This is a genomic window from Crenobacter cavernae, from assembly GCF_003355495.1.
GTDB lineage: Bacteria > Pseudomonadota > Gammaproteobacteria > Burkholderiales > Chromobacteriaceae > Crenobacter > Crenobacter cavernae.
In genome coordinates, this window is sequence record NZ_CP031337.1 from 960,088 (window position 1) to 1,015,237 (window position 55,150).

Below are 55,150 nucleotides of genomic sequence, written 5' to 3' on the forward strand. Positions count from 1 at the left end.
TTTGTCGTCGCACCGCCGGCAAAGTTCCCCCGCACTGCGCCCCAGAGCACGGCGGCCGATACCTATATAAATGAGGACCGGCACACTGCGACGCCCGTAAAAAAAGCTCGGCCAACCTCAAAGGTTGGCCGAGCTTTTATGACAAAACCGGGTCAGTCGGACGACGCATCCTCGCCGCCGGCGACATCGATCGCGTCGTCACCCGGCTCTTCGTCGAGCAGGTCGTCGATGTGGGCGGTATACGGCGCGAGCCAGTCGACCACCACCGATTCCACCGTCTCCATCCCCTGCTTTTTCAGGCTGGAGAACAGCTGCACCGACACGCCGGGATATTCGCCCAGCTCCTGTCTCACCGCGGAAAGCACCTTCGCCTGCTCCTGGCGCGACAGCTTGTCGGCCTTGGACAGGAGGATGTGCACCGGCTTGCCGCTGTCGCGGAAGAAGTCGAGCATGCGGCGGTCGAGCTCTTTCAGCGGGTGGCGCACGTCCATGATCATCAACAGGCCAATCAGGCTCTGGCGCGTCTGCAGGTAGCGGCCCAAGAGTTGCACCCAGTGCGTGCGCACCGCCTCGGGCACTTCGGCGTAGCCGTAGCCGGGCAGGTCGACCAGGTAGCACTCTTCGGTCTTGTCGAGCGTGAAGAAGTTGATGTGCTGCGTGCGGCCCGGCGTCTTGGAGACATAGGCGAGCCGGACATGGTTGGCCAGCGTATTGATCGCGCTGGACTTGCCGGCGTTGGAGCGGCCGACGAAGGCGATCTCGGCGCGCGTGGGCGGCAGGTCCTTCAGGTGGTTGACGGTAGTGAAAAACCTGGCATTCTGGAAAATCGACATAAGTAGTAAGCAGAGAAACGATTGGTATAGAATAGCAGGTTTGAAATTGCCACCTATACAGATAGTTACGCATTCTCTCAAGGAGCGACCATGAAAGGTAAGATGCTGTTGGCGATCGCGGCTGCGGCCCTCGCCGGGAGCGCGCTCGCGGCGGCCCCGGTGTACAAGGGGGACCCGGCCAAAGGCAAGCTGATCGTCGATCAGGTATGCGCCGCCTGTCACGGTGCGGACGGCAACAGCGCGGCGTCGGCCAACCCGACGCTCGCCGGCCAGCACCAGAAATACCTGTACGAACAGCTCAAGGCGTTCAAGGCCGGGACCCGCAAGAACCCGATCATGATGGGCATGGCCTCGCCGCTGTCCGACGACGACATGTGGAACGTCTCCGCCTACTTCAGCCAGCAGAAGGTCAAGCCGCGCGAAGCCGCCGACAAGACGCAGATGCCGCTGGGCAAGAAGCTCTACACCGGCGGCAACTTCAGCACGCGCGTGCCCGCCTGTATGGCCTGCCACGGCCCGGCCGGCGCCGGCATGCCGGACCAGTTCCCGCGCCTCGGTGCGCAGCATGCGGCGTATATCGTCAAGCAGCTGAACGACTTCAAGGCCGGCACCGACCGCCAGAACCAGACCATGGCCGATATCGCCTCGCGCATGAGCGACGCGGAAATGAAGGCGGTGGCCGAGTACGTCTCCGGCCTGCGCTGATCGCTGCGTCGCAACTTTCCGGCGTAGCCGGGTTCAAAGGGGAAGCCTCGAATCGGGCTTCCCTTTTTCGCGTTTAATAATATGACCGTTCGCCAGAAAACCTTCCGCAACGCCCTCTACGAACTGCTGAGCTCGATGCGCTTCGCCATCGGGCTGTTGACCATCCTCGCCATCGCCTCGGTGGTCGGCACGGTGCTCAAGCAGAACGAGCCCTACCCCAACTACGCGTTCGAATTCGGCCCGTTCTGGTTCCGCGCGTTCGAGGCGCTGGGCCTGTACGACGTCTACCATTCGGGCTGGTTTCTGACCATCCTCGCCTTCCTCGTGATCTCGACCACGCTGTGCATCGTGCGCAACGGGCCGGGCTTCATCAAGGAGATGAAGAGCTACCGCGAGAAGGCGAGCGACAACTCGCTCGCGGCGATGAATCACAGCGTCGAGATCGCCGGCTCGGCCAACCCTGAAAAGCTGGCCGCCTACCTGACGCAGCGCGGCTTCCGTCTCAGGACGCGCGAGCGCGCAGACGGCAGCCTCTTGATTGCCGGCAAGAAGGGCGTCGCCAACCGGTTCGGCTACTTCTTCGCGCACATTGCGATGGTGGTGATCTGCATCGGCGGCCTGATCGACGGCAACCTGCCGCTGAAGATCGGCGAGATGATAGGCCGCATCGTGCCCGAGACGCAGGACATGCCACAGTCGCAGGTGCCCGAACAGAGCCGCCTGTCGGCCGGCAACCTGTCGTACCGCGGCAACGTCACCGTCGCCGAGAACAAGAGCGCCGACGTGATCTTCCTGAACGCAGGCCGTGGTTACCTGGTGCAGGAACTGCCGTTCATCGTCACGCTGAAGAAGTTCTACGTCGACTACTACAGCAACGGCATGCCCAAGCTGTTCGCCAGCGACCTCGTGATTACCGACAAGAAGACCGGCAAGGAAACGGCCGCCACGATCAAGGTCAACCATCCGCTCGAGATCGACGGCGTCGCGATCTACCAGGCGAGCTTCGGCGACGGCGGTTCGCCGTTGACGTTCAAGGCGTGGAACCTCGGCCAGGCTTCGCAGCCGCCTTCTACGGTGAAGGGCGTGTCGCTCGCCGGCCAACCGTTCGAGGCGAACGGGCAGCGCTACACGCTCGAGCTCGGCGAATTCCGCCTGTTCAACATCGAGGACACGCGCACCAGCAATGCCGAGGCCGGGCCGAAGACGCTGGAGTCGCGCATGAAGGACGCGCGCGAGGTGAAGAAGGACGTCAAGTTCATGAAGAACCTCGGCCCGAGCGTCACCTTCAAGCTGCGCGATTCGCAGGGCCAGGCGCGCGAGTTCATGCACTACATGAGCCCGATCGAGCAGGATGGCGCGCGCTACCTGATCGCCGGCGTGCGCGGCCAGGTGTCCGAACCGTTCCAGTACCTGCGCCTGCCGGTCGACGACCAAGACCAGCTCGACGGCTTCATGCGCCTTAACGCGGCGCTGAAGAACCCGGCGCTGTACGACGAGATCGCGCGGCGCACCGCCCAGAAGGCGCAGCAGGGCCGCGCGATCAGCCCTCAGATGCAGGGGCAGTTCGAAAGCAGCGTGAAGTGGATCCTGAGCCGCTTCGGCGACGGCGGCTTCAAGGGCCTCGAATCCTTCCTCGATGAAAAGGTGCCGGCCGACAAGCGCCAGGCGGTCGCGCAGACTTACGTGAAGATCCTGCAAGGCGCGGTGATCGATGTGATGGACGTCGCCCAGCAAAAGGCCGGCCTGCCGCCGTGGCCGAAGGACGCGGCGCACTACCGCATGCTGCTCGACGGCCTGGTCGCGGCGAGCGCCTTGAACGACTACAAGGCGCCGGCCTTCCTGCAGCTGACCGACTTCACCCAGGTGCAGGCGTCCGGCCTGCAGCTGACGCGATCGCCGGGCAAGAACCTGGTCTATCTGGGTTCGCTGATGCTCGTGATCGGCATCTTCCTGATGTTCTACATCCGCGAAGTGAGGATCTGGCTGAGGCTAGGCGATGGGAAAGTGCGTGTCGCGATGGCGTCGAACCGGCATAATCGTGAACTGGATCAAGAGTTTGCGCGTCACCGCGACGCGCTAGAGCAAGAAATGAGAGATCAATGATGGAATTGGCGCGCGACTACAGCGAACCTAACCCGCTGAAAAAACTGGCGCTCGGCGACTGGCTGTACGCGCTGGTGGTGTTGGCGGCGGCCGGCACCACGTTCGGGCTTTACGGCGGCGCGATGGACTACTACGAACACGCGATCCTCGCCGGCGCGACCGTCGGCCTGACCGGGCTCGGCTGGTTCTGGAAGGCGTTCCGCTGGTATCTACCGCTGTGCGGCGCGGTCGCGCTGGCCGGCATCGGCCTCTACGACCACGACCTCGCGCGCGCACAGGTGTCGTTCGGGCTGAAATACGCGCTGTCGAGCCAGTCGGCGATCATGTGGATGTGCACGCTGTTCTTCCTGGCGACCGGCGTGTACTGGGCGGGCCTCTTGAAGCGCTCGGACACGCTGACGCGCATCGCGTCCGGCCTGACCTGGGCGGCGGCGGTGATGGGGCTGGCAGGCATGTTCGTGCGCTGGTATGAGAGCTATCTGATCGCCCCCGACGTCGGCCACATCCCGGTGTCCAACCTCTACGAAGTGTTCGTGCTGTTCTGCCTGATCACCGCGCTGATGTACCTCTACTACGAGGCCAAGTTCGCCGCGCGCCAGATGGGCGCCTTCGTGCTCTTGGTGATCTCGGCCGCGGTCGGCTTCATCCTGTGGTACACCTTCGACCGTCAGGCGCACGAGATCCAGCCCTTGATCCCGGCGCTGCAGTCGTGGTGGATGAAGATCCACGTGCCGGCCAACTTCGTCGGCTACGGCGCATTCGCGATCGCGGCGATGCTCGGCCTCGCCGAGCTCGTCGCGCTCAGGGGCTGGCTCGCGGGCAAGCTGCCGGCGCCCGAGGTGCTCGACGAGGTGATGTACAAGGCGATCGCCGTCGGCTTCCTGTTCTTCACCATCGCGACCATCCTCGGCGCGATGTGGGCGGCCGACGCCTGGGGCGGCTACTGGAGCTGGGACCCGAAGGAAACCTGGGCGCTGATCGTCTGGCTGAACTACGCCGCCTGGCTGCACATCCGCCTGGTGAAGGGCTGGCGCGGCGCGCCGCTCGCGTGGTGGGCGCTGATCGGCATCTTCGTCACCAGCTTCGCCTTCCTCGGCGTCAACATGTTCCTGTCGGGCCTGCACTCGTACGGCAGCCTGTAAGCCGCGCAGCGCAAGAACACAAAAGGTTGGCCGAGCTCGGCCAACCTTTTTTTTATGCACCTTGCCTGCAACCGGCATAGCCTATTGTCATCATGCCTTGGTATCTTTATATCCTCGAATGCGCCGGCGGCCGGCTGTACACCGGCATCAGCACCGACGTCGCGCGCCGCTACGCCGAGCACGCGACGGGCAAGGGCGCACGCTTCACCCGCGCCCACCCGCCCGAGAGACTACTGCTGACGGTCGAGTTCGCCAGCCGCTCGGACGCGCTGAAGGCCGAGTGGGCGGTCAAACAGATGCGCAGCGACGCCAAGCGCGCGTGGTGTGCGCGCCACGCCGATACGCTCAGCCAACCCTTGCCTGCGGAGTCGCCATGACGACGCTCTCGCCCGCCCTCCCCGTTCTGCGCGGGTTCGACGCGAGGCCGAGGATGCTGATCTACCCGTTCGGCAAGCGGCTATGCTTAAACCAGCCCCCTGTAGAAGTGCGCCCGACGGCGTGCGGCGACGCGTGCTCCGGTTGCGCCTTTTTCCACCCCTAGCACGGACAGCCTGCCCTTATGGAACACCTGAATACCCTCGGCCAACCCGTGGGCGAGCCGATGCCCGACTGGACCCCTCCTCCGCCGCCGTCGCGCAGCGCGCTCGCCGGCCGGCACGTGCGGCTCGAACCGATCGAGATCGCGCGCCACGCCGAAAGCCTGTTCGCCGCCAACACGCTCTGCCGCGACAACGCGATGTGGACCTATATGCCGTACGGCCCGTTCGCACACTACGCCGACTACCGCGACTGGCTGACCGCCTACGTCGGCAACGACGACCCGCTGTTCTTCGCCATCGTCGACGCGAAAAGCCACGAGGCGCTCGGCCTCGCCGCCTACCTGCGCGTCGACCCGGAAGCCGGCTCGATCGAGGTCGGCCACCTCGCGTTCTCGCCGCGGCTGCAAAAGAGCACCCCCGCGACCGAAGCGGTCTACCTGCTGCTCAAGGAAGCGTTCGAACTCGGCTACCGCCGCGTCGAATGGACGTGCAACGCGCTGAACGCGCCGTCGCGCCACGCCGCCGAGCGCCTCGGCTTCACCTTCGAGGGCGTGTTCCGCCAGCACCGCGTCGACAAGGGCCGCAACCGCGACACCGCGTGGTATTCGGCGCTCGACGGCGAATGGCCGGCGCTACGCCACGCGTACGAGGCGTGGCTGGACTCGGCCAACTTCGACGACGAGGGGCAGCAGCGCCAGTCGCTAGCGTCGATGATCGCCGCGTCGCGCGGCTGACACGAGCCGACTCGCGAGGGTCGGCTTTATCGTATTTGGCGACGGTTCGCCGGCCCGCTTCTGCATCGGCGCACCGTCTTCGAGGCCGTGATCCGTTGCGAGCGGGCACGGTGGAACGGCGGCTGGCGAGCTACCCGTGCACCGGCTGGCCGGTCGGCGTCGATCGGATCCGGGCGGAGAAGAACAAGCCGTGCCGAGCCGAAAGATGGCTGAAGGAACGCTTCCAGAAGAAAAAGGGGTGCAAGGTCGACAAGGACGGGCAGACGACGACGCGGTAGAGAAGAATGAAAAAGCTCGGCCAACGTCGGCCGAGCCTTTGCTGCCCGAGGGATACACGTTGGCCGAGCCCCTGTATTGGAGTTCGGTCAAGCTTCGCTTGCCGGCAATTCGGCGCAATGCGCTACGCTCATTCGCCCTAAGGAGCTGACCACGGAACAGCCCTACGGCCCTTGCCGACGCCTTGTCCGTCGTCGAGCGAGATTCGGGCCTGCCCCGCCCCGCCCCGCAGGCCATTGCGGTGGTCAACTTTACGCAGTCAGGCCGGCGATCTCGACGCATCAAAAAGGGAGCGGCCCCGACGGGGCCGTTCCCAGAGCCAAGGGAGAATTAGTTTCCTTGGTGCCCCTCCTTAAGCAGAGATTCGAGGCGCATGACCTCGTCGCCGACCATCATGAGCTTCTGGCCGTCCTTGGTTTCCATCACCTCGCCCGGTTTCATGCGGAATGCGCGACCGAGTTTATTTTCCATGGACATCTTGCCGTCCTTGAAGACGTAAAGCGTTGCACCATCTTTCAGCTCGATTATTTGCTGCGCCGCAGCGCGGGCGGCATCGTGGGCAAATGCGGGAGCGGCAACGGCACCCAGCGCAGCGATCATCAACAGTTTTTTCAGCATTTTCTCTCTCCTCGAATAAATCGGACCCGCGTTAATCGTCCCAACGCAATCCAATATAGCCCCTCACGGCAGGTCGCTCCGGCGGCGCCCAAGGCCGGCCGGGCCCTGTTGCGGGCGAGGATAAAGACGGCTCATGCGGGCACACAGATGCCACGGCGAGGGGAGAGCCACCAGCAAACAGGGCGCGATAAGCGCGGCGCCCTACACCATACGTCCCAAAAAAGGTTGACCGAGCCCCGGTGCATTGTGGGGCTCGGCCAACCTTTTCGTTTCAACCGCCGAAACTCAGCGCGCCAGCACGTCCGCCATCGCCGACGCGACGTACTCGACGTTGCGGGTGTTCAGGCCCGCGACGCACATGCGGCCCGAGCGTACCAAGTAGATCGCATACTCTTCGCGCAGCGCGTCGACCTGCTGAGGCGTCAGACCCGTATAGCTGAACATGCCGCGCTGGGTCAGGAAGTAGGAGAAATCCTTGCCCGGCACCTTGGCGCTCAATACGTCGTAGAGCTTCCGGCGCATTGCCTTGATGCGCTCGCGCATGGCCTTCACCTCGCCTTCCCACTCTTCGCGCAAGGCCGGATCGAGCATCACGCTCGCGGCGACCTGGCCGCCGAAGGTCGGCGGGCTCGAGTAGATGCGGCGCACGGTGAACTTGAGTTGGCCGAGCACGCGTTCGGCCTCTTCCTTGTCCGCGCACACCACCGACAGCCCGCCGCAGCGCTCGCCGTAGTACGACAGGTTCTTAGAGAACGAATTGCTGACGAAGAAGGTGACGCCGGCGTCGGTCATCGCGCGGATCGCGTGCGCGTCTTCCTCGATGCCGTCGCCGAAGCCCTGGTAGGCGATGTCCATGTAGGGGATCAGCTTGCGCGCTTTGACCACTGGGATGATCTCGGCCCACTGCGCCGGGGTCAGATCGACGCCGGTCGGGTTGTGGCAGCAGGGGTGCAAGAGCACGATGCTCTGCTCGGGCAAGGTTTTCAGCGCGGCGAGCATGTCGGCGAAGCGCACGCCGCCGGTGGCCGCATCGTAGTACGGGTAGTCGTGGACGGCGAAGCCGGCGCCCTCGAACATCGCGCGGTGGTTGTCCCAGGTCGGATCGCTGACCCAGACTTCGCTCGCCGGGAAGTAGCGCTTCAGGAAATCGGCGCCGACCTTCAGCGCGCCGGAGCCGCCGATGGTCTGGATGGTCGCGATGCGGCCGGAGGTTACCGCCTCGTGCGCGGCACCAAACACCAGCGCCTGCACCGCCTGACGGTAGTTGGCTGCGCCTTCCATCGGCAGGTAGGAGCGCGGCGCGGCGAGCTGGGCGCGCGCGGCTTCGGCCTTCTGCACCGAGCCGAGCAAGGGGATGCGGCCTTCCTCGTCGTAGTAGAGGCCGATGCCGAGGTTGACCTTGTTCGGGTTCGCGTCCTTCAGATAGGTGTCGACGAGGGAAAGAATCGGGTCGCCGGCGTAGGCGTCAACGTGCTGGAAAACCATGATGGGGGCCGTTCGGGTAGTGGATCGGGAGACCCCCTTATGTTGACACGGCAGGCGCCCCGAACGGAACCGCCGCGCGCTGGTCGCCGCTGCTGGTGCGTGCCACACTAGCCGCATTGCAACCTTGCCCCTACCCCTGTCATGGCCCTGAAATTCCAGATCGTCCCGGTCACCCCGTTCCAACAGAACTGTTCGATCTTGTGGTGCGACGCCACGCGCCGCGCGGCGGTGGTCGACGCCGGCGGCGACATCGCGCGCATCGAGACGGTCGTCGAGCAGCTCGGCGTCAGCGTCGAGAAGCTCTTGCTGACCCACGGCCACATCGACCACGCCGGCGCCGCCGCCGCGCTCGCCGCCAAGCTCGGCGTGAAGATAGAAGGCCCGCAGAAGGCCGAGACCTTCTGGCTCGACCAGTTGCCGCAACAGGGCAGCATGTTCGGCTTTCCTGCAAGCGCGCCGCTGACGCCCGACCGCTGGCTCGAAGAAGGCGACACCGTCAGCGTCGGCGACGAGACGCTGGCCGTCATCCACTGCCCGGGCCACACACCAGGCCACGTCGTGTTCTACAGCGAGAGCGCCGGCCTGCTCGTCGCCGGCGACGTGCTGTTTGCCGGCTCGATCGGCCGCACCGACTTCCCGATGGGCAACCACGACGACCTGATAGCCGCGATCCGCGGCAAGCTGTTCAAGCTGCCCGACGCCACCGTCGTCATCCCCGGCCACGGCCCGAACACCACCATCGGCGTCGAGCGCGCGAGCAATCCCTTCGTCGCCGACGCGCGTTATCGTTAACTAGGCTTTCCCTCGCCGCGCCTTCCGGTTACCTTTCTCGAAAGCAAAAACGAGAGAAGAGACGGTATGTGGCGCAGCGTAGCGGTCCTGTGTGCAAGCGTATTCCTGGCGGCGTGGTCGATGACGGCCAGCGCCGCGCCTCCCTTGCGCATCACCTGCTTCGACGTCGGCCCTCTCGATGCGGCCGCGCAGCCCCGATTGCGCGCCGCCTACGCGAAGATCGGCCGGTCGGTCGAGTTCGTCGTGATGCCCGGCGCGCGCGCGCTGCAGGCTACCGTCAACGGCGCTGCGGACGGCGAACTGCTGCGCGTCGCCGGGCTGGAAAACATCCACCCCGAGCTGCGCCGGGTGCCGGTGCCGCTGATCGAATCGCGCACGACCGCCTACGCCCGGCGCGGCGAAGCGCCCGACCTGTCATCCGGCTGGGCGGCGCTGCGCCGCTACCGTTTCGCGTATACGCACGGCACGCGCATCGTCGAAGAACACGCAGGCGACCTGCCCGGCGGCTTTGCAGTAGAGAGCGTCCGCCAGGCCTTCAGCATGCTGATGGCGCGCCGCGTCGACCTCGTCATCGCCGAACGCGGCAACGCAAAGATGCACCTGCGCCGGATGCGGCTGGATGCCGACGTTAAAGCGGTCCGGCCTGCGCTGCAGGTCACGCCGCTCTACCATTACCTCAACCGCCGCCACGCCGACCTCGCGCTCGGACTGGCCGAGGCGCTGCGCCATCCCTGAACCCGCCATGACCCTGCCCAACGACTTCACCGCCCGCCTCGCCGCCCAGCTCGCCGCCGTGCCAGAAGGCCGCGTCGTCAGCTACGGCCAGCTGTCCGAACTCGCCGGCCGCCCGCGCCACGCCCGCCACGTCGGCCAGTGGCTCAAGCACCTGCCCGAGGCCAGCGGCCTGCCGTGGCAGCGCGTCGTCGCCAGCGACGGAACGATTCCCGAACGCGGCGAAGGCCGCGCCGACTGGCAACGGATGCTGCTGGAAGAGGAAGGCGTGCCGTTCAAGCGCGACGGGCGGGTGGACATGACGCTGGCTCGGTGGATACCGGAGGGATGACCGCCCGAGATGCAACAGATCGGCTGCCCGGTGCCCGAATAAGGCATTCTCTCGCCATGACAAAGGCCCGCGAATTGCGGGCCTTTGTCATGGCGATACGGCGGGCCGATCCCGATAACGGTCAGCGGCGGATGCGCTGCGTCAGCCCTTTCAGGAAGTAGCGCAGCAATTGGTCGCCGCAGTTGCGGTAATTCGCATGCCCGGGCTTGCGGAACAGCGCGCTCAGTTCCGGCTTGGACACCTTGAAGCCGGTCGACTCCAGAATCGCCAGGATATCGTCCTCTTTCAGCTCGAAAGCCACGCGCAGCTTTTTAAGGATCGTATTGTTGGAAACGGACAATTCCACCGGCTGGGCGGGCCGGCTTTCATCCTTGCCGCGCCGGTAAACGATCAGCCCGTCCAGGAAATGCGCCATGAACCCATCCGGGCAATTCAGATAGCCTTCTTCTTCGTCTTTTTTCAGAAAAGCGATGACATCCGGTTTCTGCACCTCGCCGCCAGACAGTTTGACCATATCGACAATTTTGGCTTCGTTGAGGTCCAGCATATAGCGTACGCTGCGCAACACATCGTTATTGATCACTTTTTACTCCGGATTCATTCAATCGCCGCCGAGCGGCTAGCCAAACAGCATACTTCCCCGCTACTTGAGAGCGGTGCACGGCGTATTGTAGCGTTCAAGCCGGCAGACTGGCTCGAACGACGCTTGGCCAGTGACCGATCCCGGACGACAACGCGGCGCCAACGCAGTCACCCTGCCTGGAGAGGCCGCCGTGCCGCGGCGGTTAGCGATCCCGCGAGCAGAATGCATCGCTCGGAGCGTGCGGCCGGGGGCGCAGAAAATAGGTGCGCGGCGCGGCGGGAGAATCCCGCCATGCTGGCCGAGGCTCGGCGGCTTTTCTATAGGGCGAGAGTCAGGACGATGACATCGCAAGCTGCCGACTGCCGGCCCGTTTTTTTTTTCCGCCTTCGCCCGTAAGAAGCCCCACGGCCGCTCGACTAAACGGTACAAGCAAAACGAATCGGCTTCATTGAACCAGGGGGATGAACGACCCGACGTCCCGATGTGGGCAGACAGGATGTCCGGCATGGCTTGCCGGACTAAATGGCTCATCCGACGTCGAATCTTGCCTCAACCGGAGATGAATCATGAAATCGAACGTCCTGATTGCAACAGGCCTGGCTCTTTTGAGTTCCATGAGCTTTGCGGACGGCGGCGACAATGCGCGTGCCACGCGGGAGCGCCACAGCGCCACCCACATGAGCAGTCAAATGTCCTCGACGCCGACGATGCAGGAAAAGGCATTGACCGATGAACAGCGCGCGGCTCTCGACGCCTACGCCGGCAAGGCGATCCAGGCCTATCCTGAAGACTATCGGGGAAATTAGTCCAGGCATGGAATCGGGGCGCCAGTCGGCGCCCCTTTTCACGTCGGCAGCACGGCATTCCTATTCCGCGACGACGTCAACACCCTGGGCTCCGGGTAAGGCGGCCTGGCTTTTCTGGCCAATTTCACATTGTTCATCCTTTGCCCGAACAGATTTTTGATGTCGGTTCGGCCAGCGGGCAGGGGGCTGCCGCGCATGATCTGGCTTGTTGCTTTTGGCCAAAAGGTTGGCCGACCCTGCCGAATGCTGGGCTCGGCCAACCTTAATCATCCGGTGCAATGCGGCTGCGCCTTATTGCACCCTACTGTCCGGCAAGCATTAGACGGTGAATCTTCCACTGTGCTCATGCATGCCTATCACTCTTTCGTCGCCGTGACGATGTGGGCAAGGATACGGAACTTTACCTTACCGTCGGCGGAGATGAACGGCTCGAGCACGCGCTCCGCTTCGGCGATGAGCGCCCCAAGCTGGCCCTCGTCCAGGACAATCTGCGCGAGAGGAAACCAGCCCTTCACGTCGGCCAGGACCATAGCACTGATACTCGGGAAGCGGGCCGTCCCCTCGTGGGTCGCGACCACGGCCGAGGCGATGCCGGCGTCGGCGAAGAGCGTCGACAGCTCCGCCGTATCGCCGAGCGCGAAGGGGAAGCGAAGGGCGTTGGCCGCCGGCTCGCCGACCAGGCGCCCGAGGAGGGAGGCCATGGTCGCGTAAGCCGGTATGTTGTCGAGCGAGTCGAACACCGCCACCGCCAGACGCCCGCCGGGGACCAGGACGCGAACCATCTCTCGCAAGGCGGCTCGCCTATCCGTGAAAAACATGAGTCCGAACTGGCTGACGACGGCGTCGAAAGACCCGTCTTCAAACGGAAGGGACTCCGCCGCGCCTTGCCGCCATTCGATCTCGGGTGCAATCCGCGCGGCCTCGGAGAGCATGCCCGGATTGATATCCAGGCCGATCACGGACCCACCCGGACTCACGCGCATCGCCGCGAGCCTTGCCAGCACGCCGGTGCCACAGGCCACGTCCAGCACCCGGTCACCGGGACCGATCCGTGCCGCATCCGCGACCCGTTTCGCCCATTCCTGAAACAGCGCCGGAACCAGTCGTTCTTCGTACGCGGCCGCGATCTCTGCCAGTTCTTGGAGGCTCAACTCGCTCATCGCACTCTCCTCGTCGCCGCTCATGATTCGTTCACCGGCGCGCGAGCGGCGCGTGCAACCGATGGTTAGGGACGGCTAGGAGCCACTCAGATCGGGCCCCCAACCAGGGCGAGGTCCCAGAGCACCAGCCCGGCCCCGGCGAACCGGCCCTGCCCGACATAAAGACGTAAATAAGAGCTCGGGGCCCGATGGCTGCGCTGGCCCCATAAACATAGTCAACAAATGTCGCTATCTATCCACTGTCGAGAGCCTCGGCCAACCTTATGAACAACAAAAAAGGCCACCGCATCCGCGATGGCCTTGTCGACGCCAGACAACACAAATCCTATGCGCCGGAACCGCCCTCGCGCCCGCCATTCACCCTCTGGTAGAGCCCAATCAGCCGCGCGGTCGAGCTGTCGTGCTCGGCCGCCTCGCGCGTGCCGGACAGCTCGCCGTGGATGGTCTTCGCCAGCTGCTTGCCCAGCTCCACCCCCCACTGGTCGAACGAGTTGATGTGCCACACCACGCCCTGCACGAAGATCTTGTGCTCGTACAGCGCGATCAGCGCACCGAGGTTCCTCGGGTCGAGCCGCGTCATCAGCAGCGTGTTGGTCGGCCGGTTGCCGCCGAACACCTTGTGCGGCACCAGCGCCTCGAGCGCGTCGCCTTCCAGGCCCTGCGCCGCCAGTTCGGCGCGCACCTCGTCGGCGGTCTTGCCGCGCATGAACGCCTCGGCCTGCGCGAACACGTTGGCGAGCAGGATCTCGTGGTGGCCGGGCAGGCTCGAGGTGTTCTCCAGCGACGCGATCAGGTCGATCGGCGTGGTGTGCGTGCCCTGGTGCAAGAGCTGGAAGAACGCGTGCTGGCCGTTGATGCCGGTCTCGCCCCAGATGATCGGCGCGGTCTCGAAGTCGACCGGCTGGCCGTCGAGCATGGTCTGCTTGCCGTTCGACTCCATGTCCAGCTGCTGGATGAAGGCCGGCAGCCGGTGCAGGTACTGGTCGTACGGCGCGATCACGTGCGAGCCGCCGCCGTAGAAGTTGATGTACCAGATGCCGACCAAGGCGAGCATCACCGGCATGTTCTCGGCCAGCGGCGCGCTCTTGAAGTGGCTGTCCATGCCGTGCGCGCCGTCCAACAGTTCGAGGAAGTTCTCCTCGCCCAGGTACAGCATGATCGGCAGGCCGATCGCCGACCACAGGCTGTAGCGGCCGCCGACCCAGTCCCAGAACTCGAACATGTTCGCCGGGTCGATGCCGAACTCGGCGACCGCCTGCTTGTTGGTCGACACCGCGACGAAGTGCTTGGCGACCGCCGCCTCGTCGCGCGCGTATTTGAGGAACCAGTCGCGCGCGGTGTGCGCGTTGGTCAGCGTCTCGTGCGTGGTGAAGGTCTTCGACTCGATGACGAACAGCGTCGTCTCCGGGTGCACGCGGCGCAGCGTCTCCTTCAGCTGCGCGCCGTCGACGTTGGACACGAAGTGCATGTTCAGCCGCGGGTGGCCATACGGCCGCAGCGCCTGGCACACCATCAGCGGGCCGAGGTCGGAGCCGCCGATGCCGATGCTGACGATGTCGGTGATCGGCTGGCGCGTGTAGCCGAGCCACTCGCCGACGCGCACCGCGTGCGCGAAGCGGCCCATCCGTTCCAGCACCGCGTTGACCTTGGGCATCACATCGATGCCGTCGACCAGGATCGGCGTGTTGGCGCGGTTCCTGAGCGCGACGTGCAGCACCGCGCGCTGCTCGGTGCGGTTGATCTTCTCGCCGGCGAACATCGCGTCGATCTTGGCCGGCAGGCCGACCTCGTCGGCGAGCTGTAATAAGAGAGTCAGCGTCTGGTCGCTGAGGCGGTTCTTCGAATAGTCGAGCGTCAGGCCCTCGACCTCGAGCCAGTAGCGCTCGGCGCGGCCCGGGTCGGCGGCGAACAGCTCGCGCAGGTGCCAGTCGCGCGCGCGCGCGAAGTGGTTCCACAGGGAACGCCAGGCGGGCAGGGTGGTGAGCGCGCTCATGATTCGTTCTTTCTTTCGCGCAAGCGCCGTCCCGACAGGTTGCGCTTGGATTTTTCCAACAGGTCGATCACGCCGGGGCCGCGCCGCAGCGCGACGCCGACGGCGAGGATGTCGATCAGCACCAGGTGCATCAGCCTCGACAGCATCGGGCTCACGCTGTCGGCGTCTTCGGGCACGTCGATGGTCAGCGCGACGTCGGCGAGCTCGGCCAACGGCGAGTCGCGCCGCGTCAGCGCGATCACGCCGGCGCCGCTGTCGCGCGCGACGTGCACCGCGTCGAGGATCTCGAGCGAGCGGCCCGAGTTGGAGATCGCGACCAGCACGTCGTCGGGTGTCAAGACGCTGGCTGCCATGGTCTGGATATGCGGGTCGGCGTAGGCGACGGTCGCCATGCCGAAGCGGAAGAACTTGTGCTGCGCGTCGGCGGCGATGATGCCCGAGTTGCCCATGCCGTAGAACTCGATGCGGCGGGCCTCGGCCAACCTCTTGACCGCGTCTTCGAGCGCGGGCGGGTCGATCTGGCTGCGGCAGTGCATCAGCGCCGACAGCGTGTTGTCGAACACCTTGGCGGCGATGTCGGCCGGCGCGTCGTCGGCGCTCACCGCCGCGTGCACGTAGGGCACGCCGCTGGCGCGGCTCTTGACCAGCTTCAACTTGAAATCCGACAGGCCGGTCGCGCCGAGGCTGCGGCAGAAGCGAATCACCGTCGGCTGGCTGACCCCGGCGAGCCGCGCGATCTCGGCGACCGGCGCCGACTGCACGCTCTCGGGGCGCGCGATGACCAGCTCGGCGACGCGCGCCTCGGCGGCGGAAAGGCTGGGCAGGCGCGCGGCGATCTGTTCGAGCAGGCTGGCGCCGACCGGGGTGTCGGGCCGGGTCATGGCGCCCAGTAGACCTCGAGCGGCGCCTTCGCCTGCTGCACGAAGTAGCTGATCGGCCAGCGGCCGGTCAGCGCCCAGCCCGACGCCTGCACGATCTTCGCCTTCGCGCGGCCCTGGATCGCCAGGTACAGCTTCTCGGCGGTCAACAGGCGCGCGAGCGTCAGCGTGATGCGCTGGTGCGGCGCGTTCGGCGGGGTGACGATGATCGCCGCGTGCGGGTTGTTCTCAGCCAGGCCCTCGTCGGTTTCCGGCGCGTCGGGGAACAGCGAACCGGCGTGGCCATCTTCGCCCATGCCGAACACGACGAGGTCGATCTCGGGCAGCTCGGCGTCGAGCCTGGCGATGTCGGCCTTGGGGTTGGAGGGCTCGGTCACCAGCGGCCAGAAGGTCGCGGCGGCGGCCTTATTCTGCAGCAGGTGGCGGCGCACGAGGCCGGCGTTGCTGTCCTCGTGGCCCTCGTCGACGAGGCGGTCGTCGACCAGCGTGACGGTGACGCGCGACCAGTCTAGCGTCTCGCAAGACAGCGCCTCGAAGAAGGCGACCGGCGAGCGGCCGCCCGGCATCGCGACGGTGACGCGCTCTTGCGTCTCGAGACGCTTGGCCAGTTCGGCGGCGACGGCGCGGGCCAAGGCTTGAGCGGCGTCGTCGGTGGTGTGGAAGGTGTGCCAGTACATTGTTATCTCTCCGTGGCTCGGGCCGCGCGAGGCGCTGCCCGTTTGTGCTTGTCGGCGGGTTTTTCCCGCGTCCGATTTTTATGTTCAGCGCCCGGCGCATTCCTCGTGCCAGGCGTGGCGGTTTTCGTAGAGCAGGCGGCTCGCGGCGGCCGGGCCCCAGCTGCCGGCCGGGTAGGGCGCGGGCGGGGCCGGATCGGCGTCCCACGCCTCAAGGATCGGTTCGACCCAGCGCCACGCCTCGACGCCCTCGTCGCGCCGCATGAACAGCGCGAGGTTGCCGCGGATCGCGTCGAGCAGCAGCCGCTCGTACGCGTCGGCGCGGCGCGCGGCGAAGCGCTTGGTGAAGTCGAGTTCGAGCGCCGCCGACTGCAGCTCCATGCTGTCGCCCGGCGCCTTGGCGAGCACATGGAGCCGGATGTTCTCCTCGGGCTGCAGGTGGATCACCAGCCGGTTGGCGGCGATGCCGCCCGGCGCGGTCGGCAACAGCGCGTGCGGCACGTCGCGAAAGTGGATCACGATCTCGGCGACGCGCTCGGCCAACCTCTTGCCGGTCCTCAGGTAGAACGGCACGTCGGCCCAGCGCCAGTTGTCGATCTCGGCCTTCAGCGCGACGTAGGTCTCGGTGCGGCTGTCGTCGGCGACATGCGCCTCTTCGCGGTAGGCCGGCACCGGCGCGCCGTGCACGCTGCCCGCGGCGTACTGGCCGCGCACCGTCTTGGTTTCGACGTCGCGCGCGCGAAAGCGCCTAAGAGACGTCACCACCTTCAGCTTCTCGTCGCGGATCGCGTCGGCGCCCATGCTCGCCGGCGGCTCCATCGCGACGATGCAGAGCAATTGCAGCAGGTGGTTCTGCACCATGTCGCGCAAGGCGCCGGTCTGCTCGTAGAAGTCGCCGCGCCCCTCGACGCCGAGGTCCTCGGCGATGGTGATCTCGACGTGTTCTACCCACTCGCGCCGCCACAGCGGCTCGAACAGCACATTGCCGAAGCGGATCGCCATCAGGTTCTGCACCGATTCCTTGCCGAGGTAATGGTCGATCCGGTAGACCTGCTCCTCGCGAAAGTGCGCGAGCACCGCGTCGTTGATCGCGTTGGCCGAGGCCAGGTCGTGGCCGAGCGGCTTTTCGAGCACCACGCGCGCGTTCTCGTGGTTGAGGCCGACGGCGGCGAGGCTCTCGCAGATAGTCGCGAACAGCTCGGGCGAGGTCGCGAGGTAAGCCACCAGCACGCGCTTTTCGAGCGCCGGCAGCTTCGCGGCGAGCGCGACGAAGTCTTCGGGCCGGCGCGCGTCGAGCGGTAGGTAGTCGACGCGTGCGAGGAAGGCGTTCCACGACGCGTCGTCGACGGGGGTGCCGATCAGCGGCCGCGCGTGCTCGGAGAGCCAGGCGCGGTAGCCGGCGGCGCCGAAAGGCTTGCGGCCGAGCGCGACGATGCGCCCGTCGGCATGCAGCTGGCCGGCGGCGTCGGCCTGCCACAGCGCCGGGATCAGCTTGCGCATCGCCAGGTCGCCGGTGCCGCCGAACAGCAACAGGTCGAACGCCGGGGTGGCGGACATCGTCTCTCCTCATTCTTGTCGTCGGCGCGCGAGGTCGCCGCGTTTTGCTGTAACTATACTACGCACTCTGCCGCCGCAGCCAAGCGCGACGCGCATGCCAGCCAAAAGCGTTGTACCTCAGGCTACAAAAGACTCTTGACCGTCCGATGACGCGCGCCGCGAAGCGCCCGCCGCTTGCAGCCCAACTGTAGTAAAACTACCATCACAGGATACTCCTCACCCGCTGCGAACCTGCCATGCCGCTCGATCCCCGCCTTGCCGACATCACCGAACGCCTTGTCGAACGCAGCCGCGCGACGCGCAAGGCTTATCTCAATAGGTTGGCCGAGGCCCGCGCCGCCGGCCGCGTCGCGCGCGGCGAACTGTCGTGCACCAACCAGGCGCACGGCTACGCCGGCATGCCCGACGACAGCAAGTTCAAGCTCAAGGTGCTCGAGGCGCCGAACCTCGCGATCGTGTCGTCGTACAACGACGTGCTGTCGGCGCACCAGCCGCTCGACGACTACCCGGACTGGATCAAGGAAGCCGCACGCGAGGCCGGCGCGACCGCGCAGTTCGCCGGCGGCGTGCCGGCAATGTGCGACGGCGTGACGCAGGGCCAGAACGGCATGGAGCTCTCGCTGTTCTCGCGCGACGTGATCGCGATGGCGACAGCCGTCGCGCTCTCCCACCGGCTGTTCGACGGCGTGCTGTACCTCGGCGTGTGCGACAAGATCGTGCCCGGGCTCTTGCTCGGCGCACTGTCCTTCGGCCACCTGCCGGGCGTGTTCGTGCCGGGCGGGCCGATGCCGACCGGTATGGCCAACGCCGACAAGGCGCTGGTGCGCGAGCGCTACGCGAAGGGCGAGATCGGGCCGGACGCGCTCTTGGATTCGGAGATGCGCTCCTACCACGCGCCGGGCACCTGTACCTTCTACGGCACCGCCAACTCGAACCAGATGCTGCTCGAGGCGATGGGGCTGATGCTGCCGGGCGCCGCCTTCGTGCCGCCGGGCACGCCACTGCGCGAGGCGCTGACGCGCGAATCGGCGCGGACCGCCGCGCGGCTGGCGGGCTCGGCGGTGGGCCTGGGCGAAATGGTCGACGAGAAGGCGATCGTCAACGCGGTGGTCGCCTTGCTCGCGACCGGCGGCTCGACCAACCACACGCTGCACTGGGTCGCGATCGCGCGCGCCGCCGGCATCCAGCTGACCTGGGACGACTACGCCGAACTGTCGGCGATCACGCCGCTCGTCACGCGCGTCTACCCGAACGGCGACGCCGACATCAACGCCTTCCACGACGCCGGCGGCACCGGCTGGCTGATCCGCGACCTGCTCGACGCCGGCCTCTTGCACCCGGACGTCGCGACCGTCGCAGGCTCCGGCCTCGCCGCCTACACGCGCGCGCCGCGGCTAAAGGACGGCCAGCTCGAATGGCACGCCGCACCGCAGCAAAGCGGCGATACCAGCGTATTGAGAAGCGCCGCCGACCCGTTCGACCAAGAAGGCGGCCTCAGGCTCGTCGCCGGCAACGTCGGCCGGGCGATCGTGAAGACGTCGGCGGTCGCGCCCGACAAGCGCGCGGTGACCGCGCCGGCGCTGGTGTTTTCGAGCCAGGAAGCGATGCTCGCGGCCTTCCGCGCCGGGCAGCTCGAGCGCGACTTCATCGCCGTGCTGCCGTTCCAGGGCCCGCGCGCCAACGGCATGCCCGAGCTGCACGCGCTGACGCCGGCGCTGTCGGTGCTGCAAAAGGCCGGCCACCAGGTCGCGCTCGTGACCGACGGACGCATGTCGGGCGCGTCGGGCAAGGTACCGGCGGCGATCCACGTCTGCCCCGAGGCGCAGGCCGGCGGCGGCATCGCGAAGATCCGCGACGGCGACCTGATCCGGCTCGACCCGGACAAGGGCGTGCTCGAGGTGCTCGTCGACGCGGCAGACTGGGCGGCACGGCCTCCGGGCTCGGCCAACCTCGCGTCGCACCATTACGGCGTCGGGCGCGAACTGTTCGCCGGTTTCAGGCAGCTAGCGTCGGCGGCCGAGGACGGCGCGACGAGCTTCGGCGGCGCTTTTTGAGAGGTATCGGATGGACAGCTTCACCCTGCTCACACTGGGCCCGGTCGTGCCGGTGATCGTGCTCACCGACGCCGGCGTCGCGCCGGAACTCGGCGCCGCGCTCGTCGCAGGCGGCATCAAGGTGCTCGAGGTCACGCTGCGCACCAAGGCGGCGCTGGCCGCGGTCAGAAGGCTGAGGGAGGAAGTGCCCGACGCGATCGTCGGCGCCGGCACGGTGCGCAACCGTGCGCACCTCGAGGCGGCGCTCGAGGCCGGCGCGCAGTTCGCGGTCAGCCCGGGGCTCACGCCGGAACTGGCGGCGGCCGCGCGCGGCGCGCGCGTGCCGTTCATCCCGGGTGTCGCGACGCCGTCCGAGGCGATGCGCGCCGAGGATGAGGGCTTTTCGGTGCAAAAATTATTTCCGGCCGAGTCGGTCGGCGGTATCAAGCTGTTGCAAGCGATGGCGAGCCCGCTGCCCGAGCTGCGCTTCTGCCCGACCGGCGGCATCCACGCCGGCAACGCGGGCGCCTACCTCGCGCTGCCCAACGTGCTGGCGGTCGGCGGTTCGTGGCTGACGCCCGAGCCCCTGATCGCCGCGCGCGACTGGGCCGGCATCACGCGGCTCGCCGAAGCGGCCGCCGCGCTGCGCCGCGTCGCGATAAATGCATCTCAATAGGCAATAAAGATGCGTATAGCAATTTTAAAAGAATAATTCTGCTGGCCTCCCCGGTGCCGGGTTCTATGCTCAAACAGCACCGCCCACCACAGGGGAACGCATCATGCAGGCCTCAGAACTCTTCGAACTCACGCAGAACCGCTTGCCCACCGTGCCCAAGGTGGTGCAGGAGCTGATCGCCAGTCTGCAGAACGAATCGGTCAGCTACGACAAGGTCGTCGACATGCTGGCCCACGACCAGGTGCTGACGGCGAGGGTGCTGCGCCTTGCCAACTCGGCGCACTCCGGCGGCCATCGCAGGGTCGGTTCGCTCGACGACGCCGTGCTGCTGTTGGGCTTTAACAAGCTGCGCGTCCTCGTCATCGCGTCGGGCTTGGCCGGCACGACGATCAAGGTGCCGGGATTCGATATGCAGGGCTTCTGGCGACGCAGCTTCGAAGTGGCGAACACCGCGCGCCGCCTCGCGCGCGCCGCCGGGCTAGACGAGTCGCAGGCAGCGATCTGCGGCCTGTTGGCCAATATCGGCGAGCTGGTGCTGCACGTCGGGCTGCCCGCCGAGGCATTGAAGATCGACAAGGTCGTCGCCAGCGGCGCCGACCGCGTCTCGACCGAGCGGATCATGCTCGGCATGGACCTGACCGAGGTCGGCGCCGAGCTGGCCCGGTGCTGGCATTTCCCCGACGCGATCCACCAGGCGATCCTGTTCCAGCACTCGCCGCAGGACGCGCCCGGCTCGCTCTACGCGTCTCTGCTCGCGCTGGCCAACCACATCGTCGCCGGCTACAACAGCGGCATCGGCGAGGACGAGATGGCCGCGATGCTGCCCGGCCGCCTGCTCGTCGCGCTCGGGCTGCCGCAACAGACGCTGACCGCGCTCTTGCCCGAGCTCAAAAGTACCAGCACGACGACCGACGAATGGCTGTAGCGCAAAAAAAGCTCGGCCAACCGGCCGAGCTTTTTTGCGGACAGGCGCGCTCAGTGGCCGCTGTGCGACGGCGCACCGACCGCCTCGCCGGCGGCCTCGTCGTCCTGCTCGTCCTGCGGCACCTGGTCCTCGTGGCCGACCTTGCCCAGGAACCTGAGCTCGATCTCGCCGGCCAGCTCGTCGATGCGCACGATGCCGAGGCGGATCTTGTCGCCCGACGCCAGCTCGGGCAGGCCGGGCAGCCTGAGGCGCATCGGCAGGCCGTCGAGGCGCACCAGGTCTTCCTTGATATAGGTCGCGGTCGGCTCGGTGACGCCCTCCTGGCCGAACCAGCGCAGGCACCAGAAGTGCTCCATCTTGTCCTGGAAGCCCAGGTAGGCGCTGTACGCGGCATCGAAGTCGCGCAGGATGCCGAACAGGTTCGCGCTGCCCTGCTCGAATTGCGGCTGCTCGTTCCGGATCATCGCGGTCAGCTGGCGCTGGTTGACGAAATCGCTGGCGCGGCGCAAGGGCGAGGTGCTCCACGCGTACTGTGCGACGCCGAGGCCGACGTGCGGCTCGGCGCGGGTCGTCATCCTGACCTTGCCGGCGGTCTGCGCGCGGTACAGCGCCGGGATGTCGGCCTCGGCCAGCATGCGGCCCCACTCGCTGTTGGCGAGGATCATCAGCTCGGACACCAGCTTGTCCATCGGCGCGCCGCGGCGGCGGGTGGAGATGACCACCTTGCCGTCGACGACGGCGAAGTTGTAGTCCTGCTGAACCGGACGGGTCGGGTCGTACTTGCCGCGGCGTTTCTCGAGCGCAACGGCAAATTGCCACAGCCAGACGAGTTCAGTCTTGAAAGCGTAGTCCGGACCGAAGCCGGGCTCGGCCAACGTCTGCTCGTTGAACACCGCCTCGAGCGCGTCGTGGCGCAGGTTGGCGGCGATCGGCACGAGTTCGACGCGATTCTCGAAAGAAACGGGGTTGAGGTCGGCGTCGACCTCGACGTAGAGGCTGACCGCCGGGCAGTCGCGGCCGGCCTCCAGCGTGAACGCCTGCACCAGCTCGTCCGGCAGCATGGTGATCTTGTCGCCGGGGAAGTAGACGGTCGACAGCCGGTTGAGCACCAGCTTCTCGATCGAGCTGTCCGCCGCGATGCCGAGCGTCGGCGCGGCGATGTGGATGCCGACGCGTTTGTTGCCGTTAGGCAGCTCGGTCACCGACAGCGCGTCGTCGATCTCGGTGGTCGCCGCGTCGTCGATCGAGAACGCCGCGACCTCGGCGCGCGCGAGGTCCGCCGGCCATTCGGGCACTGGCAGCGCGGGGAAGCCGGCGCCACGCGGGAAGTGCTCCATCAGGAAGCCGGCCATCAGGTAGGCGGGCACCGACGGGATGCCGCCCAGACGCTCGGCCAACCTCAAGGGCGCGACGCTGGCCGCGCGCGCGGCGGCGTCGAAGGCCTTGAATTCGATCGTGTTCTTGTCCGGGCGGTGCAACAGTTCCATCAATTTGACGCGGATCGCGTCGGGCAGGTCGCCGGCCAGCATCGCCGCGACCCATTCGTCGATCTGCGCCTGCTCGCGCTTCTTCTTCTCGATGCCGGCCAGCGCGGCCTTCAGCGCGTCTTCCGGCGCCGCCTTGAAGCGGCCCTTGCCCTTCTTGTAGAAGTACATCGGCGCGCCGTAGATGCGCATCATCAGCGCCGCCGCCTCGATCGCGGTCGGCGCGTGGCCGAAGTAATCGGCGCCGAGCGTCTGGTAGTCGAACTCATCGTCGCCCGCCACTTCCCACAGGAAGTCGATGTCGATGTCGGCGGCGAGCGCCTCGGCCGCCGGCAGGAAGTCGTTCAGCGCGCTCGTGAATTCGACCAGCACGTTGGCCACCTTGATCTTGGCGCGCTTGCCGTGCTGGGTATCGACCTGCAGGCTGGCGTCGTTCTTCGACACCACGCTGCCCACCTTGAAACTGCCGCTCTCTTCGTAAAAGACGTTCATCCGCACACCCCAATCCGTAGCCGGCGATTATAGCAGTTCGGCCTTGCCGCACTGACGGCGATCGTCGCCATCGATTATGATGCCGAAGTCATTTATCGCCGGAGGCCTTCATGCGCCCGACCTTGGCCGCCACCCCGGCCGCCTTCCAGCGCGTCGCGCGCGAACTCGACCGGCAGGGCGCCGAGCTCGTCACCGCCTGGGACGCTCTGCGCGCCGCCCACGTGCTGTCGCTGGCCGACGATCTGCGCGAACGGGCCGAACAGGAACGCGCGACCGAACTCGAACAGGCGGCACTGGCGCTCGCGCGGCTGCTGCGCTGCTGGGTCGAACGCGGCGCGCCGGCCGAGGCCGACAGGCGGCGCCTGCTGCTGCGCGAGCTGACGCTCGCCACCCAGCTCGCGGTGATGCCCCACCTGGGCCGCGAAGCCGCCACCGGCCCGGTGCTGAGCATCCCGTTCGAGGCACCGCACCGCGTCGTGTTCGGCATGCCGGCGCTACTCCTGAATGCCTTGCCGCTGGCGCAGCTCGCCTGTTACGGCTTCGAGCCGGTCACCGTCAGCCGCCCGGCGGAACTGGAGGCCGCGCTGGCCGAGGGCGAGACGCAGGCGCTGGTCGTCTACAGCGAATTCTCCGAGCACGATTCGTGGCGGCGCGCCGCCGAGACCTGGTCGCGCCGCGTGCCGGTCTACTTCGTGTCGGCGCGGCGCGACTTCGACGCGCGTCTGGCTACGGTGCGCGCTGGTGGCGCCGGCCTTTTGAGCTGGCCGCTGGCCGCGCACGAGCTGGTCGACGCGCTCAACCACGGCGACAACGCGACGCAGCGCGACCCCTTGCGCGTGCTGATCGTCGAGGACATGGGCTCGCTCGCCCACCTGTACGCCGGCGTGCTCGCCGACTATGGCCTTACGACGCGCATCGTCACGCAGCCGCACGAGGTGCCCGACGCGATCGACGCCTTCCGCCCCGACCTGATCCTGATGGACATGTACATGCCCGGCTGCGACGGGCTGGAGCTGGCGCGCGTGATCCGCCAGCAGCGCCTGCTCGACGGCATCCCCATCCTGTTCCTGTCGGTCGAAAAGCAACGCGACATCCAGCTCGACACGCTAGCCTGGGGCGTCGAGGGCTTCCTGACCAAGCCGGTGCAGAGCGACGAGCTGGTGATGAACGTCATCACCCGCGCGCGCCGCTACCGCAAGCTGCGCTCCTACATCGCGACCGACAGCCTGACCGGCCTGTTGAACCACTCGCACCTGTACGGCCAGCTCGAAGTCGAACTGCAGCGCGCGCTGCGCGAACAGCGCCCTCTCGCGGTCGCGATGATAGACCTCGACGGTTTCAAGGCGGTCAACGACACGCACGGCCACCAGGTCGGCGACACGGTGCTGGTGACGCTGGCGCGCTTCCTGAAGGAGCGGCGGCGCAGCGGCGACCTGATCGGCCGCTACGGCGGCGAGGAGTTCGCGCTGGTGCTGCCCGACACCGACGAGCACGACGCCTGCGAGCGGCTCGACGCGCTGCGCGACGCGTTCTCGCGCCTGGAGCAGGCGAGCGGCCACGGCCGCTTCCGCCAGACCTTCAGCGCCGGCGTCAGCTCGCTCGCGTCGGCCAAAACGGCGACCGAACTCGTGCGTCAGGCCGACACCATGCTGTACCGCGCCAAGGGCGCCGGCCGCAACCGCGTGCTCGGCTGGCAGGGCTCGGCCAAGCTTTAGCGGCCCGCTAGACGCAAAAAAAAAAGCCGGAGACGCGTCTCCGGCTTTTTTCATCCCGCGGCACCGCCTCAGATCGGCAGCGGCTCGGCCAGGTGGATGTGCACGCCGAGGTCGTCGAGCAGCTTCTTCAGCGCCTCGGGCGGCTGCGCATCGGTGAACAGTTCGTTGAACTCGGACACGTGGCCCATGCGCACCAGCGCGTTGCGGCCGAACTTGCTGTGGTCGGCGGCGAGGAAGCGGTGGCGCGCGTTGCCCATCATCGCCTGCGCGACGCGCACCTCGCGGTAGTCGAAGTCGAGCAGCGAACCGTCGGTCTCGATGCCGGCGACGCCGAGCACCGCGTAGTCGACCTTGAACTGGTTGATGAAGTCCAAGGTCGCCACGCCGGTGATGCCGCCGTCGGACGCGCGCACGACGCCCGAGGTGATCATCACGGTGAAGTCGGCGTTGGCCGACAGGATCGACGCGACGTGGATGTTGTTAGTGATGACCCTCAGCCCCTTGTGGCTCTGCGCCAGCGCCTGCGCGACCGCCTCGATCGTCGTGCCTATGCTCATGAACAGCGACGCGTGGTCGGGGATGCTCTCGGCGATCATGTCGGCGATGTGCGCCTTCTCGCTCTGGAACTTGCCCTTACGCGCGAAGTAGTCCTCGTTCTCGACGCTGTTGCCGAGCGCTGCGCCGCCGTGATAGCGGCGAAGCAGGTTGGCCTCGCACAGCTGGTTGATGTCGCGCCGGATCGTCTGCGGCGTCACGTCGAGCAGGCGCGCCAGTTCCTCGATCGGCATAAAGCCATTCTCTCGTACCAGCTGCAGGATGCGGTCGTGCCGGGGGGAGCGGTTCATCTTGGTTCGGATCCGAAAATAATGCCTCTGTCTTTACCATGTTTTTCCGCCAATGAGCAAATCGCGACCGGAAATGAAGCGCCCGCACGACGTTTTTTTGACTTTGCTGCCAAGCAACATGACAAACGGAAATTCTGCGGCGCTCCGGAAGCAAAACGCCCCGACGAATCGGGGCGTTTTCCGCAGGCTCGGCCGGCCGGGGCGATTTATTGCGCGAGGCGCGCGCGGTGGCGCGCGATCTGCGCGCGCACCTGCTTCGGCGCGGTGCCACCGACATGGTCGCGCTGCGCGAGCGAGCCTTCCGGCGTCAGCACGGCGAACACGTCGTCGTCGATCAGCGCGGAAAATTCACGCAACTTGTCGAGGCTGAGGTCGGCGATGTCGACGCCCTGCGTCTCGGCGTAGCGCACCGCCAGCGCGACGACTTCGTGGCTGTCGCGGAACGGCAGGCCTTTCTTGACGAGATAGTCGGCCAGATCGGTCGCGGTCGCGAAGCCCTGCAGCACGGCGGCGCGCATCGCGTCTTTCTTCACGGTGATGCCGCGCATCATGTCGGCGTAGATGCGCAGCGTGTCGATCAGCGTGTCGGCCGTGTCGAACAGCGGTTCCTTGTCTTCCTGATTGTCCTTGTTGTACGCGAGCGGCTGCGACTTCATCAGCGTGATCAGGCCCATCAGGTGGCCGACCACGCGCCCCGACTTGCCGCGCACCAGTTCCGGCACGTCCGGGTTCTTCTTCTGCGGCATGATCGAAGAGCCGGTGCAGAAGCGGTCGGCGATGTCGATGAAGCCGACACGCGGGCTCATCCACAGGATCAGCTCTTCTGACAGGCGGCTCAAGTGCACCATGACGAGCGACGCGGCGGCGGTGAATTCGATCGCGAAGTCGCGGTCGGATACCGCGTCGAGCGAGTTCTGGCACACGTCGTCGAAGCCGAGCAGCTCGGCGGTGCGCAGGCGGTTGATCGGGAAGGTCGTGCCGGCCAGCGCGGCCGAGCCCAGCGGCAGGCGGTTCACGCGTTTTCTCACGTCTGCCATGCGCTCGGCGTCGCGCGCGAGCATCTCGACGTAGGCCAGCATGTGGTGGCCGAAGGTCACCGGCTGGGCGACCTGCAGGTGGGTGAAGCCCGGCATCACGGTGTCGGCGTTCGCGTCGGCCAGGTCGACTAGGCTCAGTTGCAGCTCTTCGAGGTGGCCGACGATGGCGTCGATCGTCGCGCGCAGCCACAGGCGGATGTCGGTCGCGACCTGGTCGTTGCGGCTGCGGCCGGTGTGCAGGCGCTTGCCGGCGTCGCCGATCTTGTCGGTCAGACGGCGCTCGACGTTCATGTGCACGTCTTCGAGGTCGACGCTCCAGTCGAAGCGGTTCGCGCGGATGTCGTCGAGGATCTCGGCCATGCCGTTCTGGATCGCGGCGAGGTCGTCTGCGGACAGCACGCCCGCTTCCGACAGCATCTGCGCGTGCGCGAGCGAGCCGGCGATGTCGAATTCGGCCAGGCGTTTGTCGAAGTTGACCGAGGCGGTGTAGGTCTTCACCAGTTCCGTAACCGGCTCGGTGAAGCGGCCGGACCAGGCGTGTGCGTCTTGCATGGGATTACCCGAGGCTGAGTTGATTCGAGACCGATTATACGGAAAACACCACCGCGCGTGATCTTGTGGACGCCCGGCCGCGGGGCTATAGCTGGGTAGCCGGATGGCACCGGACAGACGATGCCGCCAACCCACGAGGAGAGAAGCCATGCGTATGCTCCTGACAGTCCATATCCCCCACGAACCCTTCAACCAATCGGTGCGCGACGGCGCGGCGGGCGATGTCATCAACCAGATCCTGGAGGCGACAGAGCCGCAGCAGGCGTTTTTCACCGAACAGAACGGCCTGCGCACGGTGATGCTGATCATCGAAGTGAACGAGGCGCACGAGATTCCGCGCTTTGCCGAGCCGTGGTTCCTGAAGTTCGACGCCGACTGCGAATTCCGCATCCTGATGGACGCGCAGGACCTCAAGAAGGCCGACCTCGCCGCGCTCGGCAGCCAATGGGCGTAGCGCGGGTTCGGGAATCAAGGCGCAACAAAAAAAGGTTGGCCGAGCGAGCTCGGCCAACCTTTTTGTCGTGACGCGACGTCGCCTCAGCCGCTGTTGCGCAGACCGGTCGCGATGCCGTTGATCGTCAGGTGGGTCGCGGTCAGCACCTCGGCGTCGGCCGGCTCGGCGCGCAGCCGGCGCAGCAGTTCGACCTGCAGCAGGTTCAGCGCGTTCAGGTAGGGCAGGCGCGTGTCCAGGCTGCGCGACAGCGCGGCGTTCGCCTCCAGCAACTTGGCCTGGCCGGTGATCGCGTGGAAGGCGTTCAGCGTCTTCTGCCACTCGCCCTCGATGCGCGCGAACAGCGCGTCCGACAGCGGGCCGTCGGTGACCAGGCTGGCGTAGCGGCGCGCGATGGAAAGATCGGCCTTGGCCAGCACCTGCTCCATGTTCGACAGCATCACCTGGAAGAATGGCGACGCGCGGTACAGCCGCTGCAGCCGCTCGAGGCCGGCCTCGCCGTGGCGTGCGAGGAAGGCGGCGACGGCCGAGCCGACGCCGTACCAGCCGGGCAGCATCACTCGCGACTGCGACCACGAGAACACCCACGGAATCGCCCTGAGGTCCTTGATGCTAGCCAGCCCCTTGCGCGACGCCGGACGGCTGCCGATGTTGAGCTTGGCGATCTCGTTGATCGGCGTCGCCGCCAGGAAGTACTGCATGAAGCCCGGACTCTCTACCAGTTCGCGGTAGGCGACGAACGCGTCGCTCGACAGCTCGTCGAACACGCCCTCGTCGCTGGCGTCGACCTGGTGCTCGGTCAGCGTCGCTTCCAGCGTCGCGGCGACCAGCGCCTCCAGGTGGCCGGCGCCGATGTCCTGGTCGGCGTATTTCGACGAGATCACCTCGCCCTGCTCGGTGATGCGGATGCGGCCGGCGACGCTGCCGGTCGGCTGCGCCATGATCGCCTCGAACGACGGGCCGCCGCCGCGGCCGACCGAGCCGCCGCGGCCGTGGAACAGCTGCAGCTTGACGCCGGCCTTGTCGAACGACGCGACCAGGCGCTTTTCCGCTTGATAGAGCTCCCACTGGCTGGTGAAGTAGCCGCCGTCCTTGTTGCTGTCCGAGTAGCCGAGCATCACTTCCTGCACGTTGCCGCGGCTCTTCAACAGCTCCCTATACCACGGCTGCGCGAACAGCGCGTCCATCACGTCGGCCGAGCCTTGCAGGTCGGCGATGGTCTCGAACAGCGGCACCAGATTCAGCCGCGACACCGCGCGGCCGGCGTCGTCGAGCCGGATCAGCCCGGTTTCCTTGCCGATCAGCGCCAAGGCGAGCACGTCGCTGACCGACGCACAGTTGGAGATGATGCTCTGGCGGATCGCGTCGAGGCCGAACTGCTCCTGGACCTTGGCCGCCTCGCGGAAGATCGCCAGCTCCTTGCTGGTCTCGTCGCTGTAGTGCACGTACGGCGAGTACAGCAGGCGCGGCGTCGCCAGTTCGCGGCTCAGCACGCGCACGCGCGCCGCCTCGTCGAGCGCCGCGTATTCCTCGAGCCCGGCGCGGGCGAACAGCTCGCCGACCACGCCGGCGTGGATCGCCGCGTGCTGGCGCAGGTCGACCGGCATCAGGAAGAAGCCGAACACGTCGACCGCGCGGATCAGCCGGCCCAGGCGTCCGTCGGCGAGCACACCGCTGCCGTGCGCATTCAGCGACGCGGCGAGCAAGGACAGGTCGGCGTGGAAGGCGTGGTGGTCGAGGTAGGGTTCGGACGCCGGGTAGCGGCCGCCGGCCGGCAGGCCGGTCGCCTTCGCGCTGCCCGACAGGCGCGCCTCGATGGTCGCCAGCGCGAGGCGGTACGGTTCTTCGCGGCGGCTCTCGGCGACGTCGGGCGACGCCTCGGCCAACCTTTTCACGCCTTCGCTGACCTCGACGCGGCGCGCCGACAGCGACAGCTCGCGGTACAGGCCGGCCAGCTCGGCGAAGTAGTGGCCGAACGCGACCTCGGCCTGGCGCGTGAACGCGAGGCGCAGCACGGTCGCGTCGACGTTGGGGTTGCCGTCGCGGTCGCCGCCGATCCAGCTGCCAACGCGGACAAACGACGGCAGTTCCGGCGTCTCGCCGAACGCGTCTTTCACGCGGCGGCCGAGGCGCTCGTACAGCGTCGGCAATGCCTGGAAGAAGGTCAGCTTGTGGTAGGCGACGCCGTTCTCGATCTCGTCGCTGACGGTCAGCTTGAAGTGGCGGATCTCCGACGTCTGCCACAGCGCGAGGACGACGCGCTTCAGCTTGGCCATCAGCTCGGCCTCGTCCTCGGCGGTGAGTTCCGGCCAGTGCAGGCGCGTCAGGAAGCGGCGCACCGCGCGGTGCGCGTCGAGCACGCTCTGGCGCTGCACCTCGGTCGGGTGCGCGGTCAGCACCGGCACGACGCTCGCCTCGGACAGCACCTCGTTAAGGCGCGAGAAGCCGACGCCGTCCTGCTTGATGCGCATCAGCGCGCGCTCGAGGCTGCCCGCGCGCGGCGAGGTATCGGCGCGGCGCTCGGCGCGGTCGAGCCGCGTGTGGTGCAGGTCTTCGGCGATGTTGAACAGCTGGCTGTAGAAGCCGCACGCGCGCACCAAGGCGCTCGCCGCGACCGGCGTCAGGCGGCCGAGCATGGCCGCCGCGTCGCCGCTGCCGCCGAGCGCCGGGATCGTCTTCAACTCTTGATAAACGTGCTCGCCTTCCTGCTCGAGCAGGATCTCGGCGAGCAGCGCGTCCAGCCGCGCGAGGTCGAGCTTGAAGGGGAGGTCTCTGTCCTGGTCTTCTTGAGTCATTACCGTTTTCCTGAATGGGATGGCTTCGAATTTTTTCTTATCATACCGCAGCTGCCGCATGCTTCGGTCCTACGGCGCTTTCGTGCGCTCATCGCCTCCGCCTATGCCCTGTGCTGTCTGCCCACCCCGGGCGGGTCTCGCTTCGCCCCGTGCTAGAATCGGCTCATCCCCCTTATCAGACTTTGCAAAGCGATAGCCCGATGAAAACACTGGTGATTGCCAGCCGCGAGAGCCGCCTGGCGATGTGGCAGGCCGAGCACATCAAGGCCCGTCTCGAAGCGCTCTACCCCGACCTTTCGGTCTCCATCCTCGGCATGACGACGCAGGGCGACCAGATCCTCGACAAGACGCTGTCGAAGATCGGCGGCAAGGGCCTGTTCGTGAAGGAACTCGAGGTCGCGCTGGCCGAAGGCCGCGCCGACCTCGCCGTGCATTCCATAAAGGATGTGCCGATGGCGCTGCCCGAAGGCTTCGCGCTGGCGGCGATCTGCGAGCGCGAAGACCCGCGCGACGCGTTCGTCTCCAATAAATACGCGTCGCTGGCCGAACTGCCCGACGGCGCGGTGGTCGGCACGTCGAGCCTGCGCCGCGAATCTCAGTTGCGCGCGCGCTACCCGCACCTGGTCGTTAAACCCCTCAGGGGCAACGTGCAGACGCGGCTCGCCAAGCTGGACGCCGGCGAATTCGACGCGATCATCCTTGCCGCCGCGGGCCTGAAGCGCCTCGAACTGACCGAGCGCATCCGCACCGAACTTTCGCCGTCCGAGAGCCTGCCCGCGCCGGGCCAGGGCGCGCTCGGCATCGAGATCCGCGCCGACCGCGACGACCTCAAACAACTGCTCGCGCCGCTCGACCACGCCGACACGCGCGACTGCGTGCTGGCCGAACGCGCCTTGTCGCGTGAACTCGGCGGCAGCTGCCAGGTGCCGCTCGGCGCTTACGCGACGCTGACCGACGACGTGGTCACGCTCGGCGGCTTCGTCGCCCACCCGGACGGCTCGGTGATGCTGACCGCCACCGCCAGCGCGCCGCGCGACTACGCCGACGCGCTCGGCCGCGCCGTCGCGAAGAAGCTGTCCGACGACGGCGCCGACGAGCTGATCGCCGCGGTGCTGGCGCGGGACGCCGAGTGAGTCTTAGCGGCCGCACCGTCCTCGTCACGCGGCCGGCCGGACTGGCCGCGCCGCTCGCCGCGCGGCTCGAGTCCGCCGGCGCGACGCCGCTCGCCTTCCCGGTGATCGAGCTTAAGCCCGACGCGGCCGCGCTCGAAGCCTTGCCGCGAAGCCTGGCCTGCGCCGACTGGGTGATCCCGGTCAGCCCGAGCGCGATCGACTTCGCGGCCGACGCCTTGGGCTCGGCCAAGCTTGAAAAGCTGCGTTTCGCCTGCGTCGGCGCGGCCAGCGCCCGGCGGCTTGCCGCGCTGACGGGAAAAGCGATCGTCCATCCGGCGGGCGAGACGAGCGACAGCGCCGCGCTGTTGGCCGAGCCCGGTTTCTGCGTGCGGCCGGGTCAGCGCGTGCTGATCCTGCGCGGCCACGGCGGACGGCCGGAGCTGGCCGACGCGCTGACGGTTCTTGGCGCATCGGTCAGCTTGGCCGAGCTCTACCGTCGTGTCGACGGCGCGCCCGATTGGGCCGCCTTCGATGCAGCGGTAGACGCCGGCACGCTCGCCGCCGCGCTCGTCACCTCGGGCGAGATCGCCGAACGCTTATTCCAACTGGCTGGCCCGGCCCGGGCCGAGCCATTACAATCGTTGCTGTACGGCGTGCCCCACCCGCGCATCGCCGAACGGCTGGCGGCGCTCGGCGCCCGCCACATCGTCACAACCCGGGCCTGCGACGACGCGCTCGTCGAAGGCCTCCAGAACTGGTTCAGCCATCAGCCATGAGCGAAATCCCGACCGCCGCGTCCGTCGACCCCGTACCGCCTGCCGCCAAGAAAACGCCGGTGAACCTGGCGCTGATCGTGGCGCTGGCCGCGCTCGGCGTGGCCGGCTGGCAGTATTACGAAACCCGCCAGGAACTCGCGAGCGTCAAGCTACAGCTCGCGCAGAAGCTGGCCGAATCGGGCGGCGCCGCGAAGGAGTTGCGCGGCCTGACCGAACAGGCGATCTCGGGCAACCGCGCGACCGACGCCAAACTCGCGCGCGTCGAAGACCAGGTCGCGCTCGCGACCGGCCAGTACGCGACGCTGAACAACATGTACCAGGAGCTGACGCGCGGCCGCGCCGACTGGCTGCTGTCCGAGATCGAGCACACGCTGGCGGTCGCGAGCCAGGAACTGCAGCTGGCCGGCAACGTCAGCGGCGCCATCGTCGCGCTCGAGAACGTGAATTCGCGCCTCGACCAGTTCGACCGCCCGCAGCTGATCGCCTTGAAACGCGCCGCCGCGCGCGACCTCGAAGCGCTGAAGGCGTTGCCCTACCTCGATTCGGTCGGCCTGACGGTGAAGATCGACCGGCTGATGCTCGCGGTCGACAGCCTGCCCTTGGCGGTCGACAACCACCGCCTCGGCCCGGCCGCCCCGCGCGCCGCCTCGCCGCAGCCGGCCACCGCCAGCTGGTGGGAACGCCTGACCGGCGAGATCGGCTCGAGCTTCGGCGAACTGGTGCGCATCCGTCGCATGGACAAGCCAGAGGCGCTGCTCTTGTCGCCCGAACAGGGCTTCTTCCTGCGTGAAAACCTGAAGCTGAGGCTCCTGGACGCCCGCCTCGCGCTGACGCAGCGCGACGGCAACACCTGGCGCGCCGACCTGACCGCCGCCAACACCTACGTAGAGCGCTACTTCGACCGCGATGCGCCGTCGACGCGCCAATGGCTCTCCGGCTTGGCCGAGCTCGACAACGCGCCGCTCGACGTCAAGCTGCCCGACCTGACCGCCAGCCTGAAAGCCGCGCGCGACGCACAAGGTCCGCAGGACAACGCCAGAGGAATGACGCCGTGAAATTCGTGCTGTGGATCGTCGGGCTGTTCGCCCTCGCCGTGCTGCTGGGGCTCGCCTCCACCGTCAACAACGGCTATGCCATCCTGTTCCTGCCGCCGTACCGGATGGAGGTGTCGTTCAACCTGCTGATCGTCGGCGTCATCGTACTGATCCTGCTCACCCACGGCGCGCTGCGCCTGATCGGCGCCGCCGCCAGCCTGCCGGCCGAGGTGCGCCGCTTCCAGCGCCAGAAGAAGCTGAAGGCCGCGCGCCACGCGCTGCGCGAGGCCGGCCTCGCCTTCTTCGAGGGGCGTTACCAGAAGGCCGAACGCGAGGCCGCGCACTCGATCGAGGACGAGTACTCGCCCGAGAACAAGGCGCTGGCGCTGTTGATCGCCGCGCGTTCGGCCGCCGCGACCGGCGACACCGCCAAGCGCGACGCCTACCTGACGCAACTGGACGCACTGCCCGAACGCCTGCGCCTGGCGCGCCACATGCTCGAGGCCGAACTGAAGCTCTCGGCCAAGGACCCGCTCGAGGCGCTGGCCGCGGTCGAACGCGCGCGCGCGCTGTCGCCGAACCTGACTTCCGCGCTGCGCCTGGAGCTGAAGATCCGCCTGATGCAGAAGCAGCCGGACGCGGTACTCGCGCTGACCGAGAAGCTGTTGAAGGCCGACGCGCTCGAACCCGAGCAGGCGCGCCGCTACCGCATCGCCGCGTACAACCAGCAGCTGACCGGCTTCACCAGCGGCGCCGAGGTCGCGCGCTGGCTGAAGAAGGTGCCCGACGTCGAACGCGCGAACCCCGACCTGATGCAGGCGGTGATCGACCGCCTCTTGCTGCTGGGCGACGACGCGCAGGCCGCGCAACTGTTGTCGGCGAGTTTCGACAAGGGCGAGGCGTCGCCCGAGTTGTCGCGCCGCCTCGGCCAGCTGGCCGAGCGCCTGCCGGCCGCGACGCGCGTCGAACTCTTGTCGCGCGCCGAGAAGTGGCTCGCCGCCAGCCCCGACGACCACTGGCTGCTCGTCGCGCTCGGCCGCCTCGCGTTCGCCGAACAGCTGTGGGGCAAGGCGCAGAGCTATCTGGAAGCGAGCCTGTCGCTGCAGACGACGCTGGCCGCGCATGCCGAACTCGCGCGCCTGTTCGAGGCGACCGACAAGCCCGAACTGGCCGAGCGCCATTACCGTCAGAGCGTCGAACTGGCGCTGAGCGACGAAAACTGAGATGGCGACCTGAGGTGATGATGGAGTTTTACCGACTGCTGCACGAACAGGGTTTCGGCGGCCGCAAGCAATGCAAGCAACTGATCGAGGCGGGTCTGGTCGAGGTCGCCGGCGTCGTCGAGGACGACCCGCGGCTTGAGGTCGACCCTGCGGAACTGGCCGAGATCGTCGTCGACGGCGAGACCTGGCCGCTGGTGCGCGGCCACCTGTATATCCTGCTCAACAAGCCGGCGGCGCACGAGACCTCGCACAAGCCGACCTACTACCCGAGCGTGTTCACGCTCTTGCCGTGGCAGTACTCCAACCTCGACGTGAAGGCGGTCGGCCGTCTCGACGCCGACACCACCGGGCTGTTGCTGATCACCACCGACGGCCAGTTCGTCCACGCGCTGACGTCGCCGAAGAAGCAGGTCGGCAAGGTCTACCGCGTGACGGTCAAGCACCCGATCGTGCAGGACCTCGTAAACCAGCTCCTGGCCGGCGTGCTGCTGAAGGACGACGACATCGTCGTGACCGCCGACGCGGTGACGGTGATCGACGAGCACACGCTCGACATGACGCTGTTCCAGGGCAAGTACCATCAGGTCAAGCGCATGGTCGCCGCAGCGAGCAACCGCGTCGAGGCGCTGCACCGCATCAGCCTCGGCGAGATCGCGCTGGGCGACCTGCCCTCCGGCGAATGGCGGCATCTGACGCGCGAAGAACTCGCCGCGTTCGGTTTCTGAGGCCCGGGTATCCGACACGACGACAAGCAAACACCCCGCTCTGAGCGGGGTGTCTTGTTTCGGGGCCCGGCCAACCTTGAAGGCCAAGGTTGGCCGAGCCTTCTTTAAAAAGCGCCTAACGCACTAGAGGCCCGTAACGTTTCACGGCATCCTCGAGCCCGCCGAGGTTCTCGAGCTTGTGGTAGCCGCGGCTTTGCAGCGCCTGCAGCGCCTGCTCGGAACGGCGGCCGCTGCGGCAGTACAGCGTGATCGGCGTGCCGCGGTCGGGCGCCACTTGCTCGACGATGTCGCCGACCTTATCGACCGGCGCCGACAGCGCGCCCTTCACGTGGCCGCTCGCGTATTCCTCGTGGGTGCGCACGTCGACGACCAGCCGCCCGTCGACCAATTCGGCGGCCTGCGCCAAACCCATCGCGCAGGCAAAAAGCAGCGCCAGCATCCGTTTCATCTCCGACTCCTTCACGCGTCGCTCACCGCCCCCCAATTATAGGGTTCGGCCGTGCACACCCGGTTGCGGCCGCCGCTCTTGGCGGCGTAAAGCGAGGTGTCGGCCGCGTCGATCAGGCTCTCGGCGTCGTCGCCCTGCTCGGGCATCGCCGCGACGCCGATCGACACCGTCAGGTGCAGCTCGCTGCCGTCGGGCAGCAGCACCGGCGTGTTCTGCAGCTCCTCGCGCAGCCTTTCGCACTTGATGCGCGCGTCGGCCAGCGACGAGCCGGGCATCACCGCGATGAATTCCTCGCCGCCGAAGCGGCAGACGATATCGCCGCTGCGGAAACGGTCGGACAACAGCGCGCCGAGCGTCGACAGCACCTTGTCGCCGGCGCTGTGGCCGTGGCGGTCGTTGACCTGCTTGAAGTGGTCGACGTCGAGCATCATCAGGCTGACCGGGCGGGACAGCGCCGCAAAGTGCGCGAGCACGCGGTCTATGCTCTCGTCGAGGTAGCGGCGGTTGAACAGGCCGGTCAGCGGGTCGCGCACCGCCTGCTCCTTCAGGCCCTGCTGCAGCGATTCGATCTCCTCGACCTGGCGCTTGAGCGCCGCGTTGGCCGAGTGCAGCCGCTGTTCGAGCGCCTTGCGTTCGCTGATGTCGTTGATGCCGGTCAGCACGTGGCGACTGCCGTCCAGACGCACCATCTGGCACGACAGCAGCGCCCAGAACGCGCGGCCGTCGGCGTCCTGCAACTCGACCTCGATGTCGTTGACCTGGCCCTGCACCTGCAACAGCACCGCCACCTGGTCGCGGTTGGCCGGGTCGACGTAGAAGTCCTGCACGTAGAGCGCGCGTTCGGCGAATAGCCGTCTGTGGAACAGCGCCTCGGCGCGCGGGTTCGCGTAGATCACGCCGCCGTCGGACAGGCGGTTCATCACCATCGGGAACGGCGACGCGTCGGCGACCAGCTTGAAGCGCGACTCGCTCTCTGCCAGCTGGCGCGTGCGCTCGCCGACCTTCTCCTCGAGGCTCTGGTTGGCGACGCGCAGCCGGTCCTCGGCCAGCCTGCGCTCCATCACCAGCGCGCCGACCACCAAGAGGATCACCGTCTGGCTGACGATCATCAGCCCGGCGGCGGTCAAGGCCTGGCTATTGCTGTCGACGAAGAAGGCGCCACGCTCCTCGACCGCGCCGACGATGGCGAGCACCGACACCAGGCTCGCCAGCAGGTGGGCGTAGCGCAGCGGTACGCGGGCGGCGGCCCAGCTGATCGGCAGCAATAATAGATAAGGCAGGCCGGAATAGAGGCCGGACGGGTTGGACAGCAGCGACAGCACGAGGAAGGAGGACAGCAGCACCACCGCGGTGAGCCCGGCGCGCTCGGAAAGGCCAATCTTCGGCAACAGGTCGGGCCGCTGCAGCGGCAACAGCCACAGCATCATCACCGGCGCGAACAACAGCGTGCCCGACGCGTCCGACAGCCACCAGCGCATCGCGGTGAACAGGAAGGACTGCGACAGCAGCGCGCCGTTCCACGACAGCACCAGCGCGCCGCCGAAGGAGGTGATCAGCGCCGCCAGGCCGACCGCGGTCCACAGGAAATGCCAGACGTCCCTCGTCGAGAAGAAAGGCGGGCGGTTGCCGACGTGGCGCTTCAACAGGTGCACGCCCAGCCACGGGCCTAGCGAGTTGGCCAGCGACAGCGTCAGCGCAGCGCCCAGAGGCTGCGCCTGCGACACGCCGTTGATGGCCATCGAACCGAGGAACAGGCCGACGAGGCCGGCGGCGCCGAAGCGCCAGGCGGCGGCGAAGGCCAGCGCCGACGGCAGCCAGATCGGCGCCGGCATCAGGCCGTAGCGGGCGAAATAATGCGTGCCGAACAGACCGACCGCCCAGTAGCCGAGCGCAACCGCCGGCACGACGACAAGCCAGGTCCAGCCCGGATTCAGGCGTACATGCTGTCTCACAACCACCCCGCTTTCATGTCTGCAGCACCTTATGGCGCCACATTTTATTTTTATGTCATTTTTACTCTCATTTCGAGCGTCGCGATGAATTCTTCAAACGCCGTCGATGATTTATTAAGCAATATCCGAAACTGCGCTTTATGCCAAGAGAATTTACCGTTCGGGCCCCGCCCGGTGCTGCGCGCGAGCGCTTCGGCGCGGATCCTGATCGTCGGCCAGGCGCCCGGCTCTCGCGTGCACGCGAGCGGCGTGCCGTGGGACGACGCCTCGGGCGAACGGCTGCGACGCTGGCTAGGGCTAGGGCCCGAACTTTTCTACGATGAAAGCCAAATCGCGATCGTGCCGATGGGATTCTGCTACCCGGGGCGCGGCAAGAGCGGCGACTTGCCGCCGCGCCCCGAGTGCGCGGCGACCTGGCACCCGCTGCTGATCCCGCTGCTGACGTCGGTCCGCTTCACGCTGCTCGTCGGCCAGTACGCACAGCGCCACTTCCTCGGCGACGCGGCCGGCAGCACGCTGACCGAAACGGTCGCGGACTGGCGCTGCTACTGGCCGCGCTACGCGGTGCTGCCGCACCCGAGCCCGCGCAACCAGCTGTGGCTCAAGCGCCATCCGTGGTTCGAACAGGACTGCGTGCCGGCGATCCGCGAGCGCGTACACGCCGTGCTGGCCGGCGCAGACTGAGCATTCTGTTACATGCATAATCACATGTAATTCGTTCCGTTCATTACCATTGCCCCGCCGACCGTGCGACCTATCCGTTTTTTTTACGCCTTCCCCCTCGCCGCCACCCCGCTCGATACTGGCGATCCAGCCCTCGAGCGGGTCGAAGTTGGCCGAGGCCCACTCGGCGCCCCACGCCGCACGGTAGACGACCGAGACGGGCTCGGCCGGTTCGGCTCAGGGCCCCGCTGCATTCGCTTGCGCCACACCCCGCGCCGGCGGCAGACTCGGGCGGAACCGGCGCCGCGCCGAATCCCTTTGCCGTGAGGACAAGCCATGACGCTGATCGCCTTTGAGCAGGCGCTCGCCTTTCTCGCCGCCGCCATCCTGATCACGCTGTCGCCCGGTCCGGACAACCTGATGGTGCTCGGCATGGGCGCGAGCCGCGGTCGTGCCGCCGGCGTCGCCTTCGGTCTCGGCTGCGCGACCGGCTGCCTTACGCACACGCTCTTGGCCGCGCTCGGCGTGAGCGCGCTGATCGCCGCGTCGCCGGTCGCGTTCACCGCCTTGAAGGTCGCCGGCGGCGCCTACCTGATCTACCTCGGCGTCATGGCGCTCAGGAGCCGCGGCGCGGCGCAGTCGGGCGCGCTGTTGCCGGAGGCCTCGCTTGCCCGCCTGTTCGCGCGCGGCCTCGTCGCCAACGCGATCAATCCGAAGGTGGCGCTGTTCTTCCTCGCCTTTTTGCCGCAGTTCGTCAGCGCCGGCGCCGGAGCCCCCGGCTGGCAGATCGCGCAACTGGGTGTGTTATTCACCTTGCAGGCAGCGTTGCTGTTCTCCTTGCTGGGCCTGGCCGCCGGCCGCGTCGGCGCCTGGCTCGCGCGCACGCCGGCCGCCGCGCGCTGGCTCGACCGCGTCGCCGGCACGATCTTCGCCGCGCTCGGCTTGAGGCTGATCGTCTGCCGCTGAACCGTCCCGCCACCGTTAAGCCCCGAGCCGGGTGCGCCGTGCCGCGTGGGTCGACTCAGCGGAACAGCGCGAGCACCGCCTCGGGCGGGCGGCCGAGCGCGGCGCGGCCGTTCGCGACGACAATGGGCCGCTCGATCAGCCTCGGGTGCGCGACCATCGCAGCGATCAATTGCTCGTCGGACAGCGCCGGATCATCGAGCCCCAGTACTTCGTACTCGGCCTCCTTCTTGCGGATGAAGTCGCGTGGCGACAGCCCGAGTTGGCCGAGCAGCGCGGACAGCGTCGCCGCGTCGGGCGGCGTCGCCAGATACTCGATCACGGCCGGCTCTATGCCCTTCTCTTGCAGTAGCGCGAGCGTCTCGCGCGACTTGGAGCAGCGGGGATTGTGGTAGATGGTGACGTCGCTCATCGCGTTCCTCAGTGGTTTCATCAAGGCGGGGCGTCAGTGTAACGTCCCGGCGCCCGCCTTGAGCCCGTTATGAAGCGGCTCGCGAGCCGCGCCTTCCATCTTCAGGAGTTTTCATGCACCCCTACCTGTCGCTCGCGGTCGCCATCGTCGCCGAAGTAATCGCGACGAGCGCGCTCAAGGCGTCCGACGGCTTCACCCGGCCGCTACCGAGCCTGATCGTCGCCACCGGCTACGGCCTCGCTTTCTGGATGCTATCGCTGGTGCTCAAGACCGTACCGGTCGGCGTCGCCTACGCGCTGTGGAGCGGGCTCGGCATCGTGCTCGTGTCTCTGGTCGCGATGGCCGTCTACGGCCAGAAGCCCGACCTCGCCGCCATCGCCGGTATCGCGCTGATCATCGCCGGCGTCGTCGTGTTGCAGCTGTTCTCGAAGATGAGCGCGCACTGACTCCGAACTTTCCCAGCACATCGCAATAAACCGACGCCGATTGACACCATAGATTCATCGTCTACCAAGAAATCAGCGTCGCGACGCTGCTGCCTGAGCTACCGCCGGCATGGCCGCTACGTTTTCGCAACGGAGGGACGAGATGGCAAAGGATATCGCGGTGTTCATGGACGGCACGTGGAACGACCCCGACGCGCACACCAACGTCTACCGGCTGTTCAGCGCGCTGCGCGCCGGGCCAGAAGAGACGGTCGACGAGAAAGAGGGCCCGGTCAAATGCGCGTACCGCCAGAGGAAGGGCGACTCGCTGATGGCGCTCTATCTCGACGGCGTCGGTTCTTCCGGCGAAGACCGCTTCACCGGCGGGGTGCTTGGCGCCGGCCTGCATAGGAGAGTGATGGACGCCTTCCTGCTCGTGTCCAGCCATTACGTCAAAGGCGATAGGATCTGGCTATTCGGCTTCTCGCGCGGCGCGTGGTCGGCGCGCAGCCTCGCCAGCTTTATCGCGCGCGCCGGGCTGCTCACGGCCGAAGAGCTCGATGACGGCGCCGTCCTTGCCAGGCTCGAGGCCCGCAGCCTCTGGCTGCAGACCAAGGCCGAAGCGATCCGCAACGAGGGGAAGCGGCCGCGGGGCGAGGATTTCTGGGCCGCCAACGGCGAGAAGCCGATCCAGCTGGTCGGCGTCTGGGACACGGTCGGCGCGCTCGGCGTGCCGTTCTTCAACGGGATGCGGCTGATCGACCTGGCAGAAGAGCTCAGGCTGGACTTTGCCGACCTGTCGCTGAGCGAGCGGGTGCGCTACGGACGGCACGCGATGGCGATCGACGAGCAACGAGAAGACTTTTTGCCGACACCGTGGGCGCCGCGCGCCGACGGCTCGATCAAGCAGGTGTGGTTTGCTGGCGTCCACGCGGACGTCGGCGGCGGCTACCCGGAGAAGGGGCTGTCCGACATCACGCTCAGCTGGATGGCGGCGGAAATCGCGTCGCTGGAAAACCCGTTGCCGATAGACCTGAACCAGTTGCTACCGACGCCTGCGCCGCTCGCGGTGCAGGACAGGCACGACGAGGCGCAGAACCGGATGTGGAAGCGGCGCCCGCTCTCGCCGCGGCACATCCCGGACGACGCTGAGCTCGCACCCGAGGTCAAGGAGCGCTTCGACAAGCGGGACGACTACCGGCCGCCGTCGCTCGAGCACCACCCGCAGACGCAGGCCTACTACAAGCCGCCGATCAAGCCCGAAAAGATCTTCTCGTCCCAGCCCACCGTCAGGCTGGCGCCGGGAGAAGCCTTGCGCGACTATGTCTTCGCCAACTGCTGCTGGAACGCGACCGGCATCGCCGTCAGCGCGGGGGAGCGCTACCGTATCGACGCGCCGGACGGCACGTGGAAGGACAAGGACCACACGGTTTCCGCCTCCGGCTACGACTCGCCCAACCCGATCATGAAAGCCGCCGAGGGGATGAGGAGGCTGGAAGACGCGCCGTGGTTCTGCCTCGTCGCCTGCGTCAACGCCGACGCGACGCTCGAGTCGCACAACCCCGACGCCGGTAACGCCGTCACCGGCATGATCCAGAGCCTGACGCACTCGGTTGACCGGTTCGACGAAAACTCGCAGCTGCAAGCCGTCGGAAAGTCGGCCGAGCTCCAGATCGACCGGGACGGCTACCTGTACCTGTTCGCCAACGACGCTTCGTGGGCCTACTCGAACAATAGTGGGAGCCTTATCGTCACCATCACGCGCCTGTCGTGACCCGGCTGCCCGGATGATTACGGGCGAGCGATTCTGCACGCGCGGGCTCGGCCAGCGTTGGCCGAGCCCTTCTATTCGGCCGGCCGTTCGAGCTGCCACAGATCGTCCTGCAGCCGCTCGAAGCGCTCGGCGACGACCTTCTGCGCATCGGCGATCCCGCGCTTGTACGCGAGCGGCGCGATCTTGTCGGCGACGAAGCCGAGCACGAATTGCGCGTCGAATCCGCCGAGCTCGACGTCGAACTCGCGCGCGAGGTAGGCCTGCAGCTCGGGCGCGAGCGCGGCGAGTTGCTCGGGGGTGAGCCAGGGGGTGGACATCGATCTGTTCCTTGAGGTCGAGGCAAATAGCGTAGCGCCTGCGCCGGGGTCCGGAAAAGAAAAACGCCCGGCAGAGACCGGGCGTTGGCATGAATCGGCGCGCAGAAACTCGGCGCGGGACGGTTAACGCGACTTCGGCGGCGCGAACAGCGCGGAAGTCTGCGAACGGGGCTTGCCCTGGCCGCGCGGCGCGCTGCCCGAGGTCGGCGCCGGTTTGGCGTGCGAGTGCGGCGTGTCGCCGCGGCCACCCTTGGGCACCGGCCTCGGACCGGCGTGGCCCTCGGCGGCGGCTTTGTGCGGCTGGCGCGGCTTGCCGCCCTGGCCTTGACCCTGGCGCTGGCCTTGTCCCTGACCCTGGCGCTGACCACCCTGACCACCCTGGCCGTCGCGACGGCCACCGCCGCGCTGACCACCACGGCCGTTGATGATAGGTTCGGGCGCGACCGACAGGTCGGCCTCGAAGCCGGCCACGGTGAACTGCGCGATCGACAACTTGGTCAGCTTTTCGATGTCCTTCAACAGCTTCAGCTCGTCGACGCACACCAGCGACACCGCGCGGCCGGTGGAGCCGGCGCGGCCGGTGCGACCGATGCGGTGCACATAGTCTTCCGGCACGTTCGGCAGCTCGAAGTTGACCACCTGCGGCAGCTGGTCGATGTCCAGGCCCCTAGCGGCGATGTCGGTCGCGACCAGCGCCTGCAGCGTGTTCGACTTGAAGTCGGCCAGCGCCTTGGTGCGCGCGCCCTGGCTCTTGTTGCCGTGGATCGCCGCGGCCGGGATGCCGGACTTGTCGAGCTTCTCGGCCAGCCGGTTGGCGCCGTGCTTGGTGCGCGTAAACACCAGCACCTGGTGCCAGTCGCCGTCCTGGATCAGGCGCGTCAACAGGTCGGTCTTCTTGTCGCGGTCGACGAGGTGGACGCTCTGGTCGACCAGTTCGTTGGTCGTGTTGCGGCGCGCGACCTCGACCAGCTTCGGGTTGTCGAGCAGGCGGTCGGCGAGCGTCTTGATCTCGTCGGAGAAGGTCGCCGAGAACAACAGGTTCTGGCGGCGCGCCGGCAATAGCGCCAACACCTTGCGGATGTCGTGGATGAAGCCCATGTCGAGCATGCGGTCGGCTTCGTCGAGCACCAGGATCTCGATGCCGGACAGGTCGACGGTCTTCTGGTTCGCGTGGTCGAGCAGGCGGCCCGGCGTCGCGACGAGGATGTCGACGCGCTTTTTCAGCGCCTGCGCCTGCGGGTTGAAGCCGACGCCGCCGAACATCACCATCGACGTCGTCTTCAGGTATTTCGAGTAGGTGCGGACCGATTCCTCGACCTGCGCGGCGAGTTCGCGCGTCGGCGTCAGCACCAGCGCGCGCGGGCGACCCGGGCGCGCGTTCTCGGGCGGGGTTTCCAAGAGGCGCTGCAGCAGCGGCAGCGTGAAGCCAGCGGTCTTGCCGGTGCCGGTCTGCGCGGCGGCCAGCAGGTCGCCGCCGGCGAGCACTTGCGGAATCGCCTGTGCCTGGATCGGCGTCGGGGTCGTGTAACCGGCGTCGGCAAGCGCGCGCAGGATGGGCTCGGCCAACTTCAGGTCGGCAAAAACGGGGATGCTCATGGTTCACCTATATCGCGACGGCCTGTCGCAAGCGCGACACCAATCCAGGCAGACGGAGAAACTTGGGGGGTTGGAGGACGGTGCGCCCGGGATTGGGATGACGGCGCACGCGAAAGGCGGCCAGTGTACCGCGCCGCGGCGGCTACGGCGAGCGCGCCGACCGTTTCGGCGTCATTCACGCCGTCGAGCCGCGCTGCCGGCCGGCACGAAGTCGCGTGCAAGTTTAAATAAAGATGTCGCATAATTTATGCCATTCCACTTGTCCGGCCCGTCCCATGTTGTCCGCCCTTCGTTTTTTGCTGCTGCTCGTGCTCGCCGCCGTGGCAAGGGCGGGACCGGCGGTCGCGCTCGAGCCCGGCACCCTCTCGGCCAAGCTCGCGGACCATGTAGAGGTGCTCGCCGACCCGGGGCACGCCTTCGACCTCGAAGAGGTGATCGCCCCGTCGAACGCCGCGCGCTTCGCGCCCGCCGCCCGCGGCGGCAACGACGTCAACTTCGGCTACAGCAAGAATACGTACTGGCTGCGCTTCACGATCGAGCCCAGAACGAGCGGCCGCTGGCTGCTCGACGTCGGCTTCCCGTCGCTCGACTCGATCACCGTCTACCTGCCCGCCGCCGGCAAGCGCTACCACATGGGCGACACGCTGCCATTCGCCGAACGGCCGCTGCCCAACCGCAACTTCCTGGTGCCGGTCGACCTTCGCGCCGGCCAGCCGCAGACGGTCTATCTGCGCGTCGAGTCCGAAGGCAGCCTGACCGTGCCGCTCACGCTGTGGGAGGCCGAGGCCTTCCGCAACCACGACCAGGACCGGTACGCGATGCTGGCGCTCTACTACGGCATGCTGCTCGCGCTCGGGCTCTACAACCTCTTGCTGTACCTGTCGCTCAGGGACCGCAACTACCTCGCCTACGTCGCCTTCGCCGCCAGCATGGCGGTCGGCCAGTTGTCGCTCAACGGCCTCGGCAACCAGTACCTGTGGCCCGCCTTCCCGGCCTGGGGCAACGTCGCGCTGACCTCGGGCTTCGCCGCGACCGGCTTCTTCGGCGCGCTGTTCACGCGGCTCTTCCTCGCCACGCGGCGCCATACGCCGAAGCTCGACACGCTGATCGTCGCGCTGGCCGCCGGCTTCGCGATCGCCGCGTTCGGCCCGGCCTTCATGCCCTACCGCTGGGCGGCCATCCTCACGTCCTTGCTCGGCGCGAGCTTCGCGGTGGTCGCCGAGGTCGCCGCGATCCGCTGCCTGATCCGGCAGCAGCCGGGCGCGCGCTACTTCCTGCTGGCGTGGACGCTGCTGTTGGCCGGCGTCGCGATGATGGCGCTGAGGAACCTCGGCTGGCTGCCGACCAACGCGCTGACCAGCCACGCGATGCAGGTCGGCTCGGCGCTCGAGATGCTGCTCTTGTCGTTCGCGCTGGCCGACCGCATCCAGACCGCGCACAGCGAGAAGGAGCAAGCGCAGGCCGAGGCGATCGCGACCAAGGAAACGATGCTCGACGTGCTGCGCCAGCACGAGCAAGAGCTCGAGGCGCGCGTCGCCGAGCGCACCCGCGAACTGGCGCGCGCCAACGCGCGCCTCACCGCGAGCGAGAACAAGCTCAGCCACCTCGCGCACCACGACCCGCTGACCGGGCTGGCCAACCGGCTGCTGCTGCACGAGCGGCTGGCGAGCGCGATGCTGCGCGCACAACGGAGCGGCGAGATGCTCGGCGTACTGCTGATCGACCTGGACGGTTTCAAGCCGGTGAACGACCGCTTCGGCCACGATACCGGCGACAAGCTCTTGATCGCCGTCGCCGGCGCCTTGAAGGCGTCAGTACGCGACACCGACACCGTCGTGCGCCTCGGCGGCGACGAGTTCGTGCTGCTGCTCGAAGCGCTGCACAGCGCCGACGACGCCGGCCGCGTCGCCGACAAGCTCCTGGCCAACCTGCGCCGCGTCAGCGCCGCGCTCGACTGCCCACTGGCCATCAGCGCCAGCGTCGGCATCGCGCTCTACCCGACGCACGGCCTCGACGCGCCCACGCTGCTGCAGCAGGCCGACGTCGCGATGTACCGCGCCAAAGAGGCCGGGCGCGATCGCTGGTGCCGGCAGCCGTAAAGGCGGCGACGCCCGCGCAAGGGCCGCAGCAAGCTTGGCCTCGGCCAACCTTTTCATGGGCAACGCGTCAGTTGCCGTTGGGCGCCGGCAGCGCGGCTCGCGGCGGGCCGTCGGGCGGCAGGCTCAAACGCTCGCTGTTGCCCTGATCGCAAGCGAGTTCGACCTCGCGTTCGCGCAGCGCAAGCAGCGTCAGCCCATCGGCCAGCTTGTCGCCGACGCGCCGGCTGGCAAAGCTCGGCCGGGCCCCGGGCGTCGCCGGTTGCCATGCCGCTTGAGACGGCCAGCGCGCCGCCGGCCGTCTTCAGAAAGTCGCGACGGTTGAAACGTGACATTGACGCACTCCAGGTGAATAAAGCCTGGATGCGAGGGTAGGCAGCCGCGGTGACACGGCCATAAAGGAATTGCTTTAGCCGAAGCTAATATCGATGAAAAGACGCGGGCGATGGCATTTTTAGCCTTGAATCACGCGCCAAACGCATGAAGCCGGCCGGATACCGTCCATATTCCGTTGCAGTTTTGGCATGACGAGCGATAGTAACTGCCGAAGAAAAGGGCGGCCCGCCGGCCGCCCTTTTTCCTAGACTGGAATTCTCATCCCCCTAGGCCCCCCAGACGCTGGCTCAGCCGCTGCACCTGCGGGCCGAACACGACGACGATGGCGAAGGCCGCCGGCCACGCGGCGACGAAAGCGCGGCCCCAGAAGCCGGCGAAGCCGAGGTTCAGCCAAGTGACCCAGCCGGTCATCAGCAGCGACATCAGGCAGGACATCAGGCAGGACATCAGGCCGGCGAAGACGAGACGCAGACGGAGCGTGTCGGACATGGGTAAAACTCCTTGAGAATCAAGAGGACGCGTTACCCATATGCTAGAGTTCAATTATTCCTGCAACTACATCCGTTTCCTCAATCTCAGATTGCAAAAAACGACATCATGCTCGACGACCTCGCTTTATTCATTGCGATTGTCGACGCCGGTAGCCTGCAGGCCGCGGCGCGACAACACGGCCTGCCGCCCGCCACGCTGACGCGCCGCCTGCAGCGGCTCGAGGGCCAGCTCGGCTGCCGTTTGCTGCACCGCAGCGCGCGCCGGCTGCTGCCGACGCAGGCCGGCCAGGCCTACTACGAGCAATGCCGGCCGCTGGTCTCGGCGCTGAAGCAGACGACCGAGGCGCTCGACGTCGGCATGAACAAGGTGCAGGGATTGCTGCGGGTGCTCGCGCCGGTGAACCTGGCGCGCGGCCTGCTCGCACCGGTGTGGACGCGCTTTTTGGCCGCCCACCCGGAGATCCGCCTCGAACTTTTCCTCAGCAATCACAACGAAGACCTGTGGCAACACGGCGCCGACGTCGCGATCCGCGTCGGCGAACAGCCCGATTCGACGCTCTACCAGCGTCGCCTGGGCACGGTGGAACTGGTCGTGGCGGGATCGCCCGCCTACCTTGCCGAGCGCGGCGTGCCGACCCACCCGGTCGAGCTGTCGGCTCACGAATTGTTGGTGATCGAACCGTTCGGCCCGTGGCGCTTTCACGACCCCGACGGCGGCCAGACGCTGACGATAGAACCGTCCGCACGCTGCAAGCTCAACGAGCTGGCGCTGGCGGTGACCTTGGCCGAGGCCGGCCTCGGGCTGCTCTACTGCCCGAGGCTGATCGCACACGAGGCGCTCCAGACGGGGCGCCTCGTGCAAGTGATGCCCGGCTGGACGTCACCGGGCCGACCGCTGTACGCGGTCTGGCCGCAACGCCAGCAACCGGCCAAGGTGCGTGCGCTCATCGAGCACCTGTCGGACTTCGCGCTCGCAACGCCCTTGTTGCAGGGTGCAGGCCCGGCCGCGCTCCACTCGCCACCAAGGAGTGATCATGCTCCCGCTTCGCACCTTGACTGAAACGGCCTGCCTCGCCGTCGCCCTCGCCGTCGCCCTCGCCGTCTGCGGCGCGCCGGCCGCCGCCGGCGGCCCCAGGGACAAGGAAGTCCTCGTCTATCCGCTGTTTCCGGGGCCGTTGCCCAACGGCTACCCCTTGCCCTATCGCAAGGTGACGCCGATGGACATGCGCCTGATGACGGCGGCCGAGAAAGGCTCGCTGCAGGGTGTCGAGGCGGCGCTCGCCGCCGGCGCCAGCGTCCAGCAGCGCGACATGGGCGGCAATCTCGCGCTGCACCGCGCCGCCGAGCGCGGGCATCTGGCGTGCGTCGCGCGGCTGACGTCGGCCGGCGCCGACATCAACGCGCTCGACGGCGACCGCGAAGACGTGCTGTCGATCGCGGTGCGCACGCGCAACCCGGCGCTCACCAGGTTCGCGCTCAATCTCGGCGCCAACCCGGCGCAGGTGGTGTCGCGCCACCGCGGCACCGCGCTGATCTACGCCGCCCACCTCGGCGAAGCCGACACCGTGCTGCAGCTGATCGCCGCCGGCGCGCCGGTCAACCACGTCAACGCGCTCGGCTGGACCGCGCTGCACGGGGCGGTGATGCTCGGCGACGGCAGCGAGCGCTACAACGACATCGTCGCCGCGCTGATCCAGGCCGGCGCGCGCACCGACCTGGCCGACCGCAACGGCCGCAACCCGCTCGACTACGCGCGCGCGCGCGGCTACCAGAACATCGTCGCCACGCTCGAAGCGGCGCCGCGGCTCTAGCCCTTCTTCCGGCGCCGCAACGGCGCCTGTACCCATGCGCGGACCGCCCGCTGGGGCTGTGCGGCCCGACGCCGCGCTGCCAGCATCGAAGACCTCTGCCATCTCCCCGAGGCCTTGCGATGTCTTCCCGCGCCATCCCCATCGTCCCGATCAAGATCCACCCGCGCCTGCCCCGTGGCCGCTTCCACAACGGCCGCGTCGCTATGGTGCTCTTGACCCAACTGCTGTTCTTTGTCATGCCGTGGCTGACATGGCACGGCCGCCAGGCGGTGCTGTTCGACTTCCCCGGCAGCCGCTTCCACCTGTTCGGCCTCACGCTCTTGCCGCAGGATTTTGTTTATCTGGCCGCGCTGCTCATTTTCTGCGCGATCGCGCTGTTCTGGTGGACGGCGCTCGCCGGCCGGCTGTGGTGCGGTTTTTCCTGTCCGCAGACGGTGTACAGCCAGATCATGGTGTGGATAGAGCGCGCGATCGAAGGCGACCGCAAGGCGCGCATCGCGCTCGACGCCGCGCCGTGGTCGGCGAAAAAACTCGCGCTGCGCTCGGCGTCGCACGGCACGATGGTCGCGTTCTCGCTCGCAACCGGCTTCACCTTCGTCGGCTGGTTCGTGCCGGTGCGCGAGCTCGTCGGCCACGTCGACGGCTGGCCGCTGTTCTGGCTCTTGTTCTACGCCGCTTTCACCTATCTGTTGGCCGGGCTCTTGCGCGAGAAAGTCTGCCTCTTCATGTGCCCATACGCGCGCTTCCAGGGCGTGATGTTCGACAAGGACACGCTGGTGGTCAGCTACGATGCGCAACGCGGCGAACCGCGCGGCGGGTTGAAGAAGGACGCGACCGCACCGCGCGGCGACTGCGTCGACTGCGGCCTGTGCGTGCAGGTCTGCCCGACCGGCATCGACATCCGGCACGGGCTGCAATACGAATGTATCAACTGCGCCGCCTGCATCGATGCCTGCGACGAGGTGATGGACAAGATAGCCGCGCCGCGCGGGCTGATCCGCTTCTCGAGCGAGAATCGGCTCGCCGGCAAGGTCGACAGCGCGCGGCGCCTGCTGCTGCGGCCGCGCGTCGCCGTCTACGGCGCGCTGATGGGGATCGTCGGCATCGCGACCGCGTACGGCTTCGCGACGCGCGCGCCGCTCGAGATGAACGTGCTGCGCGACCGCGCCTTCCTGGTGCGCGAGACATCGGACGGCTGGCTGGAAAACGGCTACACCGCGAACCTCGTCAACACCGGCGATGAGACGCTCATCCTGAGCTTCAGCGTCGACGGCCTGCCGGGCGCGAAGTTGGCCGAGCCGACTATCGTGACGCTGGCGCCCGAGAAGAGCGCGTCGGTGATGCTGCGCGTAGAGGCGCCGCCCGAGGCGGTGCAGCGCGGCAGCCAGCCGTTGCGCATCGTAGCCTACGCAGCAGACGAACCAGGTGTGTCTGTAGGCGAGAGCTCGCGCTTCATCGGGGAATGATGGAAAGGTTGGCCGAGCGCTTCAGTTCAGCAAATCGGCGAGCGTCTCGAGCGCCGGCGCCTGCGGCGCCTCGTAGTAGCTGGCGTTCAGCCGTATCGCCGGCCTGCCGCTTCCCGGCGGCTGGCACAGGGCGCCCGGCGCAACGAAGATGCCCTGCGCCTGCGCGGCGGCGACGCACGCCGCTTCGCACGCCCCCGGCGGCAGCTCCAGCCACAGGAAGTAGCCGCCGGCCGGCTCGTGCAGGCGGCAACCGCCGGGCAGACGCGGCAGCAGCGCATCGCGCATCGCCGCGACGCGCGCCGCCAACTCACCGCGCAGCCGCGCTTGCATGCCCTCGTGCGCGCCGTCGGCCAACAGTTCGGCGATCGCCATCTGGCTCGGCAACGGCGACGCGAGCGTGGTGCTGGCTTTCAGCGCGCCGACGCGCTCGCGCCAGCGCCCCGGCGCGATCCAGCCGACGCGGTAGCCGGGCGCCAGCGTCTTCGAGAAACCGGAACAGTGCAGCACGCGGCCGTCCGCGTCGTCGGCGATCAGCGGGCGCGGCGGCGCGGCGCCGAAGAACAGCGCGCGGTAGCTGTCGTCCTCGATCAGCGGCAGGTCGTGGCGCCGCGCGATATCGAGCAGCGCCGCGCGCGACGCGTCGGCAAGACACACGCCGGTAGGGTGCTGGAACGACGGCATCGCCGCGATGCCGTTAAGGCTGCCGGCGGCCTCGTCGAGCAGGCCGGCATCGAAGACCCCGGAAGAATCGACCGGCACCGCCAGCACCGCGATGCCGTGCTGCGCGAGCAGGCCCAACAGGCCGGGGAAGGCCGGCGTCAGCACCGCCAGACGCGGCGAGGGTTGGCCGAGCGTCACCGCGCGCACCGCGAGCGACAGCGCCTCCATCGCGCCGCAGGTGATATGGATGTCGCACCAGTCGAGCGCGATGCCCTCGGCGCGGTAGCGGCGCGCGAGCTGGCGGCGCAGCGCGGGAAGGCCATACGGCTGCGGCTCGGCCAACTCGCGGCCGTAGCCGCGCATCGCGCGCGTCGCCGCCTCGCCGAGCGCGCGCGTGTCGAACAGCGCCGGGTTGACGAAGGGCGAGCCCCAGGGGCCGGACAGCGGCGGCGCGACGGGAGCGGGCAAGGCGCCGGCGATCACGGTAAAGCCCTCGCGCGCCCTCGCCTCTGCGAAGCCGAGCCGCTCGAGCTCCCAGTACGCGCGCTTTGCGGTGTTGAGGCTGACCGCGTGCGTTTGCGCCGACGCGCGCAGCGACGGCAGCGCGTCGCCGGGCCGGTAGCTGCCGCGCTCGATCGCCGAGACGAAAAAGTCGACCAGACGGGCGAATTTGTTCATGCCGCGTAGCGTAACAGCCCGGCGCCGCGGCGGCGACCTGACGCCGGGCCGTCTAGAAACGGCCCGGCGTTTTACTTCAGTCGCCGAAGGCGTAGGCGTCCATCGCGACCGAGCGGTGCTCTACGCCGCGATACAGTGGCCGCGGCGCGCCGCCGGCGCCTAGCGCGAAGAACAGCGGCAGCAGGTGCTCGTCGGTAGGATGGTTCTCGCGGCCGAACGGCGCCTGTTTTTCCCAATCGAGCAGCGCGGCCACGTCGTGCTCGGCCAAGCTCGCGTGCATCCAGTCGCGGAAACCGTTGACCCAATCGGGCACCTCGCCGCGGCCGAGCTCGTACAGATTGTGCGTGAGGCTGCCCGAGCCGATCACGAGCACGCCGTCGCAGGCGAATTCCGAAACGGCTCTGCCTAGTGCGTAATGGTCGCGCGCGTCGCCGCCGGGCAGCACCGACAGCTGCACCACCGGCACGTCGCGCTCAGGGTACATCGCCAACAGCGGCACCCACGCGCCGTGGTCGATGCCGGGCGAGGTGTCGAGTTCGGCGGCGATGCCGGCGGCGCGGATCTTGTCGAACACCATCTCGGCCAACTCGGGATCGCCTTGGACGTCGTAGCGCAGTTCGTAAAGCTCGGTAGGGAAGCCGCGGAAGTCGTGCACCGTCTGCCAGGCGGGTGCGGCGCCGACGCGCACCGCGCGGCCCGGATGGTGCGCCGACATCATCAGCACCGCGCGCGGCCGCGGCAGCTCGGCGGCGATGCGGCGCCACGCTTCGGGGACTTGCGAGCCGTCGATCAGCACCGACGGACCGCCGTGGGAGATGAACAGGCTGGGCAGGCGGGTCATGGCTTTCTCCTTTGATCGATTCAGGCGACGCGGCGGCCTATCGGTTTCAGCGCGAACGCGCCGTCGCCGAGCAGGGCCAGCGCGATCGCCGCAGCGGTCAGAAAGGCCGGGTATTCCCAGCCGCCGCCGGGGCTGGCGAACGCCCAACCGTTGGCGGCGTGGCCGAACAGCGTCGCGCCGGCCAGCAGCGGCACGAGCAGCGCGGCGGTCTGGCGCGCGGCGACGCCGAGCAGGATCGCGAGCCCGCCGGCGATCTCGGCTGCCATCGCGATATAGCCGAGGAAGCCGGGTAACCCAAGCGAAGCGAAGTAGTGGGCGGTGCCGGCCGGCGTGAACACCAGCCACTTGGTCAGGCCGTGCGCGACGAACATCAGGCCGAGGGCGAGGCGCAGCACGAGGGCGGCGTAGGGGGCGGTGCGGGTATCCATGGTCGTTCTCCGGTGGGGGATCTGTGACGCCATTACACCGCTTGCGCTCCACGGGATAAACCCGCTAGAAATCAGCTTATTGATGAAAAAGGTTCAACAATCATGGACGTGCTGAACGCGATGCGCATATTTTCGACGGTCGCCGAACTCGGCAGCTTCGCCGCCGCGAGCGAGCGGCTGAACCTGTCGAAGGGCCTCGCGAGCAAGACGGTCGGCGCGCTCGAAGACCGCCTCGGCGTGCGCCTGTTCAACCGCACGACGCGCCGGCTGTCGCTGACCGAGGCCGGCGCCGACTACCTCGCGCGCGTCGCTTCCATCGTCGACGCGGTCGACGAGGCCGAGGCGGCGGCCGGCCGCGGCAGCCTCGAGCCTAGCGGCACGCTCAGGGTCGCGGCGCCGGTGTCGTTCGGCCTCAGACATTTATCCGGCCCGTTCGCCGAATTCCGGCGCGCCCACCCGAAGGTCGCGCTCGACCTGCAACTGAACGACAGGCGCGTCGATCTGATCGAAGAGGGCTTCGACGTCGCGCTGCGCATCTCGCGCGCGCTGCCCGAATCGTCCCTCGTCGCGCGCGCGCTCGCACCTATCCGCGTGGCGCTGTGCGCGTCGCCCGACTACCTGGCCGCGCGCGGCGCGCCTACGACGTTGGCCGAGCTCGCCGACCACGACTGCCTGCGCTACAGCCTGTCCGGCTCGCCCGACTCTTGGGCTTTCGGCGACGCGGGCGAGATCCGCGTGCCGGTAGGCGGCGGCGTCACCGCCAACAACGGCGACGTGCTCGTCGACGCGGCACGTCGCGGGCTCGGCCTGATCTACCAGCCGACCTTCCTCGTCGGCGACGACCTCGCCGCCGGCACGCTCGTGCCGCTGCTCGAAGACGTGCCGACGCCGACCTACCGGCTCTACGCGCTCTACCCGCACCGGCGCTACCTGCCGAACAAGGTGCGGCTGCTTGTCGAGCATCTGGCCGCCGTGTTCGGCGACGCGCCTTACTGGGATGTAAATGATCGGCCGCGGCCCGCGGGCTAAAATGAAAACTCTAGCCGGGACAACCGCCATGAAACCGCTGACGCTGATATCGGGCCTCGCGCTGGCCGCCGTCTTCGCCGCCGCGCCGGCCGACGCCGCGCTGCCCGGCGAGGCGCGCTACGCGATCGACTGCGTGCCCGGCGACACGGGCACGCTGGGCGACTGGCTGCGCACGAGGCTCGCGCTGCGCGGCTTCGAGGAAGACGCCGCCCGCCCTACGCTGCGCCTGTGCTTCAGGGTGAACGAAGTGCAGCGCGTGGTGCCCGACCAGCACTGGAGCTGGAGCTGGGGGTGGGGCATCGGCGCCGGCCACCACCGGCATGGCGGCTTCGGCGGCGTGATCTGGGACACGCCGGTGTATTCGCGGGTCGAGACCGCGCGCGAGGTGGTGCTGACCGCCACCCGCCCGGGCGCCGGCGCGCCATACTGGGAAGACCGTGAACCGCTGTCCGGGCGCGGCAAGGCGCCGATCGAGGCCGCGCTGCGCAGGCTGATCGAGCGGCTGCCCGCGCCGCACTACTGACCCCCCGCCTTGAGGACACGCCGATGAGCACCGCGCCATTCGTCTACGTCAGCTATATCGCGACCACGCCGGAGCAGCTCCATTCGGCGCTGACCGACCCCGAGGAGACGCGCCTCTACTGGGGACACCACCGCAACGTGTCCGACTGGGCCGTCGGCTCGCCGTGGCGGCACGAGGACTACAAGCACCACGACGTGGTCGACGTCGTCGGCACCGTGCTCGAGAACACGCCGCCGCGCCGGCTGGTGCTGTCGTGGGCCTTCCCCGCCGACGCCGACGATCCGGCGAAGCACTCGCGCGTCGCCTTCGACGTCGAGCCCTACTTCGACCTCGTGCGGCTGACCGTCACGCACGACGGGCTCGAGCCCGACTCGCCGATGCTGAACGGCGCCATGCAGGGCTGGCCGATGGTGCTCTCGGCGCTC

General features: G+C 67.7%; 54 protein-coding genes (1 of these 54 cut by a window edge). 31 read left to right on the plus strand and 23 right to left on the minus strand.

Annotated features, from left to right (window positions below; all coding sequences use genetic code 11):
• Positions 1–152: 152 nt before the first annotated feature.
• Positions 153–833, minus strand: coding sequence for a ribosome biogenesis GTP-binding protein YihA/YsxC (gene yihA / locus DWG20_RS04680; protein ID WP_115432719.1), 681 nt, complete (start codon positions 831–833; stop codon positions 153–155).
• 90 nt (positions 834–923) lie between these two features.
• Between yihA and DWG20_RS04685 the strand changes: the two genes are divergently transcribed.
• The 6 genes from DWG20_RS04685 to DWG20_RS16095 all read left to right on the plus strand — a co-directional run bounded on the left by DWG20_RS04685 (position 924) and on the right by DWG20_RS16095 (position 6,334).
• Complete coding sequence (locus DWG20_RS04685; RefSeq protein ID WP_115432720.1) at positions 924–1,538, plus strand: c-type cytochrome; 615 nt, start codon at positions 924–926, stop codon at positions 1,536–1,538.
• Between the two features lie 81 nt (positions 1,539–1,619).
• Positions 1,620–3,641 carry a cytochrome c biogenesis protein ResB gene (locus DWG20_RS04690; protein WP_115432721.1) on the plus strand — a complete coding sequence of 674 codons (2,022 nt, stop codon included), beginning with the start codon at positions 1,620–1,622 and terminating at the stop codon, positions 3,639–3,641.
• Entirely contained in the window at positions 3,641–4,783 is a 1,143-nt protein-coding gene (gene ccsB / locus DWG20_RS04695) for a c-type cytochrome biogenesis protein CcsB (protein WP_115434727.1), read from the plus strand. The genes DWG20_RS04690 and ccsB overlap by 1 nt, the downstream gene beginning before the upstream one ends.
• A gap of 92 nt (positions 4,784–4,875) precedes the next feature.
• A complete protein-coding gene (locus tag DWG20_RS04700; RefSeq protein ID WP_115432722.1) occupies positions 4,876–5,160 on the plus strand; it encodes a GIY-YIG nuclease family protein in 285 nt (94 codons plus the stop codon).
• A gap of 182 nt (positions 5,161–5,342) precedes the next feature.
• A complete protein-coding gene (locus tag DWG20_RS04705) occupies positions 5,343–6,056 on the plus strand; it encodes a GNAT family N-acetyltransferase (protein ID WP_115432723.1) in 714 nt (237 codons plus the stop codon).
• Positions 6,057–6,166: 110 nt separating this feature from the next.
• Positions 6,167–6,334, plus strand: a complete 168-nt coding sequence (locus DWG20_RS16095) for a hypothetical protein (protein WP_181880974.1) — start codon at positions 6,167–6,169, stop codon at positions 6,332–6,334.
• Positions 6,335–6,662: 328 nt separating this feature from the next.
• Here the strand turns inward: DWG20_RS16095 and copK are convergent, their stop codons facing one another.
• The gene (gene copK, locus DWG20_RS04710; RefSeq protein ID WP_115432724.1) at positions 6,663–6,950 is read right to left on the minus strand and encodes a periplasmic Cu(I)/Cu(II)-binding protein CopK; all 288 of its coding nucleotides are present in this window, start codon (positions 6,948–6,950) and stop codon (positions 6,663–6,665) included.
• A gap of 285 nt (positions 6,951–7,235) precedes the next feature.
• Positions 7,236–8,435: an amino acid aminotransferase gene (locus DWG20_RS04715; RefSeq protein ID WP_115432725.1), complete on the minus strand. Its 1,200-nt coding sequence runs from the start codon at positions 8,433–8,435 to the stop codon at positions 7,236–7,238.
• A gap of 141 nt (positions 8,436–8,576) precedes the next feature.
• Between DWG20_RS04715 and DWG20_RS04720 the strand changes: the two genes are divergently transcribed.
• The 3 genes from DWG20_RS04720 to DWG20_RS16550 all read left to right on the plus strand — a co-directional run bounded on the left by DWG20_RS04720 (position 8,577) and on the right by DWG20_RS16550 (position 10,290).
• Positions 8,577–9,227, plus strand: coding sequence for an MBL fold metallo-hydrolase (locus DWG20_RS04720; RefSeq protein WP_115432726.1), 651 nt, complete (start codon positions 8,577–8,579; stop codon positions 9,225–9,227).
• A 66-nt stretch (positions 9,228–9,293) separates the two neighbouring features.
• Positions 9,294–9,962 (plus strand): substrate-binding periplasmic protein, encoded by a 669-nt coding sequence (locus DWG20_RS04725; RefSeq protein WP_115432727.1) that lies wholly within the window; start codon positions 9,294–9,296, stop codon positions 9,960–9,962.
• 7 nt (positions 9,963–9,969) lie between these two features.
• Positions 9,970–10,290, plus strand: a complete 321-nt coding sequence (locus tag DWG20_RS16550; protein ID WP_115432728.1) for an MGMT family protein — start codon at positions 9,970–9,972, stop codon at positions 10,288–10,290.
• A gap of 121 nt (positions 10,291–10,411) precedes the next feature.
• Here the strand turns inward: DWG20_RS16550 and DWG20_RS04735 are convergent, their stop codons facing one another.
• Positions 10,412–10,873, minus strand: a complete 462-nt coding sequence (locus DWG20_RS04735; RefSeq protein WP_115432729.1) for a YehS family protein — start codon at positions 10,871–10,873, stop codon at positions 10,412–10,414.
• 566 nt (positions 10,874–11,439) lie between these two features.
• Between DWG20_RS04735 and DWG20_RS04740 the strand changes: the two genes are divergently transcribed.
• Complete coding sequence (locus DWG20_RS04740) at positions 11,440–11,679, plus strand: hypothetical protein (RefSeq protein WP_115432730.1); 240 nt, start codon at positions 11,440–11,442, stop codon at positions 11,677–11,679.
• Between the two features lie 356 nt (positions 11,680–12,035).
• Here the strand turns inward: DWG20_RS04740 and DWG20_RS04745 are convergent, their stop codons facing one another.
• The 5 genes from DWG20_RS04745 to zwf form a co-directional block, all read right to left on the minus strand.
• Complete coding sequence (locus DWG20_RS04745) at positions 12,036–12,839, minus strand: methyltransferase domain-containing protein (protein ID WP_115434728.1); 804 nt, start codon at positions 12,837–12,839, stop codon at positions 12,036–12,038.
• Between the two features lie 325 nt (positions 12,840–13,164).
• Complete coding sequence (gene pgi, locus DWG20_RS04750; protein ID WP_115432731.1) at positions 13,165–14,832, minus strand: glucose-6-phosphate isomerase; 1,668 nt, start codon at positions 14,830–14,832, stop codon at positions 13,165–13,167.
• The gene (locus DWG20_RS04755; RefSeq protein ID WP_115434729.1) at positions 14,829–15,680 is read right to left on the minus strand and encodes an SIS domain-containing protein; all 852 of its coding nucleotides are present in this window, start codon (positions 15,678–15,680) and stop codon (positions 14,829–14,831) included. Before DWG20_RS04755 ends, pgi begins: the two co-directional genes overlap by 4 nt.
• 29 nt (positions 15,681–15,709) lie before the next feature.
• Positions 15,710–16,387, minus strand: coding sequence for a 6-phosphogluconolactonase (pgl, locus tag DWG20_RS04760; protein ID WP_115432732.1), 678 nt, complete (start codon positions 16,385–16,387; stop codon positions 15,710–15,712).
• 84 nt (positions 16,388–16,471) lie between these two features.
• On the minus strand, positions 16,472–17,941 hold the full coding sequence (gene zwf / locus DWG20_RS04765; protein WP_115432733.1) for a glucose-6-phosphate dehydrogenase: 1,470 nt from the start codon (positions 17,939–17,941) through the stop codon (positions 16,472–16,474).
• A 236-nt stretch (positions 17,942–18,177) separates the two neighbouring features.
• On the opposite strand from zwf, the gene edd reads away from it, so the two are divergent.
• The 3 genes from edd (at position 18,178) to DWG20_RS04780 (ending at position 21,575) form a co-directional block, all read left to right on the plus strand.
• The gene (gene edd / locus DWG20_RS04770) at positions 18,178–19,995 is read left to right on the plus strand and encodes a phosphogluconate dehydratase (RefSeq protein WP_115432734.1); all 1,818 of its coding nucleotides are present in this window, start codon (positions 18,178–18,180) and stop codon (positions 19,993–19,995) included.
• Positions 19,996–20,005: 10 nt separating this feature from the next.
• Entirely contained in the window at positions 20,006–20,650 is a 645-nt protein-coding gene (gene eda, locus DWG20_RS04775) for a bifunctional 4-hydroxy-2-oxoglutarate aldolase/2-dehydro-3-deoxy-phosphogluconate aldolase (RefSeq protein ID WP_115432735.1), read from the plus strand.
• 103 nt (positions 20,651–20,753) lie between these two features.
• Positions 20,754–21,575 carry an HDOD domain-containing protein gene (locus DWG20_RS04780; RefSeq protein WP_115432736.1) on the plus strand — a complete coding sequence of 274 codons (822 nt, stop codon included), beginning with the start codon at positions 20,754–20,756 and terminating at the stop codon, positions 21,573–21,575.
• Between the two features lie 50 nt (positions 21,576–21,625).
• Here the strand turns inward: DWG20_RS04780 and DWG20_RS04785 are convergent, their stop codons facing one another.
• A complete protein-coding gene (locus tag DWG20_RS04785; RefSeq protein WP_115432737.1) occupies positions 21,626–23,551 on the minus strand; it encodes a ribonuclease catalytic domain-containing protein in 1,926 nt (641 codons plus the stop codon).
• 110 nt (positions 23,552–23,661) lie between these two features.
• Here DWG20_RS04785 and DWG20_RS04790 point away from each other — a divergent pair, with 110 nt between their 5' ends.
• The gene (locus DWG20_RS04790; protein WP_245944770.1) at positions 23,662–25,266 is read left to right on the plus strand and encodes a GGDEF domain-containing protein; all 1,605 of its coding nucleotides are present in this window, start codon (positions 23,662–23,664) and stop codon (positions 25,264–25,266) included.
• 68 nt (positions 25,267–25,334) lie between these two features.
• Here DWG20_RS04790 and DWG20_RS04795 read toward each other — a convergent pair whose 3' ends face one another.
• Both DWG20_RS04795 and argH read right to left on the minus strand, forming a co-directional pair.
• The gene (locus tag DWG20_RS04795; RefSeq protein ID WP_115432738.1) at positions 25,335–26,111 is read right to left on the minus strand and encodes a DeoR/GlpR family DNA-binding transcription regulator; all 777 of its coding nucleotides are present in this window, start codon (positions 26,109–26,111) and stop codon (positions 25,335–25,337) included.
• Positions 26,112–26,317: 206 nt separating this feature from the next.
• Positions 26,318–27,700, minus strand: coding sequence for an argininosuccinate lyase (gene argH, locus DWG20_RS04800; RefSeq protein WP_115432739.1), 1,383 nt, complete (start codon positions 27,698–27,700; stop codon positions 26,318–26,320).
• Positions 27,701–27,848: 148 nt separating this feature from the next.
• On the opposite strand from argH, the gene DWG20_RS04805 reads away from it, so the two are divergent.
• Positions 27,849–28,154 carry a panthothenate synthetase gene (locus DWG20_RS04805; protein ID WP_115432740.1) on the plus strand — a complete coding sequence of 102 codons (306 nt, stop codon included), beginning with the start codon at positions 27,849–27,851 and terminating at the stop codon, positions 28,152–28,154.
• 83 nt (positions 28,155–28,237) lie between these two features.
• On the opposite strand, the gene ppc is transcribed toward DWG20_RS04805, so the two are convergent.
• Positions 28,238–30,946 (minus strand): phosphoenolpyruvate carboxylase, encoded by a 2,709-nt coding sequence (gene ppc, locus DWG20_RS04810; RefSeq protein ID WP_115432741.1) that lies wholly within the window; start codon positions 30,944–30,946, stop codon positions 28,238–28,240.
• A gap of 200 nt (positions 30,947–31,146) precedes the next feature.
• On the opposite strand from ppc, the gene hemC reads away from it, so the two are divergent.
• From hemC to DWG20_RS04835, 5 genes are read left to right on the plus strand one after another with little or no spacing between them, the layout of a single operon-like run.
• Positions 31,147–32,079 carry a hydroxymethylbilane synthase gene (gene hemC, locus DWG20_RS04815; RefSeq protein WP_115432742.1) on the plus strand — a complete coding sequence of 311 codons (933 nt, stop codon included), beginning with the start codon at positions 31,147–31,149 and terminating at the stop codon, positions 32,077–32,079.
• Positions 32,076–32,834 (plus strand): uroporphyrinogen-III synthase, encoded by a 759-nt coding sequence (locus DWG20_RS04820; protein WP_115432743.1) that lies wholly within the window; start codon positions 32,076–32,078, stop codon positions 32,832–32,834. The genes hemC and DWG20_RS04820 overlap by 4 nt, the downstream gene beginning before the upstream one ends.
• Positions 32,831–33,889 (plus strand): uroporphyrinogen-III C-methyltransferase, encoded by a 1,059-nt coding sequence (locus DWG20_RS04825; protein WP_115432744.1) that lies wholly within the window; start codon positions 32,831–32,833, stop codon positions 33,887–33,889. Before DWG20_RS04820 ends, DWG20_RS04825 begins: the two co-directional genes overlap by 4 nt.
• The gene (locus tag DWG20_RS04830; protein WP_115432745.1) at positions 33,886–35,091 is read left to right on the plus strand and encodes a heme biosynthesis protein HemY; all 1,206 of its coding nucleotides are present in this window, start codon (positions 33,886–33,888) and stop codon (positions 35,089–35,091) included. Before DWG20_RS04825 ends, DWG20_RS04830 begins: the two co-directional genes overlap by 4 nt.
• A gap of 20 nt (positions 35,092–35,111) precedes the next feature.
• Complete coding sequence (locus DWG20_RS04835; RefSeq protein ID WP_115434731.1) at positions 35,112–35,816, plus strand: pseudouridine synthase; 705 nt, start codon at positions 35,112–35,114, stop codon at positions 35,814–35,816.
• 115 nt (positions 35,817–35,931) lie between these two features.
• On the opposite strand, the gene DWG20_RS04840 is transcribed toward DWG20_RS04835, so the two are convergent.
• Both DWG20_RS04840 and DWG20_RS04845 read right to left on the minus strand, forming a co-directional pair.
• Entirely contained in the window at positions 35,932–36,264 is a 333-nt protein-coding gene (locus DWG20_RS04840; protein ID WP_220272009.1) for a rhodanese-like domain-containing protein, read from the minus strand.
• 11 nt (positions 36,265–36,275) lie between these two features.
• Positions 36,276–38,222 carry a sensor domain-containing diguanylate cyclase gene (locus DWG20_RS04845; protein WP_245944771.1) on the minus strand — a complete coding sequence of 649 codons (1,947 nt, stop codon included), beginning with the start codon at positions 38,220–38,222 and terminating at the stop codon, positions 36,276–36,278.
• Positions 38,223–38,390: 168 nt separating this feature from the next.
• Here DWG20_RS04845 and DWG20_RS04850 point away from each other — a divergent pair, with 168 nt between their 5' ends.
• On the plus strand, positions 38,391–38,900 hold the full coding sequence (locus DWG20_RS04850) for a uracil-DNA glycosylase family protein (protein ID WP_245944772.1): 510 nt from the start codon (positions 38,391–38,393) through the stop codon (positions 38,898–38,900).
• Between the two features lie 315 nt (positions 38,901–39,215).
• Positions 39,216–39,845, plus strand: coding sequence for a LysE family translocator (locus DWG20_RS04855; RefSeq protein ID WP_115432747.1), 630 nt, complete (start codon positions 39,216–39,218; stop codon positions 39,843–39,845).
• A 55-nt stretch (positions 39,846–39,900) separates the two neighbouring features.
• Here the strand turns inward: DWG20_RS04855 and arsC are convergent, their stop codons facing one another.
• Positions 39,901–40,254: an arsenate reductase (glutaredoxin) gene (gene arsC, locus DWG20_RS04860; protein ID WP_115432748.1), complete on the minus strand. Its 354-nt coding sequence runs from the start codon at positions 40,252–40,254 to the stop codon at positions 39,901–39,903.
• A 113-nt stretch (positions 40,255–40,367) separates the two neighbouring features.
• Here arsC and DWG20_RS04865 point away from each other — a divergent pair, with 113 nt between their 5' ends.
• Both DWG20_RS04865 and DWG20_RS04870 read left to right on the plus strand, forming a co-directional pair.
• A complete protein-coding gene (locus tag DWG20_RS04865) occupies positions 40,368–40,700 on the plus strand; it encodes a DMT family transporter (RefSeq protein ID WP_115432749.1) in 333 nt (110 codons plus the stop codon).
• 142 nt (positions 40,701–40,842) lie between these two features.
• The gene (locus DWG20_RS04870; protein WP_181880975.1) at positions 40,843–42,453 is read left to right on the plus strand and encodes a DUF2235 domain-containing protein; all 1,611 of its coding nucleotides are present in this window, start codon (positions 40,843–40,845) and stop codon (positions 42,451–42,453) included.
• A gap of 71 nt (positions 42,454–42,524) precedes the next feature.
• On the opposite strand, the gene DWG20_RS04875 is transcribed toward DWG20_RS04870, so the two are convergent.
• Together DWG20_RS04875 and DWG20_RS04880 are read right to left on the minus strand one after the other, a co-directional pair.
• Positions 42,525–42,770, minus strand: coding sequence for a DUF2164 domain-containing protein (locus tag DWG20_RS04875; RefSeq protein ID WP_115432751.1), 246 nt, complete (start codon positions 42,768–42,770; stop codon positions 42,525–42,527).
• A gap of 123 nt (positions 42,771–42,893) precedes the next feature.
• Positions 42,894–44,366: a DEAD/DEAH box helicase gene (locus DWG20_RS04880; RefSeq protein ID WP_115432752.1), complete on the minus strand. Its 1,473-nt coding sequence runs from the start codon at positions 44,364–44,366 to the stop codon at positions 42,894–42,896.
• A gap of 275 nt (positions 44,367–44,641) precedes the next feature.
• On the opposite strand from DWG20_RS04880, the gene DWG20_RS04885 reads away from it, so the two are divergent.
• Positions 44,642–46,465, plus strand: a complete 1,824-nt coding sequence (locus DWG20_RS04885) for a diguanylate cyclase (RefSeq protein ID WP_220272010.1) — start codon at positions 44,642–44,644, stop codon at positions 46,463–46,465.
• Between the two features lie 53 nt (positions 46,466–46,518).
• Here DWG20_RS04885 and DWG20_RS16695 read toward each other — a convergent pair whose 3' ends face one another.
• Together DWG20_RS16695 and DWG20_RS04895 are read right to left on the minus strand one after the other, a co-directional pair.
• A complete protein-coding gene (locus DWG20_RS16695; protein ID WP_115432754.1) occupies positions 46,519–46,797 on the minus strand; it encodes a twin-arginine translocation signal domain-containing protein in 279 nt (92 codons plus the stop codon).
• A 259-nt stretch (positions 46,798–47,056) separates the two neighbouring features.
• The gene (locus DWG20_RS04895) at positions 47,057–47,287 is read right to left on the minus strand and encodes a DUF2798 domain-containing protein (RefSeq protein ID WP_115432755.1); all 231 of its coding nucleotides are present in this window, start codon (positions 47,285–47,287) and stop codon (positions 47,057–47,059) included.
• 108 nt (positions 47,288–47,395) lie between these two features.
• Here DWG20_RS04895 and DWG20_RS04900 point away from each other — a divergent pair, with 108 nt between their 5' ends.
• The 3 genes from DWG20_RS04900 (at position 47,396) to ccoG (ending at position 50,566) form a co-directional block, all read left to right on the plus strand.
• Positions 47,396–48,349 (plus strand): LysR family transcriptional regulator, encoded by a 954-nt coding sequence (locus tag DWG20_RS04900; protein ID WP_115432756.1) that lies wholly within the window; start codon positions 47,396–47,398, stop codon positions 48,347–48,349.
• Positions 48,324–49,100 carry an ankyrin repeat domain-containing protein gene (locus DWG20_RS04905; protein ID WP_115432757.1) on the plus strand — a complete coding sequence of 259 codons (777 nt, stop codon included), beginning with the start codon at positions 48,324–48,326 and terminating at the stop codon, positions 49,098–49,100. Before DWG20_RS04900 ends, DWG20_RS04905 begins: the two co-directional genes overlap by 26 nt.
• 119 nt (positions 49,101–49,219) lie before the next feature.
• Positions 49,220–50,566, plus strand: coding sequence for a cytochrome c oxidase accessory protein CcoG (ccoG, locus tag DWG20_RS04910; RefSeq protein ID WP_115432758.1), 1,347 nt, complete (start codon positions 49,220–49,222; stop codon positions 50,564–50,566).
• 21 nt (positions 50,567–50,587) lie between these two features.
• On the opposite strand, the gene DWG20_RS04915 is transcribed toward ccoG, so the two are convergent.
• From DWG20_RS04915 to DWG20_RS04925, 3 genes are all read right to left on the minus strand, one after another.
• Positions 50,588–51,904: an aminotransferase-like domain-containing protein gene (locus DWG20_RS04915; protein WP_115432759.1), complete on the minus strand. Its 1,317-nt coding sequence runs from the start codon at positions 51,902–51,904 to the stop codon at positions 50,588–50,590.
• A 76-nt stretch (positions 51,905–51,980) separates the two neighbouring features.
• Entirely contained in the window at positions 51,981–52,745 is a 765-nt protein-coding gene (locus DWG20_RS04920; RefSeq protein ID WP_115432760.1) for a DODA-type extradiol aromatic ring-opening family dioxygenase, read from the minus strand.
• Between the two features lie 20 nt (positions 52,746–52,765).
• Positions 52,766–53,173 carry a DoxX family protein gene (locus DWG20_RS04925; protein ID WP_115432761.1) on the minus strand — a complete coding sequence of 136 codons (408 nt, stop codon included), beginning with the start codon at positions 53,171–53,173 and terminating at the stop codon, positions 52,766–52,768.
• Between the two features lie 102 nt (positions 53,174–53,275).
• Between DWG20_RS04925 and DWG20_RS04930 the strand changes: the two genes are divergently transcribed.
• The 3 genes in view from DWG20_RS04930 to DWG20_RS04940 are tightly spaced (at most 28 nt apart) and all read left to right on the plus strand, a layout consistent with a single transcriptional unit that may run on beyond the window.
• A complete protein-coding gene (locus DWG20_RS04930; protein WP_115432762.1) occupies positions 53,276–54,202 on the plus strand; it encodes a LysR family transcriptional regulator in 927 nt (308 codons plus the stop codon).
• A 28-nt stretch (positions 54,203–54,230) separates the two neighbouring features.
• Positions 54,231–54,725, plus strand: coding sequence for a hypothetical protein (locus DWG20_RS04935; RefSeq protein WP_115432763.1), 495 nt, complete (start codon positions 54,231–54,233; stop codon positions 54,723–54,725).
• Between the two features lie 23 nt (positions 54,726–54,748).
• On the plus strand, positions 54,749–55,150 hold the 5' portion of the coding sequence (locus DWG20_RS04940; protein ID WP_115432764.1) for an SRPBCC family protein. Its footprint extends 69 nt past the window's final position; only the first 402 of its 471 coding nucleotides appear in the window; its start codon is at positions 54,749–54,751; its stop codon lies off the right edge, out of view.

Coding starts and splice junctions, on each gene's coding strand:
- yihA (WP_115432719.1), bottom strand. CDS start 833: ATGTCGATTTTCCAGAATGCCAGGTTTTTCACTACCGTCAACCACCTG.
- DWG20_RS04685 (WP_115432720.1), top strand. CDS start 924: ATGAAAGGTAAGATGCTGTTGGCGATCGCGGCTGCGGCCCTCGCCGGG.
- DWG20_RS04690 (WP_115432721.1), top strand. CDS start 1,620: ATGACCGTTCGCCAGAAAACCTTCCGCAACGCCCTCTACGAACTGCTG.
- ccsB (WP_115434727.1), top strand. CDS start 3,641: ATGGAATTGGCGCGCGACTACAGCGAACCTAACCCGCTGAAAAAACTG.
- DWG20_RS04700 (WP_115432722.1), top strand. CDS start 4,876: ATGCCTTGGTATCTTTATATCCTCGAATGCGCCGGCGGCCGGCTGTAC.
- DWG20_RS04705 (WP_115432723.1), top strand. CDS start 5,343: ATGGAACACCTGAATACCCTCGGCCAACCCGTGGGCGAGCCGATGCCC.
- copK (WP_115432724.1), bottom strand. CDS start 6,950: ATGCTGAAAAAACTGTTGATGATCGCTGCGCTGGGTGCCGTTGCCGCT.
- DWG20_RS04715 (WP_115432725.1), bottom strand. CDS start 8,435: ATGGTTTTCCAGCACGTTGACGCCTACGCCGGCGACCCGATTCTTTCC.
- DWG20_RS04720 (WP_115432726.1), top strand. CDS start 8,577: ATGGCCCTGAAATTCCAGATCGTCCCGGTCACCCCGTTCCAACAGAAC.
- DWG20_RS04725 (WP_115432727.1), top strand. CDS start 9,294: ATGTGGCGCAGCGTAGCGGTCCTGTGTGCAAGCGTATTCCTGGCGGCG.
- DWG20_RS16550 (WP_115432728.1), top strand. CDS start 9,970: ATGACCCTGCCCAACGACTTCACCGCCCGCCTCGCCGCCCAGCTCGCC.
- DWG20_RS04740 (WP_115432730.1), top strand. CDS start 11,440: ATGAAATCGAACGTCCTGATTGCAACAGGCCTGGCTCTTTTGAGTTCC.
- DWG20_RS04745 (WP_115434728.1), bottom strand. CDS start 12,839: ATGAGCGAGTTGAGCCTCCAAGAACTGGCAGAGATCGCGGCCGCGTAC.
- pgi (WP_115432731.1), bottom strand. CDS start 14,832: ATGAGCGCGCTCACCACCCTGCCCGCCTGGCGTTCCCTGTGGAACCAC.
- pgl (WP_115432732.1), bottom strand. CDS start 16,387: ATGTACTGGCACACCTTCCACACCACCGACGACGCCGCTCAAGCCTTG.
- zwf (WP_115432733.1), bottom strand. CDS start 17,941: ATGTCCGCCACCCCGGCGTTCGACCTGTTGCTGTTCGGCGGCACCGGC.
- edd (WP_115432734.1), top strand. CDS start 18,178: ATGCCGCTCGATCCCCGCCTTGCCGACATCACCGAACGCCTTGTCGAA.
- eda (WP_115432735.1), top strand. CDS start 20,006: ATGGACAGCTTCACCCTGCTCACACTGGGCCCGGTCGTGCCGGTGATC.
- DWG20_RS04780 (WP_115432736.1), top strand. CDS start 20,754: ATGCAGGCCTCAGAACTCTTCGAACTCACGCAGAACCGCTTGCCCACC.
- DWG20_RS04785 (WP_115432737.1), bottom strand. CDS start 23,551: ATGAACGTCTTTTACGAAGAGAGCGGCAGTTTCAAGGTGGGCAGCGTG.
- DWG20_RS04790 (WP_245944770.1), top strand. CDS start 23,662: ATGCGCCCGACCTTGGCCGCCACCCCGGCCGCCTTCCAGCGCGTCGCG.
- DWG20_RS04795 (WP_115432738.1), bottom strand. CDS start 26,111: ATGAACCGCTCCCCCCGGCACGACCGCATCCTGCAGCTGGTACGAGAG.
- argH (WP_115432739.1), bottom strand. CDS start 27,700: ATGCAAGACGCACACGCCTGGTCCGGCCGCTTCACCGAGCCGGTTACG.
- DWG20_RS04805 (WP_115432740.1), top strand. CDS start 27,849: ATGCGTATGCTCCTGACAGTCCATATCCCCCACGAACCCTTCAACCAA.
- ppc (WP_115432741.1), bottom strand. CDS start 30,946: ATGACTCAAGAAGACCAGGACAGAGACCTCCCCTTCAAGCTCGACCTC.
- hemC (WP_115432742.1), top strand. CDS start 31,147: ATGAAAACACTGGTGATTGCCAGCCGCGAGAGCCGCCTGGCGATGTGG.
- DWG20_RS04825 (WP_115432744.1), top strand. CDS start 32,831: ATGAGCGAAATCCCGACCGCCGCGTCCGTCGACCCCGTACCGCCTGCC.
- DWG20_RS04835 (WP_115434731.1), top strand. CDS start 35,112: ATGGAGTTTTACCGACTGCTGCACGAACAGGGTTTCGGCGGCCGCAAG.
- DWG20_RS04840 (WP_220272009.1), bottom strand. CDS start 36,264: ATGAAACGGATGCTGGCGCTGCTTTTTGCCTGCGCGATGGGTTTGGCG.
- DWG20_RS04855 (WP_115432747.1), top strand. CDS start 39,216: ATGACGCTGATCGCCTTTGAGCAGGCGCTCGCCTTTCTCGCCGCCGCC.
- arsC (WP_115432748.1), bottom strand. CDS start 40,254: ATGAGCGACGTCACCATCTACCACAATCCCCGCTGCTCCAAGTCGCGC.
- DWG20_RS04865 (WP_115432749.1), top strand. CDS start 40,368: ATGCACCCCTACCTGTCGCTCGCGGTCGCCATCGTCGCCGAAGTAATC.
- DWG20_RS04870 (WP_181880975.1), top strand. CDS start 40,843: ATGGCAAAGGATATCGCGGTGTTCATGGACGGCACGTGGAACGACCCC.
- DWG20_RS04875 (WP_115432751.1), bottom strand. CDS start 42,770: ATGTCCACCCCCTGGCTCACCCCCGAGCAACTCGCCGCGCTCGCGCCC.
- DWG20_RS04880 (WP_115432752.1), bottom strand. CDS start 44,366: ATGAGCATCCCCGTTTTTGCCGACCTGAAGTTGGCCGAGCCCATCCTG.
- DWG20_RS04885 (WP_220272010.1), top strand. CDS start 44,642: ATGTTGTCCGCCCTTCGTTTTTTGCTGCTGCTCGTGCTCGCCGCCGTG.
- DWG20_RS16695 (WP_115432754.1), bottom strand. CDS start 46,797: ATGTCACGTTTCAACCGTCGCGACTTTCTGAAGACGGCCGGCGGCGCG.
- DWG20_RS04895 (WP_115432755.1), bottom strand. CDS start 47,287: ATGTCCGACACGCTCCGTCTGCGTCTCGTCTTCGCCGGCCTGATGTCC.
- DWG20_RS04900 (WP_115432756.1), top strand. CDS start 47,396: ATGCTCGACGACCTCGCTTTATTCATTGCGATTGTCGACGCCGGTAGC.
- DWG20_RS04905 (WP_115432757.1), top strand. CDS start 48,324: ATGCTCCCGCTTCGCACCTTGACTGAAACGGCCTGCCTCGCCGTCGCC.
- ccoG (WP_115432758.1), top strand. CDS start 49,220: ATGTCTTCCCGCGCCATCCCCATCGTCCCGATCAAGATCCACCCGCGC.
- DWG20_RS04915 (WP_115432759.1), bottom strand. CDS start 51,904: ATGAACAAATTCGCCCGTCTGGTCGACTTTTTCGTCTCGGCGATCGAG.
- DWG20_RS04920 (WP_115432760.1), bottom strand. CDS start 52,745: ATGACCCGCCTGCCCAGCCTGTTCATCTCCCACGGCGGTCCGTCGGTG.
- DWG20_RS04925 (WP_115432761.1), bottom strand. CDS start 53,173: ATGGATACCCGCACCGCCCCCTACGCCGCCCTCGTGCTGCGCCTCGCC.
- DWG20_RS04930 (WP_115432762.1), top strand. CDS start 53,276: ATGGACGTGCTGAACGCGATGCGCATATTTTCGACGGTCGCCGAACTC.
- DWG20_RS04935 (WP_115432763.1), top strand. CDS start 54,231: ATGAAACCGCTGACGCTGATATCGGGCCTCGCGCTGGCCGCCGTCTTC.